This is a genomic window from Paenibacillus sp. JZ16 (genome assembly GCF_015326965.1).
Lineage (GTDB): Bacteria > Bacillota > Bacilli > Paenibacillales > Paenibacillaceae > Paenibacillus_AQ.
This window is the reverse complement of the sequence record NZ_CP017659.1, coordinates 1,614,802-1,672,472: the sequence shown is the minus strand read 5'-3', so window position 1 is coordinate 1,672,472 and position 57,671 is coordinate 1,614,802. Positions and strand designations below refer to the sequence as shown.

General features: G+C 50.8%; 53 protein-coding genes, 1 pseudogene and 1 riboswitch (2 of these 55 only partly in view). Of the genes and pseudogenes, 39 read left to right on the top strand and 15 right to left on the bottom strand.

The features are described from left to right. Together BJP58_RS07395 and BJP58_RS07390 are read right to left on the bottom strand one after the other, a co-directional pair. On the bottom strand, positions 1 to 360 hold the start of the coding sequence (locus tag BJP58_RS07395) for an MFS transporter (protein ID WP_194543425.1). Its footprint begins 894 nt before the window's first position; 360 of the gene's 1,254 nt are visible here — the first part of the coding sequence; its start codon is at positions 358 to 360; its stop codon lies off the left edge, out of view. Positions 361 to 389: 29 nt separating this feature from the next. Next, positions 390 to 1,433 carry an ROK family transcriptional regulator gene (locus BJP58_RS07390; protein WP_233354999.1) on the bottom strand — a complete coding sequence of 348 codons (1,044 nt, stop codon included), beginning with the start codon at positions 1,431 to 1,433 and terminating at the stop codon, positions 390 to 392. Between the two features lie 161 nt (positions 1,434 to 1,594). On the opposite strand from BJP58_RS07390, the gene BJP58_RS07385 reads away from it, so the two are divergent. The 4 genes from BJP58_RS07385 to BJP58_RS07370 are packed head-to-tail and all read left to right on the top strand — an operon-like array spanning position 1,595 to position 5,744. Beyond that, positions 1,595 to 2,647 carry a LacI family DNA-binding transcriptional regulator gene (locus BJP58_RS07385; protein ID WP_194543423.1) on the top strand — a complete coding sequence of 351 codons (1,053 nt, stop codon included), beginning with the start codon at positions 1,595 to 1,597 and terminating at the stop codon, positions 2,645 to 2,647. Between the two features lie 24 nt (positions 2,648 to 2,671). Next, positions 2,672 to 3,832 (top strand): Gfo/Idh/MocA family protein, encoded by a 1,161-nt coding sequence (locus tag BJP58_RS07380; protein WP_071220291.1) that lies wholly within the window; start codon positions 2,672 to 2,674, stop codon positions 3,830 to 3,832. Between the two features lie 53 nt (positions 3,833 to 3,885). Next, positions 3,886 to 4,617 (top strand): ThuA domain-containing protein, encoded by a 732-nt coding sequence (locus BJP58_RS07375; RefSeq protein ID WP_194543422.1) that lies wholly within the window; start codon positions 3,886 to 3,888, stop codon positions 4,615 to 4,617. Positions 4,618 to 4,637: 20 nt separating this feature from the next. Beyond that, positions 4,638 to 5,744: a Gfo/Idh/MocA family protein gene (locus tag BJP58_RS07370; RefSeq protein WP_194543421.1), complete on the top strand. Its 1,107-nt coding sequence runs from the start codon at positions 4,638 to 4,640 to the stop codon at positions 5,742 to 5,744. A 136-nt stretch (positions 5,745 to 5,880) separates the two neighbouring features. Here the strand turns inward: BJP58_RS07370 and BJP58_RS07365 are convergent, their stop codons facing one another. Both BJP58_RS07365 and BJP58_RS07360 read right to left on the bottom strand, forming a co-directional pair. Further along, on the bottom strand, positions 5,881 to 6,573 hold the full coding sequence (locus tag BJP58_RS07365) for a pentapeptide repeat-containing protein (RefSeq protein ID WP_194543420.1): 693 nt from the start codon (positions 6,571 to 6,573) through the stop codon (positions 5,881 to 5,883). A gap of 136 nt (positions 6,574 to 6,709) precedes the next feature. After that, positions 6,710 to 8,539, bottom strand: a complete 1,830-nt coding sequence (locus tag BJP58_RS07360) for a DUF2334 domain-containing protein (RefSeq protein WP_194543419.1) — start codon at positions 8,537 to 8,539, stop codon at positions 6,710 to 6,712. A gap of 178 nt (positions 8,540 to 8,717) precedes the next feature. On the opposite strand from BJP58_RS07360, the gene BJP58_RS07355 reads away from it, so the two are divergent. The 3 genes from BJP58_RS07355 (at position 8,718) to BJP58_RS07345 (ending at position 10,853) form a co-directional block, all read left to right on the top strand. After that, positions 8,718 to 9,245 carry a GNAT family N-acetyltransferase gene (locus tag BJP58_RS07355; RefSeq protein WP_194543418.1) on the top strand — a complete coding sequence of 176 codons (528 nt, stop codon included), beginning with the start codon at positions 8,718 to 8,720 and terminating at the stop codon, positions 9,243 to 9,245. A gap of 97 nt (positions 9,246 to 9,342) precedes the next feature. After that, positions 9,343 to 10,428, top strand: coding sequence for a redoxin domain-containing protein (locus BJP58_RS07350; protein WP_194543417.1), 1,086 nt, complete (start codon positions 9,343 to 9,345; stop codon positions 10,426 to 10,428). Between the two features lie 101 nt (positions 10,429 to 10,529). Beyond that, positions 10,530 to 10,853 carry a hypothetical protein gene (locus BJP58_RS07345; protein WP_194543416.1) on the top strand — a complete coding sequence of 108 codons (324 nt, stop codon included), beginning with the start codon at positions 10,530 to 10,532 and terminating at the stop codon, positions 10,851 to 10,853. 206 nt (positions 10,854 to 11,059) lie between these two features. Here the strand turns inward: BJP58_RS07345 and BJP58_RS07340 are convergent, their stop codons facing one another. Continuing rightward, positions 11,060 to 11,953: a hypothetical protein gene (locus BJP58_RS07340; protein WP_194543415.1), complete on the bottom strand. Its 894-nt coding sequence runs from the start codon at positions 11,951 to 11,953 to the stop codon at positions 11,060 to 11,062. A gap of 360 nt (positions 11,954 to 12,313) precedes the next feature. Between BJP58_RS07340 and BJP58_RS07335 the strand changes: the two genes are divergently transcribed. From BJP58_RS07335 to BJP58_RS07290, 10 genes are all read left to right on the top strand, one after another. Continuing rightward, positions 12,314 to 13,165 carry a WXG100 family type VII secretion target gene (locus BJP58_RS07335; RefSeq protein ID WP_194543414.1) on the top strand — a complete coding sequence of 284 codons (852 nt, stop codon included), beginning with the start codon at positions 12,314 to 12,316 and terminating at the stop codon, positions 13,163 to 13,165. 17 nt (positions 13,166 to 13,182) lie between these two features. Continuing rightward, complete coding sequence (locus BJP58_RS07330; RefSeq protein WP_071220301.1) at positions 13,183 to 13,383, top strand: hypothetical protein; 201 nt, start codon at positions 13,183 to 13,185, stop codon at positions 13,381 to 13,383. Between the two features lie 5 nt (positions 13,384 to 13,388). Next, a complete protein-coding gene (locus BJP58_RS07325; RefSeq protein ID WP_194543413.1) occupies positions 13,389 to 13,709 on the top strand; it encodes a DUF4176 domain-containing protein in 321 nt (106 codons plus the stop codon). A 219-nt stretch (positions 13,710 to 13,928) separates the two neighbouring features. Further along, complete coding sequence (locus BJP58_RS07320; RefSeq protein WP_194543412.1) at positions 13,929 to 15,998, top strand: bifunctional aldolase/short-chain dehydrogenase; 2,070 nt, start codon at positions 13,929 to 13,931, stop codon at positions 15,996 to 15,998. 108 nt (positions 15,999 to 16,106) lie between these two features. Beyond that, the gene (rhaA, locus tag BJP58_RS07315) at positions 16,107 to 17,372 is read left to right on the top strand and encodes an L-rhamnose isomerase (protein WP_194543411.1); all 1,266 of its coding nucleotides are present in this window, start codon (positions 16,107 to 16,109) and stop codon (positions 17,370 to 17,372) included. 70 nt (positions 17,373 to 17,442) lie between these two features. Further along, complete coding sequence (locus BJP58_RS07310; protein WP_194543410.1) at positions 17,443 to 18,912, top strand: rhamnulokinase; 1,470 nt, start codon at positions 17,443 to 17,445, stop codon at positions 18,910 to 18,912. 30 nt (positions 18,913 to 18,942) lie between these two features. Further along, positions 18,943 to 19,719, top strand: a complete 777-nt coding sequence (locus tag BJP58_RS07305) for a DeoR/GlpR family DNA-binding transcription regulator (protein ID WP_071220495.1) — start codon at positions 18,943 to 18,945, stop codon at positions 19,717 to 19,719. 102 nt (positions 19,720 to 19,821) lie between these two features. Then, the gene (locus tag BJP58_RS07300) at positions 19,822 to 20,559 is read left to right on the top strand and encodes a (Fe-S)-binding protein (RefSeq protein WP_194544862.1); all 738 of its coding nucleotides are present in this window, start codon (positions 19,822 to 19,824) and stop codon (positions 20,557 to 20,559) included. Then, positions 20,546 to 22,066 carry a LutB/LldF family L-lactate oxidation iron-sulfur protein gene (locus BJP58_RS07295; protein ID WP_194543409.1) on the top strand — a complete coding sequence of 507 codons (1,521 nt, stop codon included), beginning with the start codon at positions 20,546 to 20,548 and terminating at the stop codon, positions 22,064 to 22,066. Before BJP58_RS07300 ends, BJP58_RS07295 begins: the two co-directional genes overlap by 14 nt. After that, positions 22,059 to 22,799 carry a LutC/YkgG family protein gene (locus BJP58_RS07290; RefSeq protein ID WP_194543408.1) on the top strand — a complete coding sequence of 247 codons (741 nt, stop codon included), beginning with the start codon at positions 22,059 to 22,061 and terminating at the stop codon, positions 22,797 to 22,799. The genes BJP58_RS07295 and BJP58_RS07290 overlap by 8 nt, the downstream gene beginning before the upstream one ends. Before the next feature lie 185 nt (positions 22,800 to 22,984). On the opposite strand, the gene BJP58_RS07285 is transcribed toward BJP58_RS07290, so the two are convergent. Further along, positions 22,985 to 23,839, bottom strand: a complete 855-nt coding sequence (locus BJP58_RS07285) for an SDR family oxidoreductase (protein WP_194543407.1) — start codon at positions 23,837 to 23,839, stop codon at positions 22,985 to 22,987. A 287-nt stretch (positions 23,840 to 24,126) separates the two neighbouring features. Between BJP58_RS07285 and BJP58_RS07280 the strand changes: the two genes are divergently transcribed. Both BJP58_RS07280 and BJP58_RS07275 read left to right on the top strand, forming a co-directional pair. Continuing rightward, the gene (locus tag BJP58_RS07280) at positions 24,127 to 25,635 is read left to right on the top strand and encodes a UDP-N-acetylmuramoyl-L-alanyl-D-glutamate--2,6-diaminopimelate ligase (RefSeq protein WP_194543406.1); all 1,509 of its coding nucleotides are present in this window, start codon (positions 24,127 to 24,129) and stop codon (positions 25,633 to 25,635) included. 23 nt (positions 25,636 to 25,658) lie between these two features. Beyond that, positions 25,659 to 26,744, top strand: coding sequence for a PQQ-dependent sugar dehydrogenase (locus BJP58_RS07275; protein WP_194543405.1), 1,086 nt, complete (start codon positions 25,659 to 25,661; stop codon positions 26,742 to 26,744). A 222-nt stretch (positions 26,745 to 26,966) separates the two neighbouring features. Here BJP58_RS07275 and BJP58_RS07270 read toward each other — a convergent pair whose 3' ends face one another. After that, on the bottom strand, positions 26,967 to 27,614 hold the full coding sequence (locus BJP58_RS07270; protein WP_071220311.1) for a helix-turn-helix transcriptional regulator: 648 nt from the start codon (positions 27,612 to 27,614) through the stop codon (positions 26,967 to 26,969). A 292-nt stretch (positions 27,615 to 27,906) separates the two neighbouring features. Between BJP58_RS07270 and BJP58_RS07265 the strand changes: the two genes are divergently transcribed. The 11 genes from BJP58_RS07265 (at position 27,907) to BJP58_RS07215 (ending at position 40,084) form a co-directional block, all read left to right on the top strand. Then, entirely contained in the window at positions 27,907 to 28,143 is a 237-nt protein-coding gene (locus tag BJP58_RS07265; protein WP_015736133.1) for a ferredoxin family protein, read from the top strand. Positions 28,144 to 29,026: 883 nt separating this feature from the next. Then, a complete protein-coding gene (locus BJP58_RS07260) occupies positions 29,027 to 30,187 on the top strand; it encodes an ROK family transcriptional regulator (protein WP_194543404.1) in 1,161 nt (386 codons plus the stop codon). A gap of 28 nt (positions 30,188 to 30,215) precedes the next feature. Beyond that, positions 30,216 to 31,220 carry an asparaginase gene (locus BJP58_RS07255; protein ID WP_194543403.1) on the top strand — a complete coding sequence of 335 codons (1,005 nt, stop codon included), beginning with the start codon at positions 30,216 to 30,218 and terminating at the stop codon, positions 31,218 to 31,220. 94 nt (positions 31,221 to 31,314) lie between these two features. Further along, entirely contained in the window at positions 31,315 to 32,904 is a 1,590-nt protein-coding gene (locus BJP58_RS07250; protein WP_194543402.1) for a glutathione ABC transporter substrate-binding protein, read from the top strand. A 114-nt stretch (positions 32,905 to 33,018) separates the two neighbouring features. Continuing rightward, positions 33,019 to 33,945: an ABC transporter permease subunit gene (locus tag BJP58_RS07245; RefSeq protein WP_071220315.1), complete on the top strand. Its 927-nt coding sequence runs from the start codon at positions 33,019 to 33,021 to the stop codon at positions 33,943 to 33,945. A 12-nt stretch (positions 33,946 to 33,957) separates the two neighbouring features. Beyond that, complete coding sequence (locus tag BJP58_RS07240) at positions 33,958 to 34,866, top strand: ABC transporter permease (protein WP_194543401.1); 909 nt, start codon at positions 33,958 to 33,960, stop codon at positions 34,864 to 34,866. Positions 34,867 to 34,881: 15 nt separating this feature from the next. Next, the gene (locus BJP58_RS07235; RefSeq protein WP_194543400.1) at positions 34,882 to 35,886 is read left to right on the top strand and encodes an ABC transporter ATP-binding protein; all 1,005 of its coding nucleotides are present in this window, start codon (positions 34,882 to 34,884) and stop codon (positions 35,884 to 35,886) included. After that, the gene (locus tag BJP58_RS07230) at positions 35,883 to 36,872 is read left to right on the top strand and encodes an ABC transporter ATP-binding protein (RefSeq protein WP_194543399.1); all 990 of its coding nucleotides are present in this window, start codon (positions 35,883 to 35,885) and stop codon (positions 36,870 to 36,872) included. The genes BJP58_RS07235 and BJP58_RS07230 overlap by 4 nt, the downstream gene beginning before the upstream one ends. 46 nt (positions 36,873 to 36,918) lie before the next feature. After that, positions 36,919 to 38,379: a leucyl aminopeptidase family protein gene (locus tag BJP58_RS07225; protein ID WP_194543398.1), complete on the top strand. Its 1,461-nt coding sequence runs from the start codon at positions 36,919 to 36,921 to the stop codon at positions 38,377 to 38,379. Between the two features lie 29 nt (positions 38,380 to 38,408). Next, positions 38,409 to 39,095, top strand: coding sequence for a copper homeostasis protein CutC (locus tag BJP58_RS07220; RefSeq protein ID WP_194544861.1), 687 nt, complete (start codon positions 38,409 to 38,411; stop codon positions 39,093 to 39,095). A 35-nt stretch (positions 39,096 to 39,130) separates the two neighbouring features. Next, positions 39,131 to 40,084: an ROK family protein gene (locus tag BJP58_RS07215; protein ID WP_194543397.1), complete on the top strand. Its 954-nt coding sequence runs from the start codon at positions 39,131 to 39,133 to the stop codon at positions 40,082 to 40,084. Between the two features lie 394 nt (positions 40,085 to 40,478). Here the strand turns inward: BJP58_RS07215 and BJP58_RS07210 are convergent, their stop codons facing one another. Further along, on the bottom strand, positions 40,479 to 41,006 hold the full coding sequence (locus BJP58_RS07210; protein ID WP_113058837.1) for a hypothetical protein: 528 nt from the start codon (positions 41,004 to 41,006) through the stop codon (positions 40,479 to 40,481). Positions 41,007 to 41,265: 259 nt separating this feature from the next. Further along, positions 41,266 to 41,396: riboswitch (cyclic di-AMP (ydaO/yuaA leader) on the top strand. Positions 41,397 to 41,399: 3 nt separating this feature from the next. Between BJP58_RS07210 and BJP58_RS07205 the strand changes: the two genes are divergently transcribed. Further along, positions 41,400 to 41,876 carry a C40 family peptidase gene (locus tag BJP58_RS07205; protein WP_113058838.1) on the top strand — a complete coding sequence of 159 codons (477 nt, stop codon included), beginning with the start codon at positions 41,400 to 41,402 and terminating at the stop codon, positions 41,874 to 41,876. A gap of 224 nt (positions 41,877 to 42,100) precedes the next feature. On the opposite strand, the gene BJP58_RS07200 is transcribed toward BJP58_RS07205, so the two are convergent. Then, positions 42,101 to 43,375: a stalk domain-containing protein gene (locus BJP58_RS07200; RefSeq protein WP_194543396.1), complete on the bottom strand. Its 1,275-nt coding sequence runs from the start codon at positions 43,373 to 43,375 to the stop codon at positions 42,101 to 42,103. 228 nt (positions 43,376 to 43,603) lie between these two features. On the opposite strand from BJP58_RS07200, the gene BJP58_RS07195 reads away from it, so the two are divergent. Beyond that, entirely contained in the window at positions 43,604 to 43,993 is a 390-nt protein-coding gene (locus BJP58_RS07195) for a 2Fe-2S iron-sulfur cluster-binding protein (protein ID WP_194543395.1), read from the top strand. 94 nt (positions 43,994 to 44,087) lie between these two features. Here BJP58_RS07195 and BJP58_RS07190 read toward each other — a convergent pair whose 3' ends face one another. Then, a complete protein-coding gene (locus tag BJP58_RS07190) occupies positions 44,088 to 44,945 on the bottom strand; it encodes an AraC family transcriptional regulator (RefSeq protein ID WP_194543394.1) in 858 nt (285 codons plus the stop codon). 204 nt (positions 44,946 to 45,149) lie between these two features. On the opposite strand from BJP58_RS07190, the gene BJP58_RS07185 reads away from it, so the two are divergent. The 5 genes from BJP58_RS07185 (at position 45,150) to BJP58_RS07165 (ending at position 51,188) form a co-directional block, all read left to right on the top strand. Next, complete coding sequence (locus BJP58_RS07185; protein ID WP_194543393.1) at positions 45,150 to 46,943, top strand: L-fucose isomerase; 1,794 nt, start codon at positions 45,150 to 45,152, stop codon at positions 46,941 to 46,943. Between the two features lie 24 nt (positions 46,944 to 46,967). After that, positions 46,968 to 47,627: a class II aldolase/adducin family protein gene (locus BJP58_RS07180; protein WP_071220327.1), complete on the top strand. Its 660-nt coding sequence runs from the start codon at positions 46,968 to 46,970 to the stop codon at positions 47,625 to 47,627. A gap of 71 nt (positions 47,628 to 47,698) precedes the next feature. Then, positions 47,699 to 49,210, top strand: a complete 1,512-nt coding sequence (locus BJP58_RS07175; RefSeq protein WP_194543392.1) for a rhamnulokinase — start codon at positions 47,699 to 47,701, stop codon at positions 49,208 to 49,210. Positions 49,211 to 49,291: 81 nt separating this feature from the next. Beyond that, positions 49,292 to 49,720, top strand: a complete 429-nt coding sequence (gene fucU, locus BJP58_RS07170; RefSeq protein ID WP_194543391.1) for an L-fucose mutarotase — start codon at positions 49,292 to 49,294, stop codon at positions 49,718 to 49,720. 310 nt (positions 49,721 to 50,030) lie between these two features. Further along, the gene (locus BJP58_RS07165; RefSeq protein ID WP_194543390.1) at positions 50,031 to 51,188 is read left to right on the top strand and encodes an SGNH/GDSL hydrolase family protein; all 1,158 of its coding nucleotides are present in this window, start codon (positions 50,031 to 50,033) and stop codon (positions 51,186 to 51,188) included. A gap of 217 nt (positions 51,189 to 51,405) precedes the next feature. Here BJP58_RS07165 and BJP58_RS07160 read toward each other — a convergent pair whose 3' ends face one another. Beyond that, positions 51,406 to 51,717, bottom strand: a complete 312-nt coding sequence (locus BJP58_RS07160) for a YbjQ family protein (protein WP_194543389.1) — start codon at positions 51,715 to 51,717, stop codon at positions 51,406 to 51,408. Between the two features lie 397 nt (positions 51,718 to 52,114). Here BJP58_RS07160 and sstT point away from each other — a divergent pair, with 397 nt between their 5' ends. After that, positions 52,115 to 53,344 carry a serine/threonine transporter SstT gene (gene sstT, locus BJP58_RS07155; RefSeq protein WP_194543388.1) on the top strand — a complete coding sequence of 410 codons (1,230 nt, stop codon included), beginning with the start codon at positions 52,115 to 52,117 and terminating at the stop codon, positions 53,342 to 53,344. Positions 53,345 to 53,756: 412 nt separating this feature from the next. Here sstT and BJP58_RS33565 read toward each other — a convergent pair whose 3' ends face one another. The 4 genes and pseudogenes from BJP58_RS33565 to BJP58_RS07135 form a co-directional block, all read right to left on the bottom strand. Then, positions 53,757 to 54,107, bottom strand: a complete 351-nt coding sequence (locus BJP58_RS33565) for a ketopantoate reductase family protein (protein ID WP_233354998.1) — start codon at positions 54,105 to 54,107, stop codon at positions 53,757 to 53,759. Further along, positions 54,104 to 54,598: pseudogene (locus BJP58_RS07145) on the bottom strand (Uma2 family endonuclease); the annotation flags it as partial. The gene BJP58_RS33565 and the pseudogene BJP58_RS07145, both read right to left, overlap by 4 nt. Before the next feature lie 179 nt (positions 54,599 to 54,777). After that, a protein-coding gene (locus BJP58_RS07140) for an IS3 family transposase (protein WP_194543387.1) occupies positions 54,778 to 56,135 on the bottom strand; the annotation gives its coding sequence in 2 pieces (ribosomal slippage) (positions 54,778 to 55,682 and positions 55,682 to 56,135; 1,359 coding nt in all). A 257-nt stretch (positions 56,136 to 56,392) separates the two neighbouring features. Next, positions 56,393 to 56,944, bottom strand: coding sequence for a DUF4183 domain-containing protein (locus BJP58_RS07135; RefSeq protein ID WP_194543386.1), 552 nt, complete (start codon positions 56,942 to 56,944; stop codon positions 56,393 to 56,395). Positions 56,945 to 57,388: 444 nt separating this feature from the next. On the opposite strand from BJP58_RS07135, the gene BJP58_RS07130 reads away from it, so the two are divergent. Beyond that, on the top strand, positions 57,389 to 57,671 hold the 5' portion of the coding sequence (locus BJP58_RS07130) for a DUF4183 domain-containing protein (protein ID WP_194543385.1). Its footprint extends 131 nt past the window's final position; 283 of the gene's 414 nt are visible here — the first part of the coding sequence; its start codon is at positions 57,389 to 57,391; its stop codon lies off the right edge, out of view.

Below are 57,671 nucleotides of genomic sequence, written 5' to 3'. Positions count from 1 at the left end.
TCCAATGTACATAAAGAAATAGGATGCGGTAAACATCGGGTAGCTGTGCGACAGGAAGATCAACACACCAGAGATAGCCATCGAACCGAAGGCGGCCATACTGACCCACTTGATCCCGATCTTCCGCGTTAACAACGCAGTGAATGAACAGGCAATCAAGTACCCGAGCGCGTTCAGGGATAGCAAGGTGCCGATCTGCATTTCATTTAGGTGGAAATCGAATTGAATCCTTGGAATGGCGGGTCCCTTAATGTTTTCCGATATTCCAAATATGATAAAGCCCAGAAAGATGGTTGCCAGATGAAGGGTGTAGTCTTTGCTGAATTTAGGTTTTGCTTTCGTTTGAAGGTCTGTATTCACGGTTATTCCCCAATCGTCATCGTTGAATTTTACATTGCACTTGTATCGGATATCATCATATCCAGAGCAAGCCGCTGCAGGCCGGCTATATAGTCATGCTCCCACTCGCGAAGCAGCATTTCGGGCAGATGACGCTCCGGTACGTAGGCGGAAGCCCGGTCTTTAATGCAGAGCAGGGTGGAGGGCAGGAGGTTATGCTCACACCACAGAATGGCATCCGGATTGAGAATCGCGGTGAAGGCGGCGCTTAATCGGCTTAACGCATCGATTTGCTCCTCATCCGGCTCGATGAGACTGCTCATGACGGCACTTTTACGCTCCAATACATCTTGAAAATTGTTGTCTTTGCTCATCGGTACATAACCGATCTCACCCGTAAAGAACGACTTGCCCCGAACGACGTTTCCATTGATCAACAGCCCCGCCCCCGGTCCGTTGTGTCCGAAATACACGTATACAAGAGAAGCCTCCTCCGTACGGCTCAGATTCTGATAGCCAAGCACGGCCGCATTCATGTCATTCTCCACGATGATAGGAATGGAGAACAGGTTCTCCAGGTAAGATTTGAGGTCGTAATCCTGGAATGTCCCGTACAACGGCACGTGAAAAACGACGCCATCACGAACCGCAGCCGGCATGCCGACCGCAATCGAGCGGATTTTCGGATAACGGTGGATCCAGCTTCTTAGCTGGGAAGCCAGCGCTTCCGGTCCAAGCTGGAGTATGCCGTCTTCAGTTTGTCGTTCGACCAGATCGCCGTTCCAGTTAAAAATGGTGTATACGCTCCGCTCCTTCTCATAATAAACGGCGAGACCCAGCATATAGTCCGGGTTAAAAGCGTAGCGGTTTGCACGTCTCCCGCCGCTGGACTCATCCAGTCCGAGCAGGGTAACTTCGCCTTCCTGCGCCATCTGTTCCAGCACTTTGCTCACCGTTGGAAAGCTGATGCCGAGCCTGTCACTCAGCTCCGCTTTGGTTCCGCTACCGAGCTCCAGCAGGGAAGCGCGGAGCGCGCGCCGTACGGCGTATTTCATGGATTGCGGTGTGGGTAAAGGTTCTTTGCGCGTATCCATCACCACCCCCCTTTCTTTTTAAACGGGTTTAATAAGTATCTGGAGAAGATTATTGCACATCTGAAATAAGGGTGCAAGAACAATTTTGCAGGTTAAGACGGTTGACAACAGCGAGGCTCCATGAGAAAATGTACGCGCGTACATAAATTGCAGGAGGCTTGATGAATATCGCTAGTCGTAAAGAGGTAGCACAGCTTGCCGGCGTTTCGGAAGCGACGGTATCCCGTGTACTGAACGGGGTCGGACCTATCAAGGAAGAGACCAAGCAGCGGGTGCTGGAAGCGGCGGATCGGCTTGGGTATACCCCAAGTGCGCTTGCCCGAAGTTTTGCCCGCCGAAGAAGCGGTAACCTGGGCGTTGTCATGCCCTACCTGCCGAAAGCCCGCATCTTCTCCGCTTATTATTTTTCCGAAATATTAAGCGGTATTGGCAGTAAGGCGCTGGAAAGCCAGTATGACCTATTGATGCTGTTCCGTGAGCCCGGCGGTTCAATGGATTACTTGAATCTGTTCCGCACCCAGAAGGTAGACGCTTGCATTATTCTTGGTGCCCGGGATGATGAAGGCGAACGTGCGGCCATCAAACAGCTGAGCGAAGCGGATCACCCTTATTGCCTGATTAATCAATACTTTGACGGCGAGGCCTTTCACGTTATGGATGCCGATCATGTGGATGGCAGCTATCAAGCCGTTCATCACTTGACGCAGCAGGGATTTCGGAACATTGCTTTTCTTAATGGGCCGCCTCAGTATTCCAACAGTCGCGATCGGTTGAAGGGGTACAGCCGGGCACTGAATGAAGCGGGAATCGTACTGGATGAAACTTTGCTGTTCGAAGGTAACTTCAGCCGTAAAAGCGGTTATGCTGCTGCCGAGAAAGTCGCCGGGAAGCTGGACCGGATTGAAGCCGTATTTGCAGCCAATGACCGCATGGCGATTGGACTTCAGCAGGGGCTGCGTGCGCTAGGCATTTCAGAGGAGCGAATGCCTGCTTTTGTCGGGTATGACGATTCGGAAGCCGCCGAGCTGTGCACGCCGCCGCTTACCAGCGTGAGGGTTCCGTTCTATGAACTGGGATGCCTTGCAGCGGATCATGTGCTTCGTATGCTGGACGCCTCCGATCTGCCAGAAGGCAGCGAAACGAACGCAGTGCTCCATCGCCAGCTGCCAACTCGCCTGGTAATCCGTGCATCTTCGCTTCATCGAAATGAATAACTCTTATTTAAGGAGGAATGAAGGATGAAACAATTACGTGTAGGCATGATTGGTTATAAATTTATGGGCAAAGCCCACAGCAATGCTTACCGGAGCTTGCCGATGTTTTTCCCGGAGGCGTTGAAGCCTGAAATGGTGGCGATCTGCGGCCGCAATGTGTCGGCCGTGCAAGCAGCTGCGGATCAATTGGGCTGGAGTGAAAGCGTTACCGATTGGAAGGAGCTTGTCAATCGGGAAGATATCGATCTGATCGATATCAACGCCCCAAGCGATGCCCATAAGGAGATTGCCATTGCCGCGGCGAAGGCGGGGAAGCATATATTTTGCGAGAAGCCGCTTGCCTTGACCTTGGCGGATGCCAGAGAGATGCTGCAGGCGGCGGAAGAAGCGGGAGTTACCCATATGGTTGGGTTTAATTATAGATTTTCGCCAGCTGTAAGACTGGCCAAGAAGCTGGTTGAGAGTGGAAGATTGGGTCAGATTTATCATTTCCGCGCTTGGTTTTTGCAGGATTGGATCATGGACCCGCAATTCCCGCTGGTATGGAGATTGCAGAAGGAAGTGGCCGGATCCGGATCGCATGGGGATCTTGGTGCCCACCTGATCGATCTCGCGCATTATCTGGTCGGTGATATGCAGGAAGTGATCGGAATGAGCGAGACCTTTATCAAGGAGCGTCCCATTGCCAGCGAGATGACCGGGTTAAGTGCAAAAGGAAGCACAGGCGGTCCCATGGGGAAAGTGACGGTAGATGACGCCACGTTGTTCATGACCCGCTTCGAGAACGGGGCGCTGGGCAGCTTTGAGGCGACGCGCTTTGCCGCAGGGCACCGCAGCACCAATTCCTTTGAGATCAACGGCAGCTTGGGCAGCGTCAAATTCGATTTTGAACGAATGAATGAGCTGGAGGTTTACTTTACGTCCGACGATGAGGATGTTCAGGGCTTCCGCCGCGTACTGGCAACCGATCCCGTTCACGATTATATGGAGGCATGGTGGCCGCCGGGACATACGATTGGTTTCGAGCACACCTTTACGCATGAAATCCTGGAGCTATCGACCGCTATTTCCGAGGGAAGGCAGCCTGTGCCGAATTTCGAGGATGGCGTGAAATGTCAGGCTGTGCTGGAAGCCGTGGATAAATCCATTGAAGAACGCCGCTGGGTGCGGTTGTCGGAAATGTAATCAAGTCACTTCGGCCAATCCTGGCCGGACACATAAAAAAAGGAGTGCTACGCATGAAAAAGGCTTTGATCGTATGGGGCGGCTGGGACGGACATGAACCTGAGCAGGTTGCCGGCATTTTCGCGGAATTGCTTCGGGCTGAGCAATATGAGGTTGAGGTATCCGACACGCTGGATGCTTTTAATGATGCAGAGAAACTTCAGGCCCTGGATCTGATCGTGCCGGTATGGACGATGGGAGAAATATCGAAGGAGCAGGTGAGCAACGTATCGCTTGCCGTGCAGAAGGGAACCGGCTTGGCGGGCTGTCACGGCGGGATGTGCGATTCGTTTCGCAACAATGTGGATTGGCAGTTTATGACCGGAGGTCAATGGGTTGCGCATCCGGGCAACGATGGCGTGAAGTACCAGGTAGAGATTAAATCGAGCTCCAGCCCGTTGGTGGAAGGGATGCAGGATTTTACGGTGGTCTCCGAGCAGTATTATCTGCATGTCGATCCGGCCGTTGAAGTGCTGGCAACCACTCGCTTTCCGGTTGTGGCCGGACCGCATCTGCTGAACCAAGCGGTTGATATGCCGGTAGTATGGACGAAGCGCTGGGGATATGGACGGGTCTATTACAATTCCCTCGGCCATCATGCCGATATCGTCGATATGCCGCAGGTGAAGGAAATGATGCGCAGGGGACTGCTCTGGGCTGCTGAAGGAAAAGCATTATATTCGGGTTCGGACATGAGTGTGTTTACGGAAGGTCAAGGCTACACAGGCATGGGAGACAGCCAATAAGGCAGAAGGAGACTTGGATCATGAAGAAAGTAAAGGTTGGCATCATTGGCTGCGGAAAAATCAGCGGCATCTATATGGAAAACTGTCATAAGTTCGATATCCTGGAGCTGACGGCGTGTGCGGATATCGATCGTGCCCGTGCCGAGGAACAGGCTGCCAAGTATCATATTCCGAATGTATACACTACCGAGGAGCTGCTTGCAGATCCGGAGATTGAGCTGGTCATTAATCTGACGATACCTGCATTACACGCGCAAATTATGCTGGATGCGCTGCAAGCCGGCAAGCACGTGTATGTGGAAAAGCCCCTTGGCGTAACCCGTGAAGAGGGTAAGGCGGTGCTGGATATGGCTGCGTCCAAAGGTCTGCTCGTTGGATGTGCTCCTGAGACATTTCTTGGAGCAGGAATCCAAACGGCACTGAAGTTGATTGAAGACGGGCGCATCGGCAAGCCGATAGCAGCGACCGCATTTATGATGAGCCGCGGTCATGAGCATTGGCATCCCGATCCGGAATTTTATTATGCCGCCGGCGGAGGTCCGATGTTCGATATGGGGCCTTACTACCTGACGGCGCTGGTTCAGCTGCTGGGACCGATCCGCCGTATTAGCGGCATGACCGGGACGGCCCTTGCGGAGCGGACGATTACCAGTGAGAAAAAACAGGGTCAAAAAATTCAAGTGGACATTCCTACTCATGTGGCTGGACTTATGGAGTTTCATAACGGTGCGATTGGCACGCTGATTACGAGTTTTGATGTATTTGGAGGCAGCACGCTGCCTAATATTGAAATCTACGGCACCAAGGGCACGATGCTCGTCCCGGATCCCAACGGCTTTGGCGGCTCCGTACAATATCGATTGACCGGAGAAACTGAGTGGACGGAAGAGCCGCTGCTTCCCGGGTATAACGAGAATACAAGAGGGATCGGCCCGGCGGATATGGCCTACGCCATCCGCAGCGGAAGAGCTCATCGTGCGAGCGGCGAGCTTGCCTATCATGTGCTTGAAGCCATGTGGGGCTTCCATGATGCTTCCGATGAAGGCAAGCGCTATGAGATGGTCAGCACCTGTGACATCCCGGCCCCGCTCCCGCTTGATTTGCAGAAATACACCCTTGATCAATAATAGGATGATTTAAGAAAGCGGCTTAACCCGAAAGGTCCAAGCGGACCACGGAGTAAGCCGCTTTATGCTGTGCACGTGTATACGTTCCCCTGTAAACAAACGATTTTGATTATATGGGCCAAGCCTAAGCTCACGCTCAATCTTTTACGACAAGACCGAATATTTTGGTTAACGGGATGGCTTGATGCGGCGATATGATGCATCCTTGAAGATCTTCCAGGGTCACGCCAATGTTATGAAAGTCCGTTCGGCTTAAGTCGATTCCCGCAAGCTTCGTGCCGGAGAACTGCGATTGGTCGATCTGGCAATCCACAAATTCCACCTTACTTAATTCGGAATGATAAAAATCCGATTTTACGAGCGAGGTGGATTGGAAGGACACCTGCTTCATGTTAGCAAAACGGAACGTAGCGTAGTCGCCCGTACAATGATCGAATACGACATTTCGGATGGTGGCTGCCGTCAAGTCGAGCCCCAGAATTTTGCAATGATTGAATTGTACGCGGTACATAATGGCCTCACTGAGGTCGACGTTGGACAAATCGCAGTGGTTAAACACAAGATCCGTTAGTTCGGCATGGTGGAGCGTGACGTGCTGGAACGTAACATTATGGAATATCATTTGATCGAATTGAACCTTGTCGGCTGAAATATAAGACAGGGTCTCGTCCTGACAAGTGGATTGAATAAATGAGGATTCATCGTCAACGCCAGTATCGGATAGAATCATAGGCTCAAGCTGCTTAGGGAGCTTGGGTTTCACGATTTTGACTGGGGATGATGGACCGGCTGTATTGTTGTTAGAATTGCTCTTGCTATTGGATGACATGAATTCTCCTCCAAATATAGAAATAAGTATAGAGATGATCCTATAGATCTATCGACGTTCTTTCTCCGATGACAGACCGCGTATAGCGGGAGTTTTGAAATGACCCGGTTTCGTTGTATAGAAGTATATCATGTCCTTATCCGATTGTCCGGTCTCTGGAATTGATGGCGGCGTCCAAGGTGCCGCCAAGCCGATTCGGAGACCATGTCAGCAGACTGACACGGCCATTGCCCGTCAGGTCGGCAATGAAAGGTGTCATGCGTTCTCCGGCAACCCAGGGCCCAAACCGTTCTTCCTGCCGCCCGAAGGCGGTCCCCGAGCCATATAGAACGAACCAGTTCCCTGCGGTATGTTCAACAAGAATCAAATCTTCCAGCCCATCGCCATCCACGTCGCCAAGCATCATGGATATGAAAGAACCCATTGGACTCTTGGCGGAATACCAATCTCCCGCATCCACGAGCTGTTTCCCGGTGCTTAACCAGACCTGGCATGTGCCTGAGTCGGAATTCCACACAACCAGGTCATCCAGCCCATCGCCATTCACATCTCCTATGGAGGGTATCATGCCTTCACCCCGTACGGAAACCTCATGCTGAATTAGGGGAGAATAAAAATCACGCCCGGAGCTAAAAGCAATGGCGGCTTTCCCTGTGACAGGGTCCCATAAAAATAAATCATGTCTGCCGTCTCCGTCAAAATCTCCCGTTAGAGTTTTCCAGTCCACGGCTCCAGATTCACAGAGCCAATGACCCGAAGGTACTAAACGGCTGCCTGAGCCCAAGGCAACCTCACATATCCCAAGCTCCGCATTCCATACAGCCGCATCGATGCTGCCATCCCCATCGTAATCGCCAGCCATCGCAGTCCCACCCGGGTATAGTGGCCAATCTGCCAACATGGGGCGTATATATCGTATGCCATTATGGATTTTCATGGGGAACCCGACCTCAAGAGCAGCGTCGTACCATTGGTTGTTGGTCTCGTCCCGGACGATCCATCGATCCGGCAGCGCTTGTCTCTTGGCGTGCAGAAACTTAGGGTGTTTCATGGTCATCCTGTCCAGCAATCGGGTTTCCCTGAAATCCGGTATAAAGGGCATGCTCGAGGTTATGGACACAAACGATTTAAGCTCCCTCTTGAAGGCTTGAATGATTCTTCTGAGCGGTGAATGCTCGTCATAATGCACATTGCCGTCAGCAAGGAAGCGGATATAGGGAAATTCGAGATAGGGGTGGTAAAAGAATGAAGCCAGTTCCCGTGCTCCTGTGAAATCCTGCAATGTCCGTTCTATCCGAGTGACTTCTTCCTCGATCTTATCACCAGCCACATAATAAAGCGGAGTGGGAACGTAGATCGTCCCGTTCGTTAACGGATCGTCCGGGATGTGCTGTAGTGCTGCTGTCCTTGCAACCGGGCTGGAAGGCGGTGATTCATAGAGGATGCCGTTACAGATCTCGATAATGTGTCGCTGGACAGATGAAGCGGTATAATGAGGAGTTTCATACCAAACCGCCGGAAGACCAGCTCTTTGAAACATCTTATGAGCCTGCTGTACCCGCTGATAAGCATAAGATTGCTGCAGCTGACGGAGCGAATGGACCGTTTCGGGCGGATCATCTGGAGGACAGTCGGCGCTGCATTCGGAATAAGCAAATTCAAATCCGTCGCCACTTACCGATCCCCCGTACTGATGCGTATATCCATGAATACCAATCGAGGCGCCAAGGTCTACCATCGTTTGTAGCAGCCGGACAAATCGAAGGGAAGCTCCATCATGCTGATCATCTATCGACCGATCCACATGATGTGCCGGATTCACATACCGCGGAATGACGGCCAGATGAAAGGGAATCTGCAGCTGATGCAGCAACTGTGCGATTACCAGCAGCTTCGCCTGTTGTTCTTCCGTCTCATACCAGCCGCCCGGACCGATATCTTCAAGCCGTATCAATGCCTTATTCAACCAAGATGCGCTCCTTCCAATGCCAGCTGTTTTCGAGATCGCGATATCCCGATATATTTATGCCGGGAATGGGCATTTCGTCATCGGGGATGAAGCGTTCACGAAGAAAAAAGAGGATCGCGGAGCGTGTCCGCGAATACATAGGGATTAAGATATGGGCAGGAGGAAGAGGAAGTTCATGCAGATTAGACACGCAAATGAACAGGATGCAGCAGGCATTGCTAACGTCCATGTGAACAGCTGGAAAACGACGTATAAGGGGATCGTGGATGATCGCTTTTTAGAAAAATTGTCTGCTGCGGATCGGATTGAAGGCTGGCGCCGTAAGCTTGCCAATATGCCGGAGGACGAACAACTTCTGGTCATTGCCGATGAAGATGGCAAGGTATACGGGTTCATGTCTTACGGCACGGAGCGAGAGCAGAAGATTTCTGATGAAGGAGAACTCTACGCGATCTATCTCCTGAAAGAGATTCAGGGGATGGGCTGGGGACGGGAGCTGTTTGCGAGGCTGAAGGAGTTTCTGCAAAAGAAAGGGTATCGTTCTTTACTGGTCTGGGTGCTGGAAGGTAATTCGGCTGAGCATTTTTATAAACATATGGGCGGCCAGGAACGGAGACGAAAAGAAATTGTAATCGGCGGAAAAACGCATACGGAAGTGGCTCTGCTATGGAGTTCCATTGACCGGATTGGATCCTTCTCCTGAAAAATGCCCCGCTTGAGTTTACATTAGAGAGGGAATCTACTATGATGATGATATACCCCGGCGGGTAATTGTTCTGCCGACCTGAGGAGGTTTGCATTTGAGCATAATTCCGATAGGACCTTTTATGATGAGGGCCGACATCGTGATTTTTCTGATCTGTGCGGCAGCCGGATTTGCTGCGCTTCGAATTCGTTTGCGTCAGACGCCGCAGCGGGAATGGATCCTGGACACTTATTTATCTGTACTTATCATCGGTTTTATTTCATGGAAATTCGGGATGCTGGTGTTCGATCCGATCCGCACCGTTCAGCATCCCACCTCGCTTATTTACATGACCGGCGGAACGAAGGGGATATGGCTTGGGGCCGTTCTAGCCCTGGTCTACGCAGCTCTGCGCTGGAACAAAAAAAGGGAGAATTCAGGTCTGCTGCTGAAGTCCGCACTGTTGTCGGCATTTGCAGGCGGATGGGCCGGGTATGTATTTCAGTGGTTGTGGGCGGACGGGGCCGGTGTAAACTCTTCATTATTCTATATGCTAATATTCGGCATACTGCTGACGATGAGCTGGCTTCACTTCCATTCTCCGCTGTCCCGCTTTCTTACCCTGGGATTAGGCAGAAATGGAGCGGTGCTGCTCATCATGGGGGCTCTCTTCGTGTGGGTAATCTATGACTTTGCTTTGACCGCGGGCAGCGAGCGAGAAGCGAACGTATCTCCGAATGTGGAAAGCAATTCGGATACCATTGCTGAAGGGTTAAAGCCCGGACTTCGCGCACCGGATTTTTCGCTGATGAATCGGGAAGGGCAGGAGGTCAAACTGTCCGATTATCGGGGGAAAACCGTTCTTCTGAACTTCTGGGCCTCCTGGTGCCCGCCATGCAAGGTAGAAATGCCCTATATGCAGGATTTTTACGACAAATATCAGGATGAGAATGTAATCATTCTGGCTGTCAATATGACGCATTTGGAAAATAGTATGAGTGAGGTACAAACCTTCGTCGAGAAAAATGGCTTAACCTTCCCTGTCCTATACGACCAGAGCGGAGCAAGCACGAGACAATATGAGGTGGTGGCCTATCCGACCACCTACGTCATTAAGCCGGATGGTGTGATATCAGAGCGGTTTCAAGGCGCAATCGACGAGGATTTAATGGTTAGGGCCTACCGAAAGGCTAGTGATTAAGTCAGGTTCAATTGCGGATTTTTGGTGACGTGGACATCTATCTCTGCCGCCTTCTCCCCAGGAGGAATATAATACACAAACGCTGGGGAGGGGGAGATAGAGTGCAGCCAATACCAATTTCGGCAGAAGGATGCAGAGGTTACGTCGGAAAGACCGTTTGCGCTGTCATGCGTGATGGAACGGAAGTCGTGGGGACCATACGCGGTGTACATGATCGAGGCCTTGAACTCGAATTTGCGAACCCATCCGCATATATATTGTCCACAAAAGGCAAGAAGGGCAAAAAATCTTCGAAGTCTACTAAAGGCGGTGCGCACACGTCCGCATTCGGACCTTACGGTTACGGCGGATACGGCTGGGGAGCCAATGTGCTAGCTTGGGAAGCCATAGCGCTGTTGTTTCTCATTCCGTTTTTGTTTATCTAAGCGGTCACAGGCTTTAGATTACGGGCGCAGTGTTTTTATAGAAGAGACAGGCGGGGAATTCCCCGGTACTGTCTCTTTTTTTTTTTAGATATCAGAAAGTATAAACTTCGAAGCATGGGCCTTCCTGATATCGCAAGAAAAACATCCTATAAGCGCGGTCTGTCTTCTGAGAAAGTTCGTCGATAGACGTTTTTCTTATGATAGCCTCATACATTACGAGTGGAGTGGGCATTGTGGATGGGTTCAACGGATGTATTCGATTGACTGAGCAGCCATATAACCGGCGTGAATGAGACAAGAAAACAGCTGCCCGCCAGAATCGGAAGCAAGGACCATTCGGCGATGGAGTATCCAAGAAACGTCTGCCATCCGATGGCGATTAATCCGAGCAAATACGCCAAGCCGCTAATATGGATCAGTATCGGTTTAACCGCAGGATTGACGGATTTTCTGATGGACAGCCACGCCATAAAAGGGATCGCTTGCAGAGCATGGAACCCTAGTCCGTGCAGCCAGATGATATTGCCGTCGATCCCGGTATAGCGTCCCGCGTTGACGGAGATCCATATGCCGGCTGCAAAAGATAGCAGCACCGCAATCATGGCATAACGAATGCCGAGTCCGAGTTCCGGATGGGCTTGCATTACACGCTTGCGGAAGTACTGGGCGCCAAGGATCAGGTAGAATATGATAAGCAGAATCGCAACAGCAGGAAAAATAACCGAGATGACATGATCAAAGGTCGAGCCGTTCTGGACGAATCGCGGATCGACACCGCGGAAGTTTTGAACGGTTTCGGCGAAGTAGGAGAACAGAACGAGCGGAATATAACACCAGCGGTAGATCGATTTGCTTCGAGGCCTCATACCGGAAACCGGTAAAATGATGGCGGTTGATATGATGAATATCCCCAGGGCCGCGTTGAAGGAAAACGCTTTGGAGATATCTCCATCAGGCGAGACAGGTCCTCCATTCAGCAATACCCATATCCCGCATATTCCGGCTAACAAAAACCCGAGCAGCCCCGTCAGCAAGAGCCAAGTCTCCTGCTTATACAGCTTGATCGCCCGGTTCGTCGCTTCACGTGCAAGTTGATTCATATGAATGACACCCTCTCCGTAATGATGAATTGTTTATAATTTACAGGAGAATGGGGGTGACTTTAACGGGCTGGGGATGTAAGGGGACCCTGTACGCCGGAATGATTTCAAACTGGACTAAAGCCGGGGATAAAGCGAGTGTTAATCAGGACGGGAGAGAAACGGAGCCAGTTCTTTTTTACTAGATTAGGCACTAAGAAATGAACCTCTCGCTTGATTGCTCCTTTCCTGTATACCTACTAAAATTGAAAAATGTGGTTATTCACGAGATCGACCGGTTAATAGGTTTATGGAATTGAAATTTGCATTTAGACTGCCTGAAAAGCAGAGGCAAAAAAGACAGAAGGGGCGTCCGTATTTATGTCCAATCGAATTTTAGTTACACCCGAGCAGTTGGAGCAGGTATCCACGCAATTTGCGCAGTCAGGGCAACTTAGCAGCGATATGGTGGAACGGCTCCAGCGAAGCATTCATGAAATGGAAGACCAGTGGCAGGGGATGACCCGTGAGCGGTTTTTCGGGGATTACCAGCAAGCCAGGGCAACCATGATCAAGTTCGTAGAGTGCTTACAATCGATATCCACCGAACTGAAGCAAATTTCCGTCAAATTCCGTTCCACGGATGAGATGGTGAACGGTGCTTCCGCTGGTGGAGCAGTTGCCGGAGCAGGTATTCTGGCTGGAGCAGCCTCCGGAGCCGGAATTCCTACGGCAGCTGCAGCAGGCTCTGCAACTATGGCTTCCGGTGTTTCTGCTAAATCTTCAAGTAACCCGCTGGATGCAGCACTTAAAGGTGTAAATGTGGAAGGCAGCGTAATCAAGCATGAAGAGAATGGGTTATTTGCCAAAGCCATTACAGGCAGCGCAGGGGCCAGCCTTACTGAAGGAGCGCATGCCAGCGGCGCAGTTGTAGAAGCAGGCTATGCTAATGATCATGTCGAAGGTTCGGTTAGCCTGGTTAAGGCCGAGGTTGAGGCGGCCGTTAAGGATGGCACGCTCAGTGTCGGGGCTGAAGCTACATTAAACAAGTATGAAGGCGGCGTGAATATTCCGCTTCCATGGACGGATAAGGAGCTGCATATTGGAGGTTCCGCTTCACTCGGCGTACTCGGCGCATCCGCTGAGGTGGGGAAAAGCGGTTTAAAGTTCCACGTGCCGTTAGGACCTGGAGCAAGCCTTGTCGGGCTCGGAGGAGCGATTACGGTAAAATAGAAGGGGGAGCACCGCCGATGAGCGATAAACAAAAACGGTTCAAATACATAATGGTGATCATTGCTGTTGTCGGTGTACTGGGTACCGTGATTCCCAATCTGCTTGACACAAGTTACGCAGCTGCGGAAAAAGCAGTCATTTGCCTATCCTTTCTCATTGGAGTACCGCTCGTTGTGTCGATTGTATATTGGATCGGTAAAAAAATATTGAAGGGTTGATCAACATGGAACAGCATGAGCAAACGGAACAGAAACTGCTGCCAATCGGATCCGTAGTCAAGTTCAAGGAATGGGACCAGACGCTGATGATCTATGGTCGGATGCAGAACGACTCCAAGACGTTGAAGCGTTGGGATTACGTGGCCTGCTTCTACCCTCACGGGAATCTGACCGCGGATTCCAATATCTTTTTCAACCATAAAGACATTTCGGAAATTGTATTTATGGGTTACGTCAATGAGGACGAAATTGCGTTTCGTGATGCATTGATCGAAGGAATTGCGAAGGCGGATCAAATGGCAGCCGCAGGCTCGGACAAATCATAGTTTCATCATATAGCAGCACAGCAGCATAGCAGCTCTGTTCAGAGGCAACTCTGGCAGGGCTGCTTTTTTGTTTGCAACAGATTCACAGTGCGTAATCCTAAATAAACATATTTAAATCTGTGTTTATTTTTGAAAATATACTATTCAAAGATAAACGGGCGTGATATTATGAGAAACAAATGAAAGCAAATTCATATGGTCAATCGGAGGGGAAACTTCATGGTTCAAAGCTTATGGGAACAGTCAAAGGCGCAGCAGGCACAAAATACATTGGATGAGCTGGTCTACCGTTCAAATTTAATCGGGTCCGACCGGCGTGTGTGCAACTGGGGCGGCGGCAATACATCCAGCAAAACAACGATTCAGGATTTTCGCGGTAAAGACATAGAGGTTATGTACGTAAAAGGCAGCGGATCGGATCTGGCTACCATGAAAGCGGGCAATTTCACAGGTTTGCGGATGGAGGACATCCGGCCATTATTCGAAAGGGATTCGATGTCGGATGAAGAGATGGTGGCTTACCTGGGTCACTGCATGGTCGATTCGAAGCACCCGCGCGCATCCATTGAAACGCTGCTGCACGCGTTCTTGCCGTTTCGGCATGTGGACCATACACATCCGGATGCCATTATCAGCTTATGCTGCGCCCATAACGGCAAAGAATTAGCCCGGGAGATCTTTGGCGACCGATTTGTGTGGGTACCATACGTTCGCCCTGGATTTATGCTGTCTAAGATGATTGCCGAAGGGGTGTTGGCTAATCCGAAAGCCGAGCTTGTGCTTATGGAGAAGCACGGGCTTGTCACTTGGGGCGATACATCGGAAGCCTGTTACGCACAAACGATTCGAATCATTAGTGAAGCGGAAGCCTACATCGAAGCGCGAGTGAATAACGACAAGCTGTTCGGTGGCCGGAAGTTCGCGCCACTGGCCTCGGAAGTGCGCCGCAGCATCGCCGCCGAAGTGATGCCCGCGGTCCGCGGTGCCGTCAGCGATGTGAAGAAGATGATCCTGTCCTTCGACGATCAAGAGGATGTGCTGGACTTTGTCGGGGGTATCGATTCGCCGAAGCTGTCCCAAGTAGGCGCAGCTTGCCCCGATCATCTGGTTCATACCAAGGTAGTTCCTCTCTTCATCGACTGGACACCTGATGCTGAAGATGTCGAAGGCCTTAAGGCAAAGCTGATCGAAGGCATTGCAGCATACAAAGAGCAGTATCAAGCTTATTTTGAACGCAACCATCATGAAGGCGACATCATGTTCGAGGCGGCTCCGCGCGTCATTCTTATTCCGGGCATCGGCATGATCAACACGGGCAAGAGCTGGGCGATGTCGCAAGTCAGCGGCGCCCTGTATCATCGGGCGATTGCGGTCATGCGCGGCGCGACGGCCTTGGGCGATTTTGTATCCCTGAGTGAAAATGAATCCTACAACGTGGAGTATTGGCCGCTGGAGCTGTATAAATTGAGCCTCGCACCGGCAGAAGCGGAGTTTTCGCGCCAGATCGCTTTTATCACCGGAGGAGCAGGCGGTATCGGAAGTGCCACGGCCCGCAGGCTGGTAGCTGATGGCGCACATGTCGTTTTGGCGGATTTGAACCTGGAAGGCGCGCAGCAGGTAGCCGAGGAGATCAATGCAAAATACGGGGAGAATCGGGCATTTGCTGTTAAAATGGATGTAACCGACGAAGAGGCCGTGAAACGCGCCTATCGAGAAACCTCCATCACTTATGGCGGTGTTGACATTATCGTCAACAATGCGGGCCTTGCGACATCCAGCCCGTTTGACGAGACATCGCTGAAGGAATGGAATCTGAACATGAACGTGCTGGGCACAGGTTATTTCCTGGTTGCGCGGGAAGCCTTCTCGTTGATGAAGACACAGGGCGTTGGCGGAAGCATGGTGTTTGTGGGATCGAAAAATTCGGTCTATGCCGGCAAAAACGTGACTGCATACAGCTCCGCAAAAGCACTGGAGGCTCACCTGGCTCGCTGCATTGCTGCGGAAGGCGGAGAATACGGCATTCGAGTCAATACCATTCTTCCGGATGCCATTCTGCAAGGCTCCGCGATCTGGAATTCGAACTGGAGAAACGAGCGGGCAGCAGCTTACGGGATTGAGCCGGATCAGCTTGAAGAGCACTATCGTAAACGCACGACGCTTCTTGTCAACATCTATCCGCAGGATATTGCCGAAGGCATCGCTTACTTTGCATCATCAAGATCTTCGAAGACAACGGGCTGCATGCTGACAATTGACGGCGGAGTGCCTGCTGCGTTTACTCGTTAATCGAATGAAGATATGACGCATCTACCGCAAGAAATCAAGATTACTTATTAAGATGGGAAGCTGGGTCAGAGATGACCTAGCTATCCATATCATACGGGAGGTTATGGGATGAGGCAGGATGTTGCAAGGAACTTTGAAGAAGCGAAAAAGCTCTATGGGCAGCATGGCATCAACGTGGACGAAATTTTGACGGAACTTGAACGCATCAAAATCTCCATTCACTGCTGGCAAGGAGACGATGTCCGGGGATTCCTGTTCCGCGACCAGGAGCTGTCCGGGGGCATCTCCGTGACCGGGAAATATCCAGGCGCTGCAGGAACGCCGGAACAGCTGCGGGCCGATCTGGAAAAAGCGATGTCGCTCATTCCGGGATCCCACAAGGTGAACCTCCACGCGATCTACGCGGATACCGATGAGACCGTTGATCTGGATCAGCTGGAGCCGAGGCACTTCCAATCTTGGGTGGATTGGGCCAAAGAGCAAGGAATCGGACTCGATTTTAATCCGACCTGCTTCTCCCATGACAAATCGAAGGATGGGTTTACGCTGAGTCATCCCGATCCGGCAATCCGTCAATTCTGGATTGAGCATTGCAAGGCATCACGAAGAATCGGGGCTTACTTCGGCGAACAGCTGGGTCAAACCTGCGTGACGAATATCTGGGTTCCGGACGGTTATAAGGATGTGCCGGTAGACCGAATGGCGCCGAGGCAGCGGCTGAAGGAAGCGCTGGATGAGATTTTTGCTGAAGATATTAATCCGCAATGGAACCTCGATGCCGTCGAGAGTAAACTGTTCGGACTGGGCTCAGAGGCTTACGTTGTGGGTTCGCACGAGTTCTACATGGGATACGGCATACAGAACAACAAGCTGATCTGCCTGGATGCGGGTCACTTCCATCCAACCGAGAGCATTGCCGGCAAACTGTCATCGCTTGCCCTTTTCACCGATGGACTTCTCCTTCATGTCAGCCGGCCGATGCGCTGGGACAGCGACCATGTCGTCATCATGGATGATGAACTGACCGAGATTGGACGCGAGCTGGTGCGCAATAACCTGCTGGATGTTACCCATATTGGACTGGACTTCTTTGATGCCAGCATTAACCGTATCGCCGCGTGGGTTATCGGTACCCGAAATACGATAAAGGCGCTGCTGCGTGCCAAGCTGGAACCTGTCGATCGGCTGAAGCAGGCCGAACTTGAAGGCGATTACACGACCCGCCTGGCGTTAACGGAAGAGTTTAAATCCTATCCGTTTGGAGCGGTGTGGGATTATTACTGCGAACGTATGGGCGTACCTGTAAGAGAAGAGTGGCTGTCCGAAGTGAAACAGTATGAACAGGATGTATTGCTGAAACGTACGCAAGCATGAGAAGAGACGGAGTATCACTCGGGCTCGTGCCTGAATCGTTGATTATGATCTGACAAGGAGGCTGGAAGCCTTGAACGTTCTTGCATTTGATTTGGGCGCAAGCAGTGGCAGGGCCATGCTGGGCCAATGGAACGGCCGAACCATCGACGTAACGGAAATTCACCGGTTCCCGAACGATCCGGTTCGAATCGGCGACCGTTTCCAATGGGATATACTGCGGATCTACCACGAGATGAAGCAGGGCTTGCTCCGATTGAAAGGACAGCATAGCCTGCCGACGAGCATCGGTATTGATTCCTGGGCGGTGGATTTCGGACTTCTGGATCGGAGCGGGGAGCTGCTCATGAATCCGTATCATTATCGGGACACGCACACGGATGGCGTGATGGAGCAGGTCTTCCGGGATGTGCCGCCTGCCGAGATTTTTGATCGGACGGGGATCCAGTTCCTCTCATTCAACACGATCTATCAGCTGGCTTCCTTACAGCGTCAGAAGCCCTACTTGCTTCAAGAAGCCGAGCGTCTTCTTATGATTCCCGATTTGCTGCGCTACTTCTTGACCGGCGAGATGGCGAATGAATTTACGAACGCTACTACAACGCAGCTGTATAACCCGCTTTCGGCAAGCTGGGATGATCATCTCTTGAAATCATTGAATATTCCTCATAAGTTATTTCATCCTGTGGCTCAACCCGGTACGCATGTTGGGGCTTTGAGATCATCCGTCACGGAGGAGCTGGGGATCCCGCCGATTCCGCTCTATACGGTTGCAGAGCATGATACGGCTTCCGCCGTGGTCGCGGTTCCGGCTATAGAGCGTTCGTTTGCTTACTTGAGCTGCGGTACCTGGTCGCTGATGGGAACTGAAGTCGATCAGCCTGTCATTCATGAACGGGCCAGAGAGCTGAACTTCACGAATGAGGGAGGAGCCTACGACACGTACCGACTGCTCAAGAATATCATGGGACTTTGGATTCTGCAGGAATGTCAGCGGACCTGGGGACGAGAAGGGTTAACGTACTCCTATCCCGAATTGGTTAAGATGGCGGATGCGGCGCCGGCATTTGCTTGTTTTATTGATCCCGATGATCCCATATTCCTCCCAGCCGGAGATATGCCGAAGCGTGTAGTGGAATATGCGGCGCGCACAAACCAGAGCGTTCCGCAGGATGCAGGCGCTCTTGTACGCTGCATTATGGAGAGCCTGGCCATGCAGTACCGTTATGTGCTGGAGTTGACCGAGGAATTGTCGGGGCAAAAATTTCAGGGCTTGCATATGGTGGGCGGTGGCATTCATAATGAAACATTATGCCAGTGGACCGCGAATGCGATAGGGAAACCCGTATGGGCTGGACCTGCGGAGGGCAGTGCCATCGGCAATATGGCCGTGCAGTGGATCGCGCAAGGCGAGCTGTCCGATATATGGGAAGCACGCGCAGTCATTAGAGAGTCCTTCCCGGTCAAGACCTACGAGCCGAAGGAAACTTCCTTATGGGAGGAGGCTTACGGGGTGTTCGGTCAGCGGACCGGGAAGAGATAGAATATACGAACAGTAAGGATGGGCGGTATGATGCTGGTTGCAGAACGATATGAGAAAATAGTACAGTTGGTCAACGAAAGAGGGAGCATCCGAGTCTCCGAGCTGAGTCAGCTCTGCGGTGTAACGGAAGAAACGATTCGCCGCGATCTTGACAGGCTGGAGCAAGCAGGGCGCTTGCGCCGTTCCCATGGCGGAGCGGTTAGCGTGAAGGATCAACCGGAAATTCAGCGGTCGCAGCCGGAAATACCGTATGCTGAGCGGGAAATCATGCATGCGCTGGAGAAGCAGCGGATCGCGGAGGAAGCGGTCAAGCGAATCCATCCGAATGATCGCATCCTGCTGGATGCAAGCTCTACGGCTTGGTACATGGCAAAAATCATACCGGATATTCCGATTACCGTGCTGACGAATTCGATTAAGGTGGCTGCGGAGCTGAGCACCAAGGAGAGGGTTCAGGTGATCTCCACAGGCGGCATTCTGGCTCATCGTTCCCTGTCCTTTGTAGGTCCGCTTGCGGAACGCTCGCTGGATGCTTACTACGTGGATAAGGCCTTTCTATCCTGCAAGGGTGTGCATATCGAGCGGGGCCTTAGCGAATCCAATGAGCTTCAGGCGCGAATCAAGCATAAAATGATCGGAATGACAGATGAGACCATTCTGCTTGCCGATGCCAGCAAATTCGGCACGCAGGCTTTTGCGCAGGTTGCCGATCTATCCCAAGTGAATCTGATCATTACCGATCGGAGATTGACGGAAGAGGAAGCGGCACCTTATCGAGCATTGGGCATCAAGATCGAATCTGTATAGAGCAAGCTTCTATAACATATCAACATGGAATCCCCCGTTCGGGGGTTCTTGCTAGAGGCCGATTCTTCGGTCCATATCCTGATGATTAGCGGGGTGAAGATGTTGAAGATTTCATTATTTGTCACTTGTCTCAGCGATGCCTTGTTCCCGCGGGTAGCTGAATCGATGGCAAGATTGCTGGCAAGGTACGGCGTGCAGCTGGAATTTCCGGAAATCCAGACCTGCTGCGGCCAACCGGCCTACAATAGTGGTTATTGGGATGATGCTCGCATCAGTGCCAAGACGATTCTGGACGCTTTTGACGATAGCGACTTTGTTGTGTCTCCTTCCGGCTCCTGCACGTATATGATTCATCATTATCCGGATTTGTTCAAGGACGATCCCTTATACTTGGATAAAGCGAAAGCGCTTCAATCCAAATGCTATGAGTTTACGCAATTCCTCGTCGACGTGCTGGGCGTGTCCGATGTTGGCGCCGTCTATCCGCACAAGGTAACCTATCATCCATCCTGCCACGGAAGCCGCCTTCTCGGGGTGAAGGAGCAGCCAATGAAACTGCTTAGCCAAGTCAAGGGACTGGAACTGGTTCCCTTGCCATTCGCCGAGGATTGCTGCGGGTTCGGCGGAACGTTTGCCGTGAAAATGGCGGACATTTCGGGGGCGATGGTCACAGAGAAAAGCGATCATGTGCTGGAGACCGAGGCGTCCGTGCTTGTCGGTCTCGATATGGCCTGCCTTATGAATATTGCCGGCAATCTGCGACATCGGGGCGAGAAGGTTCAGGTCAAGCATTTGGCCGAGCTGTTGTATGAGGGGGTGAGCGTACATGAGCACAGCTGAATCGAAAGCGCAAACGGTTAAGGAACGTGCAGGTTACGCTCTCAATAATGATTTTCTGCGCAATGCGGTGAAGTTTACGACAGAGCGGCTGCGGCTCGGCAAAAAGCTTGCGTCTGAGGAGCATGGCAACTGGGATGCGTGGAGGGAACGGGGACGCCAAATCCGGCTCCATACTATCGCTCACCTGGATTATTACTTGAATGAATTTGCTGAGCAGGCCAGGGCGAACGGAGCCCATGTCCATTTTGCGGAGACGGCGGAAGAGGCGGTCGCGATCTCTCTGCAAATCGCAGAGCATAAGTCGGCCAAGTCCGTCGTGAAATCAAAATCAATGGTGTCCGAGGAGCTGCATCTGAACAAGGCGCTCGACTCGATCGGAGTGGAGGCCGTCGAAACGGATCTCGGCGAGTATATTATTCAGCTGGCGGATGAAACGCCTTCTCATATCATCATTCCGGCCATTCATAAGAACCGTTACCAAATTGCGGAGCTGTTGTCCGCAGAGGCAGGCGAAACACTGCCGCCCGATACGGCGATTATGGCAGGTTTTGTCCGCATGAAGCTGCGAGAGAAATTCCTTGAAGCGGACATTGGCATGACGGGGTGTAATTTTGCGATCGCCGAGACGGGCTCGATGGTTTTGTTCGAGAATGAAGGCAATGCCCGCATGGTGACGACGGTGCCAAAGACACAGATTACCCTGATGGGCATGGAGCGGATTATTCCGTCATGGGCGGATCTCGAAGTCATGGCTACCTTGCTGCCGCGTTCAGCGACCGGTCAGAAACTGACAGTATACATGTCCGGTATCAGTGGTCCGAAGAGAGAACTGGATGCCGATGGACCGGACGAGATGCATATTATCATCATTGATAACGGCCGTTCTCTTCAGCTCGGGGACCCCGAATTCCAGGAGCTGCTTAACTGTATACGCTGCGGCGCCTGCCTGAATGCCTGTCCCGTATATCGCCATATTGGCGGGCACGCTTATGGGGGGACGTATAGCGGCCCAATCGGTGCCGTATTAACGCCTGCCTTGAACAAGAACGTCGCGGAATGGGACGATATTGCCAACGCATCCAGCCTGTGCGGCGCCTGTTATGAAGCATGCCCCGTGAAGATTCCGCTGCATGATATGCTGGTATCCCTGCGCCGCCGGAAGATTGAAGCCGGGCGCGGCGACAAGCTGGAAGCGATGGGAATGAAGGGCTTCTCCGCGATTATGGGGAATGCCAAGCGTTATCGCAGCGTGGTATCCCTCGGAAAGTGGGGCCAGAAATTGGTGGTTCGAGGCGGGGAGATTCGAACGCGGATCGGACCTTTGAAGGGGTGGAATTCATACAGGGTAACCCCAAGTCTCCCCAAGCAATCCTTCCGTGACCGATGGCCGGGGATGGAGCAGGATATTCGCGGAACCTCCGGGACAATGGACCCTGAAATCGCCAACCGATTGAAGGAGCGGCTTCAGCAGCAGAAGTTCGGAAAGGGGGAGAAGGCCCATGACTAACGAAAACGATCGCAGCTGGCTGGACCGTCTTGAAGAACAGTCTCGCAAGAAGCAGGAGCAGTTCATGGATGGAATTGCCGCGAAGCTGGGCAGAAACCGGGTTCGCACCGCTCCGGAGCATCCTTTCCGCGGTGCCCCCGATTTCTGGAATGAGTTTGAGTGGCCGCTTGAGGAGAGGATTACGCAGTTTACCGCCAACTTTGAAGCGGCAGGAGGCCATGTGGTAAGGCTGAGCCACCGCGAAGAGGTCAGCCGGTTTATTAGGGACAAAGCGATGGAGATGAGTGCGGCTACGATTCTTCGTCAGCAGGAAGACGCGCTGGACCGCCTGGGGCTGGAAGAGAGCTTGCCGGAGGCGCTTGTTCTCTCCTGGAATGAGGCAGCGGACACGAACTGGAGGGCAGTCGCTGCCAGAGCTGATTTTGGTGTCGTCATGGCGGATTATGCTGCGGCTTACACCGGTTCGATTACGGTGAAATCAGCCCCGCATAAAGGACGTTCGGTCAGCCTGCTGCCGACCGTGTTGATAGCCATCATTCCAATAGAGCGAATGGTTACCCGACTAGGCGAGATTCTGGTTCAGTTTGATCAGGCCGGACGCGAGCAGCTGCCAGCGGGAATCCATTTCATCTCGGGCCCGAGCCGTTCCGCCGATATCGAGAACGATCTTACGATTGGCGTTCACGGGCCAGGCATCGTGTACGCCCTGCTGGTCGATTCCTATGAGAATTAACGAATAACACAGGTTACAGGATTAGCCCCAAGCAAGAGCAGTTACGGCATGCTCACTGGCTTGGGGCTAATTTAAGATGAGGGAATGTATAAGTTTGCAGTTAAACTGATAATCTTTAAGTTTCCTCTGAATGCAATCTGTCAACTGTGGAAGCACGTCGATAGATGGTTCTCTTAAGTATGGGGTTATTTGCCCCTGCGTGTCAGTTCGGCCAGCCGATCCCATTGCTCATGGGTCACTTCCGCCAGGTCGTTGAATTGTCCCGCACCTTGAAGCCATTCGCCGCCATCGATGGTGATCACGTCACCATTAATATAACCGGCATAATCGGAAATGAGATACGCGGCGAGATTAGCTAATTCCTCTGCATCCCCTACGCGCTTTAGGGGGATGCGGTCGATCATCTTTTGCTCCAGGTCCGGCGTGGGCGATAATCTTGACCATGCGCCTTCAGTCGGGAATGGACCCGGGGCGATCGCAACTTGTCGGATCCCGTAAGGGGCCCATTCCACCGCGAGTGAACGAGTCAGCGCAAGCACGCCCGCTTTTGCGGCTGCAGAAGGGACCACATAGCCAGAGCCTGTTGAAGCATATGTTGTGACGATGTTGAGCATTGTTCCGCTTTTGCCCTGCTCAATCCAGCGTTTACCGACTTCAAGTGTTGCGTAGAAGGTGCCGTGCAGCACGATGTTCAGCACGGCATCTACAGCCCGAGGAGAGAGGCGCTCGGTGGGGCTGATGAAGTTCCCGGCTGCGTTGTTGACAAGTACGTCAATACCTCCATAATGCTGCTCTGCCGCATCAACAAGAGCCGATATCTGCGCAGGGTCTCGAACGTCGCAGCTTTTGTACCATACTTCGCAGCCTAGCTGTTTTAATTCTTCTGCGGTCTGCTGAAGAACTTCCTCCCGGCGTCCGCATATGGCCAGTTTAGCGCCAAGCTGCGCGAACTTCTCTCCCATGGCCCGACCAAGGCCCGTGGCGCCTCCCGTGATCAATACAACTTTATTTTGAAGCAAATCGTCCGTGAACGGTCCCATCGATGGTTCTCCTTTCAAGCAGATATGGAATAACGGAGCGGGTTCTCGTCCCGCGTCCTATATTCAGCAGGCTGCATCAACCATTCCAAAAATTGCAACCGCTTACTTCCAGCGTAACATGGTTAACACTTCCAGTCATCACATTCTTGTTTCAGAATGCCCTTGCTTGGTTAGGTTAATAAGAAATGCTGGTTAAAACGATACATAGTCGTCAATTCTACATCTTATATATCACACTGCCACCTGACCCTGGGATTTTGATTACATCACGAGATGAGGAACCTGACATGATTCTGAAATCACTGACGGAGCGGCTGATTCTTAAGACGATAACGGGCAGTACTTCTGTGGATATCACGAACCTGGATACAGATTCAAGAGAGATTCGGCCTGGCGGCCTGTTCGTCTGTGTTCCAGGCTTTCACGTGGACGGTCATGACTATGCCCGTCAGGCGATACGTAACGGCGCTGTTGCCATTGTGGCTGAACGGGAGCTGCCGGGACTACCAGGAAATATTACACATATAACGGTACCGGATACCAGAAGAATTCTGCCGATTCTCGCAAACGCCTTTTTCGGAGATCCCACGCAGCAATTGAAACTGATCGGAATTACCGGGACAAACGGCAAGACAACGACAACCCACATGGTAGAAAAGATACTGAACGACGCTCACCGCAAAACGGGCATCATTGGCACACTGTATATGAAGATCGGAGATCATATGGAGAAAACGCTGAATACCACGCCGGATACGATCCAGCTGCAGCGTTATTTTCACACGATGGTCACCCATGGCGGAACCTATGCCGTATTGGAGGTGTCCTCGCACGGATTGAATATGGGGAGAGTGCGCGGATGCGATTTTCAAACCGTGGTTTTTACGAATTTGTCGCATGATCATCTGGACTTTCATCAGAATATGGAGAGCTATCGCAATACGAAGGAGCTGTTGTTCACCCAGCTGGGCAACAGTAATCGTGACATGCTGAAGAAGGCGATCCTGAATGCGGACGATGAAGCATCATCCTATTATGCAAAACGTACATCCGCACAGATCGTAACCTATGGCATTCGTAACGAGGCTGATGTTCGGGCAACGCATATTCAAAATATGCCGGACGGCTGCAAGTTTCATGTAGAAACGCCATGGGGACACGGTGACTTCAGTCTGAAGGTGCATGGAGTTCACAACGTGTATAACGCGCTTGCCGCCATGACCACTTGCTTGCTGGAAGGGATACCGCTTGAAGAAATCTGCAGAAGTCTACAACAATTTGCAGGGGTTCATGGACGATTTCAAGAAATAGAAACGGGACGAAGATTTCGCGTGGTTGTAGATTATGCGCATAATCCGGATGGACTTAAGGCAACTTTGCAATCGGCCAAGGAAATTACGCCAGGCAAAATGATATGCGTGATGGGCTGCCGGGGCGAAAGAGATCGGTTAAAACGTCCGATCATGGCGGACATTGCAGCTTCATATGCGGATTATGTGTTGTTCACGACGGACAATCCGTTCTCGGAGGATCCTGAGCAGATTATGGCTGAGATGCTGGGAGGCCTAACCTCGCATGAGGCAGGGAATTGGGAGGTTATCCTGAACCGTAAAGAAGCCATTCAACGAGCTGTGGAATTGGCTGGTGACGAGGACAGGATCATTATTACCGGACGAGGCCATGAGACCCGTTATGTAGCAGGCAGCCAGATCGAATCGTTTAGCGATGAGGATATTGTGATGCGTTCATTACAGGACATGGAGCACGGCATCCAGATGATGACACCGGAGCTATAAAATTACCCGGGAGGTGCTGGATTATGAAACGAAAGGGACTTGGCGCTGCGTTAACCGCGATTATACTGCTTCTCGCTGCTTGTACACAGTCTCCGCCTGCTAAGGAAGAAGGGAGGCAGGAAGACCACCGGGAAGAGAAAATCGATTCCTCGTACCATGTGCTTGCAGAGCAGTTGAGGACACCTTGGTCGATCGATTTTGACGGCGATACGATATATGTCAGCGAGCGGGAAGGAAACATCGCTCAGATCAAGGATGGCACATTAACCAGGCAGTCGGTACAAACGGAGAAGCCGGTTGCCCATCAAGGAGAAGGCGGATTCCTGGGCTTTGCGTTAGCCCCGGATTTTCAGGATTCCGGCAAGGCCTATGCCTACCACACCTATGATCAGGATGGAAAGGTTATGAACCGGTTGGTCCTTTTGAAGCAGGACGGGAATCAATGGACAGAGTCGCAAGTCTTCCTGGAGCGTATTCCCGGCTCTAATGTGCATAACGGAGGCAGAATTGCAATCGGACCCGATGATATGCTCTACGTAACGACTGGAGATTCGGGAGAGGGAGAGCTTGCGCAAAACCAGGAAAGTCTAGCAGGCAAAATCTTGCGATTGACGCTGGATGGCAAGGTCCCCCCGGATAATCCGACTGCAGGCTCTTATGTCTATACGCTAGGTCATCGGAATTCGCAGGGCTTGGCCTGGAATTCGGAAGGTGAATTGTACAGCTCAGAGCATGGACCGTCAGGTACGCCTGGCGGACACGATGAGATTAATGAGATCACGGCCGGCAGCAATTACGGCTGGCCCGAGATCTATGGCGATGATAGGTTAGAAGGCATGAAGCTCCCGATTTACCATAGCGGGGAAACGGCAATCGCACCTTCCGGCATCGCTTTTGATGAGCAGGACCGTTTGTACGTGGCGACTCTTCGCGGCCAGATGTTGTACCAATTTCGGCCGGAGAACGCCTCGCTTGAGGTCGTATTGGAAGGTGAAGGCAGATTAAGGGACGTCAAAGTCCATGACGGCAAAACCTATGTCATTACCAACAATACGGATGGCCGGGGTGTGCCTTCCGATCAGGATGATCGACTGCTGGTGCTGAAATAATTCAAAGAATTGCACATGTCTTGCGATTTAAGAGAATAGATATAGGACAAGTACACTAAGAAAAACGTCTATCGACGTACTTTCTCAGAAGACAGACCGCATATAGCGGAAGTTTTTCTTGCGAGATAAGGTGGGTAAGCCACTGAAGTCTATACATTCTCATCTCTTTACAAAAAAGACCCCTTCCCGTATGGAAGGAGCCTGATGTGGCAATAACAGATATTATGTTTGCTTGGCTTCGGTTTGTTTTCGAATACGGTATACACATTTTTTGTCGCCCTTGGCAAGGCACTCGGTGCGTTCCACATCCGCTTCCAGCAAGGATTGAAACAGGTCAAGCTCACAGCGGCATGCGTGTTGGAACCGGTTGGCTACCTGGGATATAGGGCAATTTAATTCCTCGAGGAGATATTCTTCCTCGGTGACTTTTTTGTAATCCACCATATATCCGTTGTCATTCTGAATCTGAGCAAGGGCAGCAACCCGATCTTCTAGAGCATCGGCTTTCACCGTAGGCGTATACTTGTTTAGCAATGTATCCTTACGCTTGTCGAACAGCCGTGAAATCATTTCGTCACCGGCCTCATCCTGCAGCTCGTTCAGCAGATCGAGTGCAAGCGCATGATAGTTCTTAGGGAAAAAATCCTCTGCGGATTCCGTAAGGCTGTATAAGGAGACGGGTCTTCCCATCGGCTGTTTCACGGTTCGATAGGTGATGTAACCCTCACTCTTCAAGCTTTCCAGATGGCGCCGGACGGCCATGCCTGTTATTCCCAGTGCCTCGGTTATGGATTTTGTGCTGAGTTCACCATTTATTTTTAACATTTGCATGATATACTCGCGGGTACTGTATGCGACTTCTTGATCCACTATAATCACCGCCTTGTTTCTCGATGAATGCTTTCTTTTTCAACTAAAAAGGTTAAAAAGCAATATGTCTCATCTTATGTCTTTACCTTCTATAAGTCAACCGGAATGGCAGTTTTTGAGGCGATCATCACGCGGTTTATTGACAATTGGCATGATTAACCACATAATTACGATATATTTTAGTATAAAAAGTATAGAAAACAAGGAATGGATGAAGATTGAGCTTTTGCAATGATAGCCAGTCGAAAGATTGAAAGAATTAATTATTACACTCGGGAAGGTGGAATGACGGATGTATGTTATTGGGTCAGCTTGTATCGAAGAGAAAGCGGGAGAATGCGTTGACGTTTGCCCTGTGGATTGTATAGAAGAAGGAGATGACCAGTTCTACATCGATACCGATATTTGTATCTCCTGCGGGGCTTGCGAAGCGGCTTGTCCGGTGGCGGCCATTTTCTATTTTGAGGATCTGCCGGAAGACCAGAAGCATTATTTCGATAAAGCGGTTGAATATTACAAGAACAAGTAGGGTGCTCGGGCGCTCCGGTTTGAGTCTAGCGGGCGCTCCGGTTTGAGTCTATCCAGACGCTCCGGTTTGAGTCTATCCGCTCTGTTGTCCGTCCGTTTCGGGAATGGAAATAGGCAAGGTAGAAACGGACTCCCAAAGGATCGGCTATCCTCAAACCTCCGCTGGGTGGTAAAGAACAAGAAGAAAGATCAAAAGACTAAAGATAAGAGATTAAAGATTCAATGACTAAAATAGAAGAGCAAGGCTTACGAGCAATTAAATCTATATGTGATCAATTAAAAGCGGCTACCATTAATAGTTGGAAAATAGAGCGATGTTTAAGCTGCGCTCATGCGTTAATCAAAATACGTGTTCTCCATACATAAGCCATCCGGGATATTCGAGGCCCCCTCGAATTAATTTCTCGGGTGGTTTAATTCGTTATGGGCGGATCATGCCAAGGAAGCACCCGAAACCTAGAACCCTACCGGAAATATGACACATTTCCTCTATTGAAGCTATCCGGGATGGGGAATGTTCCAATCATTCTTTTCTTGGGTGGCTTTATTCATGAGTTGAAAGGGCGGTGTTATCTACATTTTAGAAGATTCTGCGTCAAGTTGATGTCATATTGTGCGCGCAGCGTGGCCATTTGTATGTATACACGAGATTGAATTTCTTTCGCAAAATAGTGAAACACTTACATTTCCAGAAACAAAAAAATAATAATTTAAATGTGTCATATATATTGACACATTTACAAAATACGTTTTATTATTAATATCACTGGAGAATGAAAATAATAAATTTGATAATAATCACGGTTTTTTGATGATTTCGGATCGTTTTATTTAAAAAAATGATCTTATTAATCTACTGGTGAAATTAAATAGGGGATGTCTTCATGAAAAAGCATGATCAAGACTTTATGAAGCGGCAGAACAGACTCACAGTATTCCAAATCATCAAGAACGAACAGCCGATTTCAAGAGCAGCTATTGCCAAACAGACGGGAATGAGTCCGACAACGGTCAGCCGGATCGTATCGGAGCTGACGGAAGAAGGGTACGTTCACGAAACAGAAGAACAAGCCTCGGCCGGGCGCGGAAGAAAGTCCTCCTTAATCAAACTGCTGGATACGGCGGTCATCTCGATAGGCGTTGAGCTTGATCGCCATCAAGCCAATATTGGATTCATCGATGTTCAGGGAAGTGTATTGTGCAGCGGCAGTTTTCCGAGATCGCCGGAGGATACGGCAGAAGCCACGGTAGCCCGAATTGCGGACACCATTGAAGAACTCATCTCGGAATGCGATATCGATCGCAGACGGGTGGTAGGGATTGGCGTGGGACTGCCGGGCATCATCGATGTTGATGCCGGCGTGGTCAATTTCTCGGTACAGCTTGGTTGGAAGAATGTGAGGCTTGCCGAGAGGCTCAAGGAATTAACCGGGCTTCAATCGGTCGTAGACAATGAGCTGAAGGTAAAGGCATTGGCGGAGCAGCTTAAGGGATCGGCATACGGCTCCAACCGGACGGTCCTCCTTGGGTTCGGTAATGGCGTAGGCTCAGCACTGATCCTGGAAGGGGAGATTTACCGCGGGGTGACCAACAGCGCAGGGGAAATCGGACACACGACGGTGGACCCTGAAGGTATGATGTGCGACTGCGGAAAAGCCGGTTGCCTCCAAACCTATATCAATATACCGTCCTTGTTGTCGGAAGCCAGCAAGATTAAACCCGTTCGTACGATTGAGGAACTGTTCGCGGAAAGACGGGCTGGAACACGATGGGCGACCTATTTAATCGATAGAGCCCTTGCGTATATGGCGATTACGATTAATAACGTCGTCAGCATGTATAATCCGGACAGCGTCATATTGAGCGGCGAGATCCTGGACAAGTTCCCTGAAGTTTACGAAGAGATCACCGATCTGTGCTACTCACAGTATATCTGGGAACCGCTTCAGGATTCCTTTACGATTGTCCGCTCCGAGCTTCACGAGCATGGGGTCATCATCGGATCGGGACTTGTCGCGCAGGATCGTTATTTTCAACTGAATTAATTCATCTGGAGATCGGGGGAGCAACATCATGGGATTTGTGCCATTAGTAGAGGAATATCGCGGGAATGTACTGGAGAACATCCACTACGGAGCGATCAGTGTTGTAGACGAGAACGGTAATGTGGTTTACGCAGCGGGGGATCCGCATCATATGACTTTTCTGAGATCGGCGGCTAAGCCGTTCCAAGCCATACCTGTGATGAAACGCCGGATTGACGAAGTGTACGGACTAACAGGGGAAGAAACGGCGTTGTTTGCCGCTTCCCACCGTGGTGAAAGCTTCCACATTGATGCACTGGAATCTATTTTGAAGAAAACCGGGATTCAGGAAGAAGCGCTTCACTGCTGCGCAACTTATCCACTGAACGAGGATGCCAAGGCGCAGCGCCATCGGGATCATGAGGACAAGCGTCGGATCTTCCATAACTGCTCGGGCAAGCACAGCGGCTTGATTGCCCTATGTAAGCATATGGGCTGGGATGAGAGCACGTATTACAAGCCGGAGCATCCGGTTCAACAAGAAATCATTGAGACGCTGGCTTATTTTGCCGAGGTTCCAGTTTCCTCGATCCCGCAAGGCATTGACGGCTGTGGCCTTCCCATCTTCGCGCTTCCGCTGGACCGTATCGGATACAGCTTCCTTAAGCTGGCTTGCCCGGATTTGATCGAGGACGCAGAGACGGCGGAAGCAGCTGCCAGAATGGCAAAACGGATGAATGAGTATCCGGATATCATTGCAGACACCAAGTTTGTGTGCTCTGCCTTGCTCCGGGACCACAATCTGACTGCCAAGGGCGGCGCCAAGGGCGTGTACGGCATCGGTCTTCGGAAAGAACGCTTGGCGATCTCGCTTAAAGTGTCCGATGGCTCCGAGCAAGTCTGGCCATGCATCATCGCTTCTATTCTGGAGCGCCTGGGTTACAGCGATCAGTCTACGATCGACCGCTTGTATGCGCTGGTTCCGAATGAGATTTTCAATGATGGCGGCACGCTGGTTGGGAAACGACGCGCGGTGTACGAATGGAATGTTTAAGCTGTGAGGAACTCAAGGCGATCGGCAGGATGTTCTATGCTGAAGCGGCGAGTGAATCTATAGATATTCACTACATCAAAGGGGGAGTAAAACAATGAGATTCAAAGGTAGAACATGGTCACTGCTCATGCTGCTGCTCGCATTTACGATTGTTGCGGCAGGCTGCGGCGGAAACAGCGGAAGCGGCAAAGGGGCAAGTGAAGGCGGCGGCGAGACCAAGCCGGTGACAAAAGATAACAAAGATGTTGTCATTGCGATTAACGCCAACTTCATTACGCTTGACCCTCACAATGCTGGAGACACGCACTCCATTTCCGGTGCACGCACGATGTACGAAGGTTTGATGGGCTTCAACGAGAAGATGGAACTCGTTCCTGTACTGGCTGAAGACTACAAGATCAGTGAAGACGGCCTGACGTACACATTCAATTTGCGCCAGAACGTGAAGTTCCATGATGGAACGGATTTCAACGCAGAAGCCGTAAAAGCCAACCTGGATCGCATTAGGGATGAAAAGAACAACCTTAGAATGCGTAAAAGCTTCTCTGCCGTCGCCGATGTTCAAACTCCGGATGACCACACGGTTGTCATCACCCTTAGCCAGCCGTACAATGCTTTCTTGAACAAGACTGCGATGGCGCTGATGATCAGCCCGAAAGCGCTCAAAGAAAGTGCTGACATCACGAAGAATCCTGTAGGTACGGCAGCATACAAGTTCAAGGAATGGATTCAAGGTGACCGCCTTGTTGTTGTAAAGAATGAGGATTACTGGCAAGAAGGTCTTCCGAAGGTCGACAGCATTACGTTCAAACCGGTACCGGAGAACGGTTCCCGGATCGCGATGCTGAAAACGGGCGAAGCGGACTTCATTTATCCTATGCCGACTGAGCAGGTGTCCGAAGTAGAAGGCGATTCCAATATCGTCATTGACAAGATCGATTCCACGATCGTTCGTTATATTACGCTCAACACCATGAAGAAGCCTTATGACGATCTGAAGGTTCGTCAAGCCATCAACTATGCCATTGATAAAGATGCTTACATTAAAGTAGTTAAATCCGGACTGGGCTCGAAGTTGAAGTCTTCCATGTCTTCCATGACACAGCACTATTCCGAGCAATCCGGATATGATTACGATCTGGAGAAAGCAAAATCCCTTTTGGCGGAAGCAGGCTATCCGGACGGATTCGAAGCAGAGCTCTGGGGAGAGAATGATTCCGAAACGATGAAAGGCATGCAGTTCATTCAGCAGCAGCTGGCTCTTGTCGGAATCAAAGTCGATGTGAAATCGATGGAGGGTGCAACCCTGTCCGATCAGATTAACTCGGCTACGCCGGAAAACGCAAAAATTCAAATGTGGTATGTAAGCTGGTCACCATCGTCCGGTGATGCTGACGGCGCAACCAAAGGTCTGTTCAGCAGCGAGTTCTTCCCGCCGGCTGGTTCCAATACCGCTTACTATAAGAACGACAATGTAGACCAATGGATCAAGGATGCCAACGCATCCGTCAAAGCTGAGGATGCAAAAGAAATCTATGCCAACATCCAAAAGCAAATCTGGGAAGATGCTCCGTGGGCATTCCTCGGGGTCGATCAGGTCATTACCGGCAAGAGAGCTTATCTTGAAGGCGTTAAAGCCCTTCCGGACGGATCGATCAGTGTGATCAACGCAGAAGTCAAATAATCAGGCAGCGAAGAGCTTGCTAAACGTATACCTTGTGGTGGGCCGCCTCTTGAATCAATAAGGAAGCGGCCCATCGTATTTTAAAAGCAGGCATGTTGAAAGGAGGCACATCCTTTGGGAAGATATGCAATTCAGAGGCTGCTGGGTGTTATCCCGCTGTTGTTCGTTGTATCCATTCTTGTATTTATGTTCATTCACCTTATTCCTGGAGATCCGGCACGACTTGTTGCAGGTAAGGATGCCACCCTTGAGGAGATCAACGGGATTCGAGAGCAGCTAGGCTTAAACTTGCCGCTATGGCAGCAGTATGTGAACTACATGAGTGATCTGTTGAAGGGTGACTTGGGTGTATCTGTTACTTCCAATCTGCCGGTAACGGACATGTTGGAGAGCCGGTTTTTCCCGACCATTGTCCTGACCTTTACCAGCCTTGGCTGGGCATTGGTTATTGGTCTGATCATTGGTATCATATCTGCCGTTAATCGCGGAAAATGGCCGGACTATATCGGAATGTTGACTGCAATATCCGGTATTTCCTTGCCAGGATTCTGGCTTGGTCTTGTACTGATTCAAATTTTCTCTGTTGAGCTTGGTTGGTTCCCAACAGGCGGTGTCGACAGCTGGCAATCCTATATTCTGCCTTCTTTTACGCTAGGGGCCGGGATTATGTCCATGCTGGCAAGATACTCACGTACGTCGATGCTCGAAACGATGCGCGAGGATTATGTGCGGACCGGACGCGCGAAGGGTCTGCGGGAATTCGTCGTTGTCGGAAGGCATGCGCTGCGCAATTCCTTGATTCAGGTCGTAACCGTTGCAGGGCTGCAGTTCGGATTTTTGCTGGGCGGTTCGGTTATGGTTGAGACCGTATTCAGTATTCCGGGCATGGGACGTCTCTTGGTCGACTCGATCGCATTCCGGGATTATACCGTCATTCAAGCGCTTTTACTGCTGTTTGCAGCCGAATTTATCCTGATTAACCTGATTGTCGATTTATTGTACGGTGTACTGAATCCAAAAATCCGGTATGCATCGAAATAGGAGGGGGAACTCATGAGCAACAATTCAACAGTGACGGTCCATTCCTCCGCGCCGGAGGATATGCTTGCAAAGAGCCAGGCAACTGGCAAATTCAGAGCGTTTACATCTAAATTCATGAAGCAAAAGCTTGCCGTAATATCAAGCGGATTTATCTTGTTACTCCTTGTGCTCGCGGTGATCGGTCCGCATATCGTTCCGTATCCTCCGAATGAGCCCAACTACGATGCAATGATGCAAGGCCCGTCGGCTGCCCACTGGGCGGGTACGGATGAGTATGGCCGCGATATCCTGAGCCGCTTGATTGACGGAACACGGTTAACCATGGCGGTCAGCTTAAGCGCGGTATTTATATCCGCAGTTCTCGGTACGATTCTCGGCTTGATCAGCGGCTACTATGGCGGCTGGATCGACCGTCTCATTATGCGGGGCAGTGACGTCATGTTCTCCTTTCCTGACCTGCTGCTTGCCATTGGAATCGTAGCGATTTTGGGGCCGGGATTATCGAATGTGGTGATCGCGGTGGCGGTCTTTGGCACACCGTCGTTTGCCAGAATCATCCGAAGTGTAACACTCTCCGCGAAGGAGTCTTTATATGTAGAGGCGGCAAGATCGATGGGGGCCAAGCATAACCGGATTATATGGAAGCATATTTTTCCCGAGACGGTTCCCAGCATCATCGTCAACGTGTCGATGCGAATCGGCGGCGCCATTCTGGCAGCTTCTTCGTTAAGCTTCCTCGGACTCGGGGCCAAACCGACAGAACCGGACTGGGGCGCTATGCTCAGTATGGGACGCGATTACTTAAGCATTGCACCGCATATCGTGTACTACCCGGGACTTCTGATATTCCTGACTGTGCTTGCATTCAATCTGATCGGTGACGGACTGAATGATGCCCTTGATCCGAAGACCAAAAACTAATAGGGGGGATAGATCGTGACGCAAACATTGCTTGAAGTAAAGGGGCTCAAAACCGAATTCAAACGCGATGGCTCATCGGTGCTTGCCGTAGCAGGGGTCGATTTTCACATCAATAAAGGCGAAGTGCTTGGACTCGTGGGTGAATCCGGATGCGGCAAAAGCGTGACCTCCCTGTCCATCATGAGACTTCTTAAGGATACGCCCGGCCGAATATCCGGGGGCTCGGTAAGTTTTGAGGGCAAGGATCTCGTACAAATGTCGGAAAAAGAAATGCGCCGCTATCGGGGTAACGAGCTGGCCATGATCTTCCAGGAACCAATGACATCCCTGAATCCCGTCCTTCGTATCGGGAAACAGCTGGAGGAATCCATCATGCTGCACCTGGGTTATAGCCGCAAGAAAGCGCGGCAGCATGCCATCGACTCGCTCAAACTTGTCGGCATTCCGCGGGCGGACGAGGTCGTGGATGACTATCCACACCAATTGTCCGGCGGCATGCGGCAGCGGGTCATGATTGCGATGGCGATGTCCTGCAATCCGAAGCTGTTGATTGCCGATGAGCCGACCACGGCTCTTGACGTCACGATTCAAGCTCAGATCCTGGATCTGATGAACCGACTCAAGACCGAGCAGGAAATGGGCATGCTGCTCATTACCCATGACCTTGGCGTCGTGGCCGAAATGTGCGACCGGGTGGTTGTCATGTATGCAGGCAGAGTCGTGGAAGAGGCAACGGTTGAAGAACTGTTCGAGAATCCTCAGCATCCATACACCAAAGGGCTCATTCATTCAGTGCCCAAGCTTAGACAAAAGGTACGCCGTTTGGAATCCATTCCAGGGAATGTGCCGGATCTGCGGAACATGCCGAAAGGCTGCAAGTTTGCTCCGCGATGCCCGTTCGTAATGGAGCAGTGCCTCTCCCAGGAGCCGGAGCTTCTCCCTGTCGCACATGAAGAAAATCGTAAGAGCCGCTGCTGGCTGACACAGGAAGGTCACACGAAGGGAGGAGAAACCGCATGAAAGAAACACCTCTATTAGAAGTAAAGAATTTGCAGAAATCATTCACGGTGAAAAAAGGATTCTTCGGCACATCCAAGCAGCTTCGTGCCGTGGATGGAATCTCCTTCGCGATCCATAAGGGCGAGACCTTCAGTCTGGTAGGCGAAAGCGGCTGCGGCAAATCGACGACAGGCCGCCTGGTGACCCGACTGCTGACGCCGAATAGCGGCGAGGTGCTGTTTAACGGAACGGATATTAGCGGATACAACGAGAATCAGATGCGCCCTCTGCGCAAAGACATGCAGATGGTATTTCAGGATCCATACGCCTCTCTTAATCCAAGGATGAAGGTCAAAGAGCTGGTCGCGGAGCCCTTGCTGATTCATACCAAGCTGAGCACCAAAGAGCGGGACAAACTGGCCTGCGAGCTTCTGGAAACGGTCGGATTGAACAGCTTTCATGCCGAACGCTTTGCTCATGAGTTCAGCGGCGGTCAGCGGCAGCGGATCGGCATTGCCAGAGCGCTGTCCGTGCGTCCAAATCTAATTGTTGCCGACGAGCCTGTGTCCGCGCTGGATGTTTCCATCCAATCGCAGGTGCTGAACCTGCTGCAGGATCTTCAAGAGGAATACGGCCTGACTTATCTGTTCATCTCCCATGATCTCAGCGTGGTTGAGCATATCAGCGACCGGATCGGCGTCATGTATTTGGGAGCGCTCGTGGAGACCGCCGACAAAGATACGCTGTATGATCGCCCGCTGCATCCTTACACTCAAGCGCTGCTATCCTCGGTACCCGTTCCGGATCCGAAGCAGAAGAAGGAACGGATCATTCTGAAGGGTGATCTGCCTAGTCCGGTGAATCCTCCGACAGGCTGCCGCTTCCATACACGCTGTCCTTCCTGCATGGAAGTGTGCAAACAGATTACGCCGGTATATCGTGAGGTTGAGCCGGGCCATCAGGTGGCATGCCATTTATATGACGAAGAAATCATGAAAAACGCTTAACAAACGCTTAACAGCGATGATTCTCTTATAGAGGAGGGAAGGCTCGATGAACATCACAATAGATGAAGCTCACCTGGCAGATACTTCGATTTATGTGGTTTATGAGGGGGCGGAGTCTCATTTTCGTTTAACGGAATCTCGAAAGCAGCGCATGACGCTGACGTGGTTCTATGGCCGCTCCGATCAAGAAGCGGATGATCTCGTTGTCGGCATGGGGCAGCGTTCAAACCTGACGTTGGAGCAAGTGCGCAGAACAGGCGCATCAGCCGCGAGAGCATTGCTCAAGGAGAATAAAACAAGCGCAGCGCTGATTCGCCCCTTAGTCCGCGGCGTCGGGGCATCTTCCCGGATTTCGATAGAGGAAGAACTTCAGGCGTGGGTTGAAGGCTGGATGTATGGACTATATCAATTCAATAAGCATCGCGGGGTCACGGCCAATCTGCAATCCCTGTCTCTTCATCTTCGACTAGAAGACTGGGAGGGGCTTTCCCGTGAAGATCTGGAAGCCATTATACAGACGGCAATAATCCGGATCGAAGGGACGCAGTTCACCCGAGACCTGGTGAATGAGTCTCCGGAAACGTTAAATCCGGAAGCGTTCGTAGCGGTTGTTAAGGACCGTTTCAAGAAGGCACCCGTTCAGCTACATGTGTATCGCGGAGAAGAGCTCCATGATCGGCAGATGAACGGTCTGATCGCCGTGGGAGCCGGCAGCAAATATGAGCCTGCCATGATTGAGATTGCCTATAATGGGGTGGGTTCCGATAAGGAGAGCCCTCATATTGTACTCATCGGCAAAGGCGTTACCTTTGATATGGGCGGCATTAACGTTAAAATCGGCCGGGACATCAGCGATGCTCGTATGGATATGGGAGGCGCTGCAGCGGTCGTGGGTGCCATGGATATTCTGGTATCGCAAAAAGCTCCGGTACGCGTAACGGCGCTGATCGCCGTTGCGGATAATTTATCGGGACCGGATGCGATGCTACCATCTTCCGTCGTTCATTATCCGAATGGTTTAAGCGTTCAGATCGCCAATACGGATGGGGAGGGCAGATTGATCATTGCCGATGCGCTGCTGCATGCAGCGAATCTTGGCGCAGATAAAGTGATTGATATCGCAACCCTCACCGGTAATGTCGGAGCGGCATTGGGCTTGGAGATTGCGGGTATCTGGGGCGACCCACAGATTACGGCCGATTTGGTTGAGCTCGGTGAGCGTAACGGTGAGCGCGTATGGCCTATGCCGCTGATGGACGAGTACGAATCAGAGCTTAGAAGCGATTATGCCGATCTGAAAAATGTCGGTACGTCCACTTTGGCTGGCGCTATAACGGCTGCGCTGTTTATCCGTCATTTTGTGGCGGATTCCATGGAATGGGTTCACATCGATATGGCGGGCACGGTCCAGTATAAACGGGATTTCCCTCATTCTGCAGCGGGGGCTACTGGATATGGCGCGAGATTGCTCGCGGATTATGTGGAGAAGCAGTTTTCCCATGCATAAAGAATCAACTTCAATAAGGAGTGATGATGATGCTGCTTGAAATAATCGCAACATGCGTGGATGATGCCATCACAGCAGAGCAGAATGGCGCGGACCGCCTGGAATTGATCACGGCGATCACCGAAGGCGGACTTACGCCGGGAATCGGGCTTGTAGAAGAGGTTGTGAAAGCCGTTCAGATTCCTGTTCATGTCATGGTCAGACCTCATAGCAGATCCTTTGTGTACAACGAACATGATATAGCTACCATGATTGCGGAGGTGAAGGCGATCCGCAAGGCAGGCGCAGCTGGCGTAGTAATCGGCATGCTGACTCCGGAAGGAAAGATTGACGAGGTCTCCTTAGTCAAAATGCTGGAATGGACAGGGGATATGCAGGTCACGTTCCACCGGGCTTTTGATGAATTGGAGAATCAGTTCGAAGGGCTTCGTACATTGCAGAAATACCGGTCGGTTACCCGCGTCTTAACGTCTGGCGGGCCGCAGCCTGCACCGCAAGCCATCCCGAGAATTCGGGAGCTGGTAGAACATACGGCAGGAAGCGAGCTTAAAATATTGGCAGGCAATGGCCTGAAGTGGGAAATCATACATGATTTTATCGACCAGACCGGCGTGAGCGAGGTGCATTTCGGCTCCGCTGTCCGGTATGGCCGATCAGGGCTGAAGCCCATTGATCCGGTTGAGCTGCGATCATTGGCTGACAGCTTACATCATTAGAAGTAGCAAACCTATCGGAAACAGGTGAACAAAAATTGCAAACCGTATTGAATAAACAGCAAGAATTTGTGGTTGGCGTTGACCTTGGGGGTACGAAGATCGCGGCAGCGCTCTTTGATTCCGAAGGACAGCTGCTGAACCGGGAGCAAATGGAGACGGCAGGCGCGCGTACTGCCGAAGAAGTGGTTACGAGAATTACGAATATGATTCGCAGCGTCTCGGGCGGCCAATCGCTCCGAGGGGTTGGCATGGCTTCGCCGGGAACGGTTAACAGCCGGGAGGGCATTGTCATCCATGGGACGAATCTGCCGCAATGGACGAATGTTCCCCTCAAAGCATGGATGGAACGTGAGCTGCATACGGAGGTTCAGGTGCTGAATGATGCTAATGCAGCCGCATGGGGAGAGTATGTAAGAGGTGCCGGAAGAGGGGCGACGAACATGGTGTACGTGACGCTGAGCACCGGTATCGGCTCAGGCATCGTGCTGGATGGGAAGCTGTTCCTGGGCAGCAGTTCCTTTGCTGGGGAACTGGGACACCATATCATTGATCCCAGCGGTCCGCAGTGCAATTGCGGCAGCCACGGCTGTTGGGAGGTATTTGCTTCTGGAACAGCCATCGGACTCGCAGCATCCCAGCGAATGCTTACCCAGCCAAGTGTCATATCAGAACTGGCGGCAGCTGATGCGGGAGTGAACGCCAAGCATGTATTCGAGGCCAAACGTCTTCAAGACCCCGTTGCAATGGAGGTCATTGATCGTGCCATCTATTACATGGCGCTTGGACTGGTTAACGTCATTCACAGCTTTAACCCCGATCGCATCGTCATTGGCGGGGGTGTGAGCAGAGCAGGTGAGCTGTTGTTCCCGCAGCTGCGGGAAATGACGGATAAGCTGGTCATGCCGTCCTATTTAGGGACGTACGAGATCGTTCCTGCAGGACTTCGGGACGATGTTGGTCTGGTTGGAGCTGCGGCTTTGTTCCAGTAGCATAGGCCTGAAGAGAATGATACGAATAGGATCAATGATAAATAGATACCAGAAAGAGCGCTCGGAATGACGACGTAGTATCCAGTTACCTAGCTAAAGAGAAATCAACAAAAGCCGCCCTCAGAAGGGCGGCTTTCCAATTATTCATAGAGAGAGCGGGAAACGGAGCGATCATTTATTTGCGTCATAAGTCCGTAACAAGTAACAAGTGATAGGCGTGAACCGTAAACCGTCATCCGTTTGCGCTGGAGTCGATTTTTTTGGTTTCTGGTTAGGTTTGTTTGTATCCGACAAACAATAAACGGTTGCTCGCACTTTCCCGCCCGCCGGCGGAAACCGCCGGCTCCAAACCCGCACGTGGGGTGACCTGCAGGCTTGGAGCCGGCGGCTGTCGCTATTCCATGTACTTGGATGCGTCAAACGTAATCAAAGACGTATGATTGGCATGCTCAATCAGCGAAGAGAGCTTGGTTACCTCGCGTTCCTTCTTGCGGGCTAGCGCCTGATAAGCCTCTGGATCATATAAGGCGACGTTGAACAGCGTTATGGCACCGTCTCCGCTGCCACGGCTGCTCTGGCGCTCCAGCTTCTTGCGGGAACCGAGATGGGCAAGCTGTCCGATATCGCTGCGTATTTGTTTGGCCAGCTCGATCGCTTCCATGATCGTAATGTCGGAGCCGTTCCAGGGAATAGTCTGCGTGGTATTGGAGATTGCCATCAGCAAATCCAGCTTCCTATAATCCGCCGCGGCCGCTTCGATTTCTTCCGTAATGGCATCTACGCTGCGCGTAGGGTATTCCGCCGTCTCCCCTTTTTCAATAATCGTGCTGCTGTTGTTCAAGCGTTCCGACATCAACTGATTGATGAGACGGTTAATTGCTGCCCGAACAGCTAGTGCTTCTGCCATCGTTATTTGACTCATAAGTGATGGATCACCTCTTTAATTTCATTTCTGATATGTAAACGCATAGATTTGTAAAAAGTTGCTAGATTAATTAAAAAAGCAGCGCGGAAAGGAGAACAGAGTTACATAATTGTCATGACTGAGTGAGACGGTTAACCAATCTCCTGCCGAAATTCTTCATCTTTACGACAGCTCCAAACATAAAACGATAGATTTTTAGGATATCATTGACAGCATCCTTGCTTGTATACTATATTAAGAGAAGGTTACAAAACGTTAATGAATTTTGCCGAATTTCGTTTGTGAAAACGGGGGAACCGTCTTGGGTGAATTACTCTTGTATAGAGAGTATAGGGAACCTTCAACCGAACCCTTAGCTAACTCCGTAGGCATCGAAGGAGAGAACATATTTTGAAGAAGTTTGTCATCACTTTGCTAGGGTCTGCAATTATTTTTTCTTCTGGTGCCGTTTCAGCATTTGCTGATCAACAACCGAATTTTCAGTATCAAGTGAAGCAATTGGTAGGAACTCCATACAAATGGGGCGGAACGACTACCAGCGGGTTTGATTGCTCCGGATTTATACTGTACATGTTTAGAAATTTCGATATTGATCTTCCGCGCACTTCCCAAAGCCAGGCTCAAGCCGGTGAACATGTGGATCGCCAAGATCTGCGGGTTGGAGATTTGGTATTCTTCAATACGAGCGGTAGCGGAATTTCTCATGCAGGCGTTTACATTGGTGACGGACAATTTGCACATGCTTCCAGCAGCAAGGGAGTCAGAATCAGCAAGCTTAGCGATTCCTATTACGAGCCGCGTTATGTCACGGCACGTCGTGTTTTGAGTCAAGAAAACTATGCAAAGCTGGTAGGAAGCGCAAGCTAGTTGGATTACGCAGCCATTTAGAGTACGATACATAATCAGAAAGCCTGACAAAGGGATGACCTTGTCAGGCTTTCTTTTTTTAGATATCAGAGAGTATAAACATCGAAGCTTGTGACTTCCTGATATCGCAAGAAAAACTTCTACTAACTGTCTGTCATCTGCGAAAGTACGTCGATAGACGTTTTTGTTACTATAAGTCTATCATCCCACAAGGGGGTGTTCGGTTACTCCTTAACAACAGAGGCATTCACGGCAGCTTCCATTCCATTATTATAGAGACGGAACAAGCCCAGACGCCAGAAGGCGGCTCCCTTCAGGTCATAACGTTTGGCCAAGCCGAGTTTATCGTCCACGGAAGTGGCGGTTTCGCTGCTTAAACTGATGCCAAGCAGGAGCTTCTGCTTAGGTACGCCTGCTTGGAGTGCCAGCTGGATCGCTTGGTCCACCAGACTGTTCGGTTCGGGAACCTGAGATTTGGTTCCAACCGGATTATACTGATAGGCCATAACAATCAGGTCATCAGCGATAGAGGCCAGTGTCTTGTAATCATAACCTTTATAGGCGCTGTTCAATGGCGGCACGGCTAAAGACAGGGCAACGTCATTCGGCAATGCGGCTTTCAATTGCTTGACGTAATCATTGAGCAGCTTCTGCTGCTTCACGGCATCCAGTTTAAATCCGAGCCCTTCAAAGTCAAGCACAACACCGCCGAATCCGTTCTCCGCTACCGCGGATGTAATGCCTTCAATAGACTTTTGGCGCAGGTTGCTATCGCTTAGGACCTTGGTTAACTCGCCGTTCCCATCCAAGGCATAAACCATGAGATATGGTTTAATATTCTGATTTGCAGCATCTGCTACAATCGATTGCGGCGTAACGTCGCCAGCCGCAGCGGGGAGGCGGTACTCATCCCCTTGAAGCGTGAACTGACCCTCGCGATCGATGCGGCTCCAGCCAAAGGCAACTGAATTCATGGATCCCACAAGATCCCGTTCTTGGAAAGATTGTAATGCATAGAAAGCTCTCAAATGCATGTCGCGCTGTGGCGATACGAGGGAGACTGTACGAGTCGCCTGGTTCCAGCCGACATCAACGCCGAATTGGCTGCTGAACGAGCTGAGCGGGATCATCACACGGCCTTCCCGCTCCACCGTCGGAGCTGCAAGCTTCACTTTTTTTCCATTGACGGTTGCGTTCGTGCTCCCCACTTGAAGTAATACTTCAGTCGATTGGCCTTTCACGCTGCCAATGGCCTTCACGGTTTGCGTCTTGCTATTCCATGTGATTTGAATGCCCAGTGCTTCTCCAACCGTCCGGAATGGAACGTAGGTGACCCCTTTGTCAACCCGCGGAGCCGCATCGAAGGTTAGCGTAACGTCATCCAGCTTTACCGATATGGCAGGCTCTGCATGTACCTGGCTAACATGGGGGGTGGTGCCGAGCAGGGATAAGGCAAGAACGGCAGCAACAGCTGTTTTTCCTATTTGTTTGTGCAGCATGCTTATGTATTTCCTCCGATCCATTAAAATAATAGAATGATTTCATAGAATATGGAATTGGGTCTAGCATACGCTAGTATAGCAAAATTTTCATAGAGTTCCAATTCCATGATGTCAATGTCATAGAATAGATATGAGTAAGCATATTGATTTTTTAAACTTTCCAGTATAATAAATGAAGGATTTGATACATAACCTGATGATGACATGCATAGGGGGATAATACGGGTGTTTAAATTCTGGAAGAAGAAAAAGGGCGGGGATAGCGGAGACAAAGCCTCGATCCCTCCAGCAGAAGAGATAATGGAAGTCGTACCGGATCCGATCATTGAGCTTGCAGGCCGCGAGGTTCGCCGCAGCGTGGCGCCTGTTCTTGGCATGACGGTGCTTGATCTGGCCGAGCGGAATGAGGTGGACTGGAACTCTTTTTGCAAAAGAGGAACTTGTGCGCGCTGCCGCTGCATGGTGGTGGAGGGAATCGAGTATTTGTCCGAGCCCAATTTGGCCGAAGAGCGGCGCCTCGATCCAGAAGAAATCGAAGAAGGCTATCGACTGGGATGCCAGAGCAAGATCGAAGCGGTCGGTCCCATCAAAATCAAGCATGCCCCATACTTTTGAAGACATTGAAGGCAGATTGCCGTTCATATTTAAAAAGCAGGCAGCCGTACCACAACGGCTGCCTGCTTTGCTGGAAAGATAATACTGCAATCCTTTACTCAATCCCCATTTTGCTCTGTTCCCGGAACGAGCTCGGCGTTTGACCGGTAATTTTTTTGAATAACATCGAGAAGTACTTATCATTGCCGTAACCGACTTGGGAAGCAACCTCATGTACCGGCATTTCGGAATCCGCCAGCAGGCGCTTGGCCTCTTCAATTCGGCGGGATATCAAGTAATTGAAGGGGGAATCGCCGACTTCTTTTTTGAACAGATGGGATAAATAATGCTGACTAACATACATCGTATCGGCAATGTCCTTGAGACTGATGCTCTGGGTATAGTTAGTGTCGATAAAGTGTTTGGTCCGCAGTGCGATTTCGTTCTTGCCCTTCAAGGACTGGAATTGGTGTTTAACGTCCACAATGCGATAGATGACGGTAATCAATGACATCAGCAAGTTGGTGCTCAACGTTTCATACCCCAGCACCTGCGAATCGCATTCACGGAGGATCTCGGAAAGATAGCTTTCCACTTTATAGGCGTATTTCTCACAGGATATGACTGGCTCCACATAGGCCGGGAGCAGCATCCCCTGGGGAACCCCTTCAATGTGAAGCGAATCCACGCCGCAGTAGATCACCTTGAAGGGTCCGTCCGTGATGGATCTCTCCTCGTGAGGAATGCCGGGGTTATAAATCGCGACATCGCCCTTGTGGAGTTCGTATATTTTTCCTGCAATCGTGAATTCTCCGCGTCCTTCTACAACATAGATGATCTCGCAGAAATCATGAATTTGTGGCGGTCCATAAAAGAAGTCCTCGTCCACGACCTGCCCGGCAAAGAGCAGCTGCGGATTTTTGATGAAGCGGAAGTGATCGCTTTTGCTATGCGAGATTTCGATCTTTGGCACGGTCTTGTCCCTCCTGGAAAGCAACATCCTCTACCTATTATAATGCAAAACGCCCTTTCAGTGCGGAAATCGTTTACATCTGCTAATCGGGATGGTTCACTGTCTTGCTGAAATTAGGAGCCGATATAACAAAATAGTGGGTTATCTCTTGCACCGAATCATCTTACAATGATGTCATAATCCTTATAGGGAGGCGTGACATACATGACAATTGAAAACGATTACAGATGGCGGGACGGTTTTCCGAGAATCGGGATTCGCCCTACGATAGATGGAAGACGGAGAGGAGTTCGCGAATCACTCGAGGAACAGACCATGAATCTGGCCAAGGCCGTCGCCGAGATGTTGACGAAGGAGCTCAAATATCCGAACGGCGAGCCAGTTGAATGCGTCATTGCGGATACGTGCATTGGCGGAGTGGCTGAAGCAACTGCAGCCGCCAAAAAATTCAAAAATGCCGAAGTCGGCCTAACCATAACCGTTACGCCTTGCTGGTGTTACGGCACCGAGACGATGGATGTCGATCCTTCGCGTCCGAAGGCGGTATGGGGCTTTAACGGAACAGGACGTCCAGGCGCGGTTTACCTGGCCGCGGTACTGTCGGCCCATGCCCAGAAGGGGCTTCCTGCATTCGGCATCTATGGCGAAGACGTTCAGGATGAAGGGGATACCCGTATTCCGGACGACGTTCAAGAGAAGCTTCTGCGTTTTGCACGGAGCGGCTTGGCTGCAGCGTACATGCGCGGACAATCGTATTTGTCCATGGGCTCGGTGTCGATGGGCATCGCCGGCTCGATCGTGGACGACAGCTTCTTCCAGGAGTATCTGGGCATGCGGAACGAATATGTAGATATGAGCGAGTTTACGCGCCGCTTGGAAGAAGGCATCTATGATCCTGAAGAATATGAACAGGCGCTTGCTTGGGTGAAGGAGAATTGTACGGAAGGACCGGATAACAATCCGGATCATCTCCAGAACAGTCGGGAGCGCAAGGATCTGGAGTGGGAAACCGTCGTCAAAATGACGCTGATCACCCGCGATTTGATGATCGGTAATCCGCGCCTGAAGGAGCTTGGCTTTGAAGAAGAGGCTCAGGGTCACAGCGCTATCGCTTCCGGATTCCAAGGTCAGCGGCAGTGGACGGATCATTCCCCTAACGGTGATTTCCTGGAGACCATCCTCAACTCCTCCTTCGATTGGAACGGCAGGCGTTCGCCGTATATCGTGGCAACCGAGAATGACAGCCTGAACGGAGTCGGCATGCTGTTCGGATACCTGTTAACCAATACGGCACAGATTTTCGCGGATGTGCGTACTTACTGGAGTCCGGCTTCGGTAGAACGGGTTACCGGCTATAAGCTTGAAGGAAAAGCAGAGAATGGCATCCTGCATCTGATCAATTCCGGCTCGGCTGCATTGGATGGAACGGGCGAGCAGGAGATAGATGGCAAACCGGCTATGAAGCCGTTCTGGGAGATCACGGAGGAAGAGGTTGAACGCACGCTGAAGGCCACGCAGTGGAGACCGGCTAACTTGGAGTATTTCCGGGGCGGCGGTTACTCGACCGACTACCTGACGCGCGGCGGCATGCCGATGACGATGTTCCGTCTTAACCTGGTAAAAGGTCTTGGTCCCGTGCTGCAAATTGCCGAAGGCTATTCTGTGGATCTGCCGGCGGAGGTACACGACACGCTCGATAAGCGTACAGACCCGACATGGCCAACGACCTGGTTTGTGCCGAACCTTACGGGACAGGGTGCGTTCTCAAGCGTTTATGAGGTCATGAACCAGTGGGGCGCTAACCATGGCGTAATCAGTTACGGACATATCGGAGCGGATCTCATTACCCTGGCCTCGGTCCTGCGCATTCCGGTCAACATGCATAATGTGCCAGCCGAAGAGGTGTTCCGCCCACGTGCATGGGGAATGTTCGGAACGACCGATCCGGAGAGCGCAGACTTCCGCGCTTGTCAGAACTTCGGTCCTCTATATAAATAAGGTTAACGAGAGGAGTAGGAGAACATGCTGAACATGGAAACGAGAAATGAACTCTGCAAGTATGCCAAAAAAATCGTCGACAGCGGACTCGTTGTAGGACCGGGAGGAAACATCAGCGCGAGAGCCGGGGACAAAATGTATTTGTCCCCGAGCGGTTTTGCGCTGGAGGAGATTGAACCGGAGCAATGGATCGAAGTCGATATCCCGACCGGCGATATTACCGATATAGGATTACGGCCTTCGTCCGAAGTGCTGATGCACCTGTATGGATACCGGAGCAACCCCGATATCGGGGCGATGGTGCATACACATCCATCCCACTGCATTGCCTTTACGTTGGTTGAGAGGGAGCTGCCGGTGATGTTTCCGGACCAGGCGGCATTGGTTGGACGTACGGCATACATCCCTTACATCATTCCTACGACAGATTTGCTGGCAGATGCCGTCGCGGAGAAAGTAACGACGGCCAGTTCCATCCTGCTCGGTAACCATGGACTGGTTACAACCGGCCGGAATCTGCGTGAAGCGTATTACCGAACCCAGGTAGTTGAAGAGAGCGCCAAAATTTATCTGAGCGCCAAGGCTGCCGGCACACCGGTGCCGCTGACAGATCAGGAAGTGGATGATATCGCTGCGCTGGAGAGCGAAGATTATCGTATTCAGCTCCTGCAGAAGATGAAATAAAAGATTGTGGGTCAGATCCGGTTGTTCAAACTCGGATCGGTAAAGTACTAAGGTGAGAAAGGATGCGGCTTATGAGCAATTCATCCGCGGTGCTTGCGTTTGACTTGGGGGCCAGCAGCGGCCGGGCGCTGCTGGGCGAGATCACCTCTTCTGATCATGAATCGCCCGGCATGCTGAAGATTACCGAGATTCACCGCTTTGCCAATATACCCGTCCAGATGGGACAGCATTTGCACTGGAATTTCCCGATGCTGCTGCAGGAGGTTAAGCATGGCATTCGCAAAGCGTTCCAAGCCGGCTATCAACCGGTCAGCTATGGCATCGATTCATGGGGCGTCGATTATGGACTGATTGACCGTAACGGGGAGCTCATCGGAGTTCCTTATCATTACCGGGATCTGCGGACGGAAGGCATGGTGGAGGAAACCTGCGAGCAGGTCGGGAGAGAACGACTGTTTCAAGAAAGCGGTCTGCAATTCATGCCGTTTAACACGATTTTCCAGTTAAATGCGATGCTAAAGTCAAAATCTCCGATGCTTGATATTGCAGATAAGTTCCTACTCACTCCGGATCTACTGAACTATTATCTGACGGGGGTCCAGGCGTGCGAGTTCACTATGGCCACCACGACTCAGCTCTATCATGTTACAGAAGGCAAGTGGAATGAACCCTTAATGGAGGAGCTGGGGCTTTCCGCATCCCTGTTCATTGAACCCGTACAGCCGGGAACCGTGATTGGAAGGCTGCAGGATGCCGTGGCGCAAGAGCTGGGCGTTCCGGCGATTAAAGCGATTGCCGTGGCATCGCATGATACGGAATCCGCCGTGGTAGCCGTTCCTGCGAACACCTCCCGATTTGCCTATCTAGTATGCGGTACCTGGTCGCTTCTAGGAACCGAGCTTCCGGAGCCGCTTGTCCATACGGACGTGCTGGAGGAAGACTTCTCCAATGAGGGTGGAGCCTATCAAACCTTTCAATTACTGAAGAATATCATGGGCCTTTGGATTCTTCAGGAGTGCAAGCGTCAATGGGAGAATCAAGGATTGACGTATTCATTTGCAGAGCTGGTCGAACTTGCTCAGGACGCGGAATCGTTCCGCAGCTTCATAAACCCGGATGACCTGCGCTTCATGAATCCGGCGGATATGCCGGCTGAAATCCGGGATTATTGCCGGGAGACAGGGCAGCCCATTCCTCATAGCACCGGAGAGTATGTCCAGTGCATACTGCAGAGCTTGGCTATGAGATACCGGGAAGTGCTTGAGCGAATGGAGGTTCTGACAGGGCACCACTACGATGGGCTTCATATGGTTGGCGGCGGCATTCAAAACGAGTTGTTGTGCCGTTATACGGCCAATGCCATGGGCCGAACAGTGTGGGCCGGACCGATTGAGGCAAGTGCCATCGGGAACATGCTGGTTCAATTTGTGGCGAATGGCACATTGCGCAATCGGGAAGAGGGAGTGGAACTCGTCAAGCGGTCTTTTCCGCTTGCCTGGTACGGGCCTGAGTCCAACGAGGATTGGGAGGCAGCATTCCAGCATTATAAGTCCATTGTCGAACAACAGCAGGTACAACAGTAAGTTTAAGGGATTCATAGAGAATGGCGGTCTCCTAATATTCCAAGCCTTACATCTAAATTCGATAGAGAAGGATGTCATATCATGCTAAAAGGCATATCACATGTGCTCTCGCCTGAGCTGCTGAAGATTCTGATGGAGATGGGGCACGCGGATGAAATTGTGCTCGGCGATGCCAATTTTCCGGCAGCCAGTCATGCCCAGCGGTTGGTCCGGGCAGACGGACACGGAATTCCTGCGTTATTAAACGCGATATTGCCGTTATTTCCGCTCGATACGTATGTTGAGTCCCCGGTAGCGCTGATGGCTGTGACGCCGGGGGATACCGTAGCAACTCCGATCTGGAATGAATACCGTGAGATCGTAAAGCAGTTTCATGCCGTTCCCGTCCAATTTGATGAGGTAGAGCGATTCTCGTTCTATGAGCGGGCGAAGAATGCTTATGTCGTCGTGTCGACAGGCGAAAAAGCGCTGTACGCAAATATTATCCTTAAAAAGGGTGTAGTCGTTTAGACTAACTGGTGCAATGTTAAAGAAGAGATCGCTGCGGCGGTCTTTTTTTCTACTAATCCAACCAAAAGCTAAAGCAAATAATTGTCCAAGTGATTATCATCATCATGCGTAAAAAATGAACACAACTCTGCCGGATTGATCTACAATGAGCATTAGCCCAGATAACAGTAGCTGGCGGAAGAATGTCGGCCTTTTGGATGATCAAGTCGAATTTGGAGGAGAACGGGCAACGCTGGAGCAGAGCGAGAAAGAAAGACGCCAAGATGATTCTGGCAAGTACATAACATCATAAAAATGAAGGTGAGACATTGTGAGAGGAAAATACGTATCTCTATCGGTTGTATCAACGGCAACCAATTATGTTATGGAGCAAGACAATGTAATTACCTGTACCTATCGTACCTATATCAAACCGAGAGAGTCCGGGCAGCTAAAGCTGAGATTTTGGCATAGCAACTCGGTCGATTCTACTTGGGATGTCGGCTCGGTGGCAAAAGGGAGCATGCCGGGGGGAGCGTGGCGTATTGAAGCGGCTTATGCTGCCGATGGGGGCACGGGACGGGATGGGCAGGTTGTACCTGGAACGAGCGTGCAGATTACGTTTGACGGGAAATCCGGTAAGGCGGTGGCTCCCGGCGAGACGTTCTGGAGCGATCCGGTACTGGTCGAACTGCCCGATGGACATGAACTGGCGTTCACGTGGACCATAACGACGCTTTCTTCAGGGAAAACGGTGCCATACAATACGGAGGGGCTGCTTGTAACGGCTTATGAAGCTGAAGGGAATAAGGCGGATGACGAGTTGGGAGCAGCGTTCGTGCCGGCAGTGAGCCGCTTGGTCATGCCTGCATTTATAGGGTATGCCCGAACGGTTCAGCAGCGGATGGTCTTCCTGGGAGACTCGATTACTCAAGGTGTAAGAACGGCCCAAGACGAGTATGAATACTGGGTATCTCGCATAGCGGATGGCCTCGGAACAGACTACAGTGTATGGAATATCGGTTCCGGCTGGGCTAGAGCCTATGACGCCTCGGCAGACGGCCCTTGGCTCGCAAAGGCGGCCGAAGGGGATGTTGTTGCGCTTGTGCTCGGTGTTAACGACATCGATATCGGGGCAAGAAGCTCCAGGGAGCTGCTCAATGATTTATCCACCATAGTAAGGCGGCTAAAGCAGAGGGAGGACGGAACGGGAGCGCGGATCCTTCTCTTCACCGTGCCTCCATTCAATTTTACCGGAGACAGAGAAGAGGTATGGCGCACCGTTAATGAAGCGATTCGAACCCGTCCTCCTGAAGGTGTGGATGCCGTATTTGATATCGCGGCGGTTCTGTCCTGTCCGGCTCCGGAGGAGCATCGGATTCAGCCGAAGTATATGAGCAATTCCGATGATCCGCATCCGAACGGTCTGGCGGGAGCAGCGGTGGCTGAAGCTTTCCTGAAGTGGTATGAGGCCCAGCGGATGAATTAATAAATTTATAATTAAAACCGCTCCGGTCAATAACGGAGCGGGCAACGGCTGTTTCCCCAATCCGGTGACGCCGGGTAAAAGCTGGGAACCTGCGAGCGCGTTCGAATGGACATTTTTGATACCGATGAAAAAGCCAGCTCAACCCGGAATTTGTTGATCGGGCAGAGCTGGCTGGTGCATGACGATGTTTGTTTATGAATACGCTGTAGGTCCTATGTTATACGACGACTGCTGTTCCGCTGACGGCTACCATCAGCATTCCTTCACGGATAACTTCATAATCAATATCTACCGCTATAATCGCGTTGGCCCCCATACGCGAGGCCTTATCCTCCATCTCGACAAACGCCGCGTCCCTTGCTTCCTGCAGCTTGTTCTCATAGGCACCCGAGCGTCCGCCGACAATATCGGTAATGGAAGCCAGAAAGTCCCTAACTACGTTAGCGCCCATAATCACTTCGCCGGTCACAACGCCGATGTATCTTTTAACCGGGTAGCCTTCAATGATGGATGTAGTTGTAATTATCATACCATTTTCCTTCTTTCATATAATTTTTATGATCTTGATTCAAGTGTAACCACATTCGGAATAAAAAAGTCGAGTTAAGGGAACGACCATGTCGGAGGACGGTACCAGTCCATTGACCGCTAAGTGAAGTGCGCCCTATGATTGGGATAGCATGGGCATGGCTTCAGGAAGAATGTCGGCTCAGCCTTTTCCGGTGTGTGTTCCCTCTTATTACGCGACACAGAGAGATTGGTTGCACGGATAGACGGATTCCGATGAGTTGTAGTAGAATTTATTGTCAGGTACACATATATTTCCAGTCTAACACAACAGACCCTTTACGTGATAAACTAACGCTATAGTTCATTACAGCGTCGAGGCGGTGCTTAGTGAAATTTTATAGATTCGGAGGAATAATATGAAAGAATTGATGCTCAAGTGGAACCGAGTGAGCCTGGTAAAGCGGATATTAGCCGGGATTATCGTGGGGGTTATTCTGGCGCTGATCGTTCCCGGTGCGACGGGGATCAGCCTGTTCGGCTCTTTATTCGTATCCGCATTAAAAGCGGTTGCACCCGTACTGGTACTATTGCTGGTCATGTCGGCCATCTCTAACCATCAAAAAGGCTGCAAGACGAATATGAAGTCCATTCTTGTCCTGTATGCCATAAGCACATTTCTCGCAGGGTTGGTGGCGGTTATCGCCAGCTTCATATTCCCGGCAAGCCTGTCACTGGTCACAAGCTCAACAGACCTGACTCCGCCGGAGGGCATTGTTGAAGTTCTCAAGACCCTGTTGTTTAATGTGGTGGATAATCCGGTCAATGCATTGATGAACGCCAACTATATCGGTATTCTCGCTTGGGCGATCCTGCTGGGCATCGCTTTGCGTAATGCCAAGGAGGGCACCAAAAGCCTGCTCACAAGCGGTGCGGATGCTATATCCCAAATCGTAAAATGGGTGATCCAGTTTGCGCCGTTCGGGATCATGGGCCTGGTGTTTGATTCCATTACAACCAACGGGCTTGAAAGCCTGCTGGATTACGGAAGGCTGCTGCTCGTGCTGATCGGATGCATGCTGTTGGTAGCGCTTGTCGTTAACCCGCTCATCGTCTATGCAAGGCTGCGCGAGAATCCGTATCCGCTGGTGTTTACCTGCTTGAGAGAAAGCGGTATTACGGCGTTCTTCACCCGCAGCTCGGCTGCCAACATTCCGATTAATATGCGCTTATGTGAAAAGTTAAAGCTCAACCCGGATACGTACTCCGTATCCATTCCGCTCGGGGCTACCATCAATATGTCGGGAGCGGCAGTGACCATCTCGGTCTTGACGCTGGCGGCTGTGCATACGCTTGGGGTTCAGGTGGATTTCGGAACGGCGCTTATTCTCAGCGTAGTATCCGCTGTGTCGGCCGTAGGCGCCTCAGGCGTGGCCGGCGGGTCGCTTCTCATTATCCCTCTGGCGTGCAGCCTGTTCGGCATCTCCAATGATATTGCCATGCAGGTCGTGGGCGTGGGCTTTATCATCGGTGTGTTGCAGGATTCTTGCGAGACGGCGCTCAACTCTTCCTCTGATGTACTGTTTACAGCGACAGAAGAGCGAGCGAAGCAGCGCAAAGAAGGCAACCCTACAATCGCGAATGCTTAGCTTTAGCAAGTTTACGATAATGAATTGATCTGCTGCATCCGTCCATCAACTGCACTTCGGTTTCATTCTTCCGGCAACAAGCTGCTCTCCACCTCCGCTGCATTCTGCCCACCGCAGAACAGCCCGGGAGGCTGTCCTTATGGAACAGCCTCCTTTTGTAGTGCTTACATCGTCCCCGACTTGTCCTTTAGCAACTGCTGAAGCAGGGAGTGGGAATGTTCGCTTGGTGTCGCGAGCGACCTTATTCATCTGTCCACCATGAATGCGGGTGGCCATATTGAGCCCTACTATCGGGATGATATGGTTCTTTAGCCAAGCGTACAGCAACCATTCGGTCTTCCTAACGTTGTCCGGCACTTACTTGGAATCCGAAGGCGATATGCTTGGGCGTGTCGTTATGCGCTTGAAGGTATTATTCCATCTGATCTGCATCCGTATTATTGCCCACCAGTAGGATATTGCGGCTGCGGTTCTTTGCCAAAATCGGCAGGATTGCCGGGAAATCGGTATATTTCATCGCTACAAAAATGAGATCATAGGTATCATTCTCCGCCAGCGATTCAATCACATGCGTTCGATCCACCGTTGTTTTTCGCTGTATATGATGACGGATGACGATTCCGTCTCTCTCCAGCTCCTCGGTCCGCCTGCCTCGTGCCAGCGCGGTGACGTCATTACCCCCCCGCACCAGCACATGCGCCAGATAACTGCCCAGTACGCCAGCTCCTTGTGAGGGGCGGCTGTTCGCAGGGTCTACTCTCACACGAACAGGTCTTGCGTTGAAACTTGCAAACCCGGATACAGTGGGGATTCCGCAAAAGGGTCACGGCCTTGAGCGTAATAGCTCACATCGGCGATCTCGCCGTCCAAGAAGGAATACACCGTGACTTGAGCTTTCATCGGATCGACGATCCAATACTCTTTCACCCCGCATTGCCGGTATAGATCAAGCTTTGGGATCATATCCTTGCTTCGCGAGGACGGGGACAGCACCTCGATGGCTAGGTCTGGTGTACCCTTGTATTTTCCCTTCTCATCGATTTGATCTTTATCACAAATGACAACCAGATCCGGCTGCACAACACAGATATTGTCCTCCTCCTTCTTCAAAGTAATATCGAATGGAGAAGTTAGCGGTATGCAGGATTTCCCCTTAAACCAGTTGTAAAATGTGCCAATCAGTTCATGTACCGCATGCTGGTGCTTGTACGAAGGGGAGGCCAAGTTGTACACGACGCCGTCGATCAGCTCGTATCGCTGTTCCGATGCTTAATCGAAAGAAGAAATAGACCCCTTAGGGGTAGCCGAAAAAGTAGTGCAGTTAGCGAACCATTCAATGCCCTTTTAGGGCTGGCCAGCAACAAAGGCTTTCAGCCGCAGAGTAAACCACCCGTTATATGAACTGACCCCATAAAGTTAGACATATTATTTTATTAGGCAATTTGTTGGGCATGAGTTCGGTACTGTACCGGACTCATGCCTTTTAGTTTTGCTTTAATTCGCTTGTGATTGTAATAATCGATATATGTAGAAAGTTCTTGTTTAAACTGCTCAATACTTTCAAATTCATTAATATATAGAAACTCAGATTTTATGATTCCAAAAAAGTTCTCAATGACCGCGTTGTCGTAACAGTTACCTTTACGGGACATACTTTGCTTAACACCGCGTTGTTCGAGGGCATGACGATACTGTTTCATCTGGTAATGCCAGCCTTGGTCAGAATGAATCAGAAGAGTATCTTCATCCGTTAGTCGATCGAATGCTTGATCTAGCATGGTTGAAACAAGGGAATAGACGGGTCTTGAACCGATCGTATACGTAATAATCTCCCCATTAAAAAGATCTAACACGGGGGATAAGTACAGTTTTTCTCCAAATAATTTAATCTCTGTTATATCCGTTACCCACTTCTCATTTGGCTTTTCAGCGGAGAAGTTACGCTCTAGAATGTTTGATGCAATCTTGCCAACCAAACCTTTATATGAACGATATTTCTTCATGCGTACTAGACACTTCAATCCCAACACGTTCATCAAACGCTGCACCTTTTTGTGATTCACATGGTGACCGCGATTCATTAACTCGTCTCGAATACGGCGATAACCATAACGCCCCTGATGCTCCTCATAAATCGCTTGAATAACGTCCTTTAACTCAGAATCTTTGTCCGGCATACCGAATGTATTCACCCAGTAGTAATACGTGCTACGTGGGATATCTGCGAGCTGGAGGAGTGCTTTCACCGAAAATTCGTTCCTTAGTTCATAGACTACTTGCGCTTTGTCTTGTTTGGTGATTTTTCCTTGTTTTGAACTAAGGTATTCAACTTTTTTAAATAAGCATTCTCCATACGCAAAAGTTCTATCTCTTTCTGTAAAGCCTCTACCGACCCCTTTACAGACTTTTGATCATTCAGTTGTTTTGGATCCTTTTTCATGGATGAACGCCCCTTTTTCTTTGGTTGTAGGGCATCTATTCCATGTAACTCTAAGCTTCTTTGCCAGCTTAGAATGGTACTATGACTCGCAATATTAAATACTGCAGCTGCCTCTCTAATAGACGTCCCATGTTCTTTTATATAATGAAGTACGTCTAGTTTATCCTGTACAGAATACGGTGTATAGCGCTTTTTAAAGACTTCTTCACCATGATGCTCATATTGTCTAATCCAATGTAAAAGGACAGTATGATGGAGTCCTAGTGATTTCGCAATCGATTTCATGCTTTCTGATCCATTTTGATAACGCATAACTGCTTGTAATTTTTCGTCCGAACTAAAATTAGCCATAGAAAAAACTGCACCTCCAATGTTAGATGGTGTCTAACAATTGGGGTGCAGTTCAATACGGGTGGTTTTGATTACTCAAACACTTCATTAAATCACCGCAGAATCTGTTGCTTGTTGAGGTGCAAACATTAAGATGCTTGGCATGAGCCGGTCCGAAGATTAAGATGCTGAGAAAGAGACATCTCCCTTGCGGCAGATGTCTTTTTCGTGAACCTTGCTACCCGCCGCAGCGAATAGCAAGGTTCTTTGCTCACCGTTCAAGGCACCACCTGAACGGTGAGATATAAAACCTCCAGCAAGATCGGGGTGCCGGCCAGGAGCACATCGCCGGGGGAATACAGGGTTAGAGCGTCCGGCGTGAGGGTATATATTCGGCCTTCCTGAATCATGCCGTTGATATAAACCGTTGAGGTGGTGTTCGGACCGACCTCGATGCTCTGAAATGGATTTCCGTCATCATCCGTAAATTGCTGGGCAGATATGGCGAAGGGAGCATCCAGATTAACCTCGGACATCAATACATAAAAATAACGAAGCGTGGTTGGCAGTACAATGATCTCCGGCACTATCACGCTTCCCGGTAATCCTTGGATGCCCTGTGGACCAGGGGGCCCGGGAGGGCCCGGAGGACCTTGAGGGCCTGGGATGCCTTGCTCACCGGGAATGCCTTGAATACCTGGCAGCCCTTGGACGCCCGTCTGACCCGGAATGCCGGATGCTCCGTCGGAGCCCGGAAGACCTGGCACGCCTGGAGGCCCTTGAATGCCTTGATCACCTTGGAGCCCCGGATTGCCTGGCTGACCAGGCAATCCCTGTAATCCCTCTGAGCTCCTTACCCGTTGTGACCATTCAGATGGGATGATGGCCGGATAATCGGATCTGGTCTTGCGCGGTCGGAACCTTTTTCTATTGCTAGGTGATACGACACGTTTACATTGGCGCTTCTTGAGGTTTCTGCGTCTGTGATGCCTAGGGGATTTTATTATTGGATACCGCTTCCGTTTAATCACGGGAGTTTTCAGTCTTATCACCGCCCCGGATGAATGTATGTATTTAGATTATGTCATCGGAAGGGGAGTGGAATGGACATTTGTCCTTTCTTTAATGATATATTGACCGGTACGTTGGTAGTTTTCTGTTAAGTTTTTACTATAATTGGGAGGATGCCAGGGTCAAAACTAGAAATCTATCATTTAATGATATTATGGCTCAGCCATACTTTTTGTTATCTTGCTGCAGAGAGGAGTGATTACATGCCAGTTATCAAACCTATTATTACTGCTGTCGCAACGCCCCCCGTTGCAACCGGGGGAACGATCACCACAACGGTAACGCCAACGGTAACCCGTTACTTTGCGCTGATTACCGAAGCTATGATCGGAGCAGACTCCATTACCATGCCGGCAACGAGTTTTGTCGATGATGCCGAAGCAGCCGTGACAGCATTCCCCGCGTTGACAGGTTCAGAATACTTTAATGTGTATATAAACGGCATGCTTCAACAACTTGCCTTGTCGACATTAACAACCGCCAGCT

Bases quoted from the DNA above. Each gene is read 5' to 3' on its own strand.
- BJP58_RS07160 (WP_194543389.1), bottom strand. From the start codon at position 51,717: ATGATAATTACAACTACATCCATCATTGAAGGCTACCCGGTTAAAAGA.
- BJP58_RS07250 (WP_194543402.1), top strand. From the start codon at position 31,315: ATGAGATTCAAAGGTAGAACATGGTCACTGCTCATGCTGCTGCTCGCA.
- BJP58_RS07340 (WP_194543415.1), bottom strand. From the start codon at position 11,953: ATGAATCAACTTGCACGTGAAGCGACGAACCGGGCGATCAAGCTGTAT.
- BJP58_RS07275 (WP_194543405.1), top strand. From the start codon at position 25,659: ATGAAACGAAAGGGACTTGGCGCTGCGTTAACCGCGATTATACTGCTT.
- BJP58_RS07175 (WP_194543392.1), top strand. From the start codon at position 47,699: ATGAGCAATTCATCCGCGGTGCTTGCGTTTGACTTGGGGGCCAGCAGC.
- BJP58_RS07260 (WP_194543404.1), top strand. From the start codon at position 29,027: ATGAAAAAGCATGATCAAGACTTTATGAAGCGGCAGAACAGACTCACA.
- BJP58_RS07210 (WP_113058837.1), bottom strand. From the start codon at position 41,006: ATGAGTCAAATAACGATGGCAGAAGCACTAGCTGTTCGGGCAGCAATT.
- sstT (WP_194543388.1), top strand. From the start codon at position 52,115: ATGAAAGAATTGATGCTCAAGTGGAACCGAGTGAGCCTGGTAAAGCGG.
- BJP58_RS07375 (WP_194543422.1), top strand. From the start codon at position 3,886: ATGAAAAAGGCTTTGATCGTATGGGGCGGCTGGGACGGACATGAACCT.
- BJP58_RS07290 (WP_194543408.1), top strand. From the start codon at position 22,059: ATGACTAACGAAAACGATCGCAGCTGGCTGGACCGTCTTGAAGAACAG.
- rhaA (WP_194543411.1), top strand. From the start codon at position 16,107: ATGAGGCAGGATGTTGCAAGGAACTTTGAAGAAGCGAAAAAGCTCTAT.
- BJP58_RS07220 (WP_194544861.1), top strand. From the start codon at position 38,409: ATGCTGCTTGAAATAATCGCAACATGCGTGGATGATGCCATCACAGCA.
- BJP58_RS07240 (WP_194543401.1), top strand. From the start codon at position 33,958: ATGAGCAACAATTCAACAGTGACGGTCCATTCCTCCGCGCCGGAGGAT.
- BJP58_RS07200 (WP_194543396.1), bottom strand. From the start codon at position 43,375: ATGCTGCACAAACAAATAGGAAAAACAGCTGTTGCTGCCGTTCTTGCC.
- BJP58_RS07390 (WP_233354999.1), bottom strand. From the start codon at position 1,433: ATGGATACGCGCAAAGAACCTTTACCCACACCGCAATCCATGAAATAC.
- BJP58_RS07225 (WP_194543398.1), top strand. From the start codon at position 36,919: ATGAACATCACAATAGATGAAGCTCACCTGGCAGATACTTCGATTTAT.
- BJP58_RS07385 (WP_194543423.1), top strand. From the start codon at position 1,595: ATGAATATCGCTAGTCGTAAAGAGGTAGCACAGCTTGCCGGCGTTTCG.
- BJP58_RS07335 (WP_194543414.1), top strand. From the start codon at position 12,314: ATGTCCAATCGAATTTTAGTTACACCCGAGCAGTTGGAGCAGGTATCC.
- fucU (WP_194543391.1), top strand. From the start codon at position 49,292: ATGCTAAAAGGCATATCACATGTGCTCTCGCCTGAGCTGCTGAAGATT.
- BJP58_RS07365 (WP_194543420.1), bottom strand. From the start codon at position 6,573: ATGTCATCCAATAGCAAGAGCAATTCTAACAACAATACAGCCGGTCCA.
- BJP58_RS07255 (WP_194543403.1), top strand. From the start codon at position 30,216: ATGGGATTTGTGCCATTAGTAGAGGAATATCGCGGGAATGTACTGGAG.
- BJP58_RS07185 (WP_194543393.1), top strand. From the start codon at position 45,150: ATGACAATTGAAAACGATTACAGATGGCGGGACGGTTTTCCGAGAATC.
- BJP58_RS07285 (WP_194543407.1), bottom strand. From the start codon at position 23,839: ATGGGACCGTTCACGGACGATTTGCTTCAAAATAAAGTTGTATTGATC.
- BJP58_RS07280 (WP_194543406.1), top strand. From the start codon at position 24,127: ATGATTCTGAAATCACTGACGGAGCGGCTGATTCTTAAGACGATAACG.
- BJP58_RS07355 (WP_194543418.1), top strand. From the start codon at position 8,718: ATGCAGATTAGACACGCAAATGAACAGGATGCAGCAGGCATTGCTAAC.
- BJP58_RS07180 (WP_071220327.1), top strand. From the start codon at position 46,968: ATGCTGAACATGGAAACGAGAAATGAACTCTGCAAGTATGCCAAAAAA.
- BJP58_RS07380 (WP_071220291.1), top strand. From the start codon at position 2,672: ATGAAACAATTACGTGTAGGCATGATTGGTTATAAATTTATGGGCAAA.
- BJP58_RS07265 (WP_015736133.1), top strand. From the start codon at position 27,907: ATGTATGTTATTGGGTCAGCTTGTATCGAAGAGAAAGCGGGAGAATGC.
- BJP58_RS07305 (WP_071220495.1), top strand. From the start codon at position 18,943: ATGCTGGTTGCAGAACGATATGAGAAAATAGTACAGTTGGTCAACGAA.
- BJP58_RS07295 (WP_194543409.1), top strand. From the start codon at position 20,546: ATGAGCACAGCTGAATCGAAAGCGCAAACGGTTAAGGAACGTGCAGGT.
- BJP58_RS07230 (WP_194543399.1), top strand. From the start codon at position 35,883: ATGAAAGAAACACCTCTATTAGAAGTAAAGAATTTGCAGAAATCATTC.
- BJP58_RS07330 (WP_071220301.1), top strand. From the start codon at position 13,183: ATGAGCGATAAACAAAAACGGTTCAAATACATAATGGTGATCATTGCT.
- BJP58_RS07325 (WP_194543413.1), top strand. From the start codon at position 13,389: ATGGAACAGCATGAGCAAACGGAACAGAAACTGCTGCCAATCGGATCC.
- BJP58_RS07370 (WP_194543421.1), top strand. From the start codon at position 4,638: ATGAAGAAAGTAAAGGTTGGCATCATTGGCTGCGGAAAAATCAGCGGC.
- BJP58_RS07320 (WP_194543412.1), top strand. From the start codon at position 13,929: ATGGTTCAAAGCTTATGGGAACAGTCAAAGGCGCAGCAGGCACAAAAT.